The 43,019-nt window shown below is 46.7% G+C and carries 45 protein-coding genes, 3 riboswitches and 1 other annotated feature (1 of these 49 cut by a window edge); of the genes, 10 read left to right on the plus strand and 35 right to left on the minus strand.

All coding sequences use genetic code 11. From position 1 onward, the window contains the following. From grdD to AN618_RS00935, 21 genes are all read right to left on the minus strand, one after another. Positions 1-1,084: the 5' portion of a glycine/sarcosine/betaine reductase complex component C subunit alpha gene (grdD, locus tag AN618_RS00815; RefSeq protein ID WP_222926194.1), read on the minus strand. Its footprint begins 65 nt before the window's first position; the window shows 1,084 of its 1,149 coding nt (coding positions 1-1,084); the start codon lies at positions 1,082-1,084; its stop codon lies off the left edge, out of view. Continuing rightward, positions 1,071-2,615, minus strand: a complete 1,545-nt coding sequence (gene grdC / locus AN618_RS00820; protein ID WP_066350873.1) for a glycine/sarcosine/betaine reductase complex component C subunit beta — start codon at positions 2,613-2,615, stop codon at positions 1,071-1,073. The genes grdD and grdC overlap by 14 nt, the downstream gene beginning before the upstream one ends. A 40-nt stretch (positions 2,616-2,655) precedes the next feature. Continuing rightward, positions 2,656-3,966, minus strand: a complete 1,311-nt coding sequence (grdB, locus tag AN618_RS00830) for a glycine reductase complex selenoprotein B (RefSeq protein WP_083514967.1) — start codon at positions 3,964-3,966, stop codon at positions 2,656-2,658. 41 nt (positions 3,967-4,007) lie between these two features. Continuing rightward, complete coding sequence (grdA, locus tag AN618_RS00835) at positions 4,008-4,478, minus strand: glycine/sarcosine/betaine reductase complex selenoprotein A (protein WP_083514968.1); 471 nt, start codon at positions 4,476-4,478, stop codon at positions 4,008-4,010. Positions 4,479-4,499: 21 nt separating this feature from the next. After that, positions 4,500-5,783 (minus strand): glycine/sarcosine/betaine reductase component B subunit, encoded by a 1,284-nt coding sequence (locus AN618_RS00845; protein ID WP_066350882.1) that lies wholly within the window; start codon positions 5,781-5,783, stop codon positions 4,500-4,502. Between the two features lie 13 nt (positions 5,784-5,796). Then, positions 5,797-6,111 (minus strand): thioredoxin TrxA, encoded by a 315-nt coding sequence (gene trxA / locus AN618_RS00850; RefSeq protein ID WP_066351003.1) that lies wholly within the window; start codon positions 6,109-6,111, stop codon positions 5,797-5,799. A 68-nt stretch (positions 6,112-6,179) separates the two neighbouring features. Then, a riboswitch (glycine riboswitch) is annotated at positions 6,180-6,273 on the minus strand. Next, positions 6,274-6,366, minus strand: a riboswitch (glycine riboswitch). An 83-nt stretch (positions 6,367-6,449) separates the two neighbouring features. Further along, positions 6,450-6,728, minus strand: a complete 279-nt coding sequence (locus AN618_RS00855; RefSeq protein ID WP_066350884.1) for an autorepressor SdpR family transcription factor — start codon at positions 6,726-6,728, stop codon at positions 6,450-6,452. Positions 6,729-6,755: 27 nt separating this feature from the next. Beyond that, entirely contained in the window at positions 6,756-7,415 is a 660-nt protein-coding gene (locus tag AN618_RS00860; RefSeq protein WP_066350885.1) for an SdpI family protein, read from the minus strand. A 91-nt stretch (positions 7,416-7,506) separates the two neighbouring features. Next, positions 7,507-8,133 carry a nucleotidyl transferase AbiEii/AbiGii toxin family protein gene (locus AN618_RS00865; RefSeq protein WP_157081586.1) on the minus strand — a complete coding sequence of 209 codons (627 nt, stop codon included), beginning with the start codon at positions 8,131-8,133 and terminating at the stop codon, positions 7,507-7,509. Continuing rightward, positions 8,126-8,389 carry a hypothetical protein gene (locus AN618_RS00870; protein WP_222926196.1) on the minus strand — a complete coding sequence of 88 codons (264 nt, stop codon included), beginning with the start codon at positions 8,387-8,389 and terminating at the stop codon, positions 8,126-8,128. Before AN618_RS00870 ends, AN618_RS00865 begins: the two co-directional genes overlap by 8 nt. Positions 8,390-8,447: 58 nt before the next feature. Further along, entirely contained in the window at positions 8,448-9,362 is a 915-nt protein-coding gene (locus tag AN618_RS00875; RefSeq protein WP_066350888.1) for a DNA-3-methyladenine glycosylase family protein, read from the minus strand. Then, on the minus strand, positions 9,337-10,641 hold the full coding sequence (locus AN618_RS00880; RefSeq protein ID WP_066350889.1) for an MFS transporter: 1,305 nt from the start codon (positions 10,639-10,641) through the stop codon (positions 9,337-9,339). Before AN618_RS00880 ends, AN618_RS00875 begins: the two co-directional genes overlap by 26 nt. Positions 10,642-10,654: 13 nt before the next feature. Beyond that, complete coding sequence (locus AN618_RS00885; RefSeq protein WP_066350891.1) at positions 10,655-11,665, minus strand: nitrilase-related carbon-nitrogen hydrolase; 1,011 nt, start codon at positions 11,663-11,665, stop codon at positions 10,655-10,657. After that, complete coding sequence (locus tag AN618_RS00890; RefSeq protein WP_066350893.1) at positions 11,665-12,417, minus strand: carbon-nitrogen hydrolase family protein; 753 nt, start codon at positions 12,415-12,417, stop codon at positions 11,665-11,667. Before AN618_RS00890 ends, AN618_RS00885 begins: the two co-directional genes overlap by 1 nt. Continuing rightward, a complete protein-coding gene (locus AN618_RS00895; RefSeq protein ID WP_222926198.1) occupies positions 12,383-14,206 on the minus strand; it encodes a hypothetical protein in 1,824 nt (607 codons plus the stop codon). Before AN618_RS00895 ends, AN618_RS00890 begins: the two co-directional genes overlap by 35 nt. Positions 14,207-14,337: 131 nt before the next feature. Next, on the minus strand, positions 14,338-14,838 hold the full coding sequence (locus tag AN618_RS00900) for a nitroreductase family protein (RefSeq protein ID WP_066350895.1): 501 nt from the start codon (positions 14,836-14,838) through the stop codon (positions 14,338-14,340). A 1-nt stretch (position 14,839) separates the two neighbouring features. Next, positions 14,840-17,986, minus strand: coding sequence for an isoleucine--tRNA ligase (gene ileS / locus AN618_RS00905; RefSeq protein WP_066350902.1), 3,147 nt, complete (start codon positions 17,984-17,986; stop codon positions 14,840-14,842). Positions 17,987-18,058: 72 nt separating this feature from the next. Beyond that, positions 18,059-18,277: a binding site (T-box leader), on the minus strand. 42 nt (positions 18,278-18,319) lie between these two features. After that, a complete protein-coding gene (locus AN618_RS00915) occupies positions 18,320-19,396 on the minus strand; it encodes a bis-aminopropyl spermidine synthase family protein (protein ID WP_066350907.1) in 1,077 nt (358 codons plus the stop codon). 532 nt (positions 19,397-19,928) lie between these two features. After that, positions 19,929-20,516 carry a hypothetical protein gene (locus tag AN618_RS00920; protein WP_222926200.1) on the minus strand — a complete coding sequence of 196 codons (588 nt, stop codon included), beginning with the start codon at positions 20,514-20,516 and terminating at the stop codon, positions 19,929-19,931. 544 nt (positions 20,517-21,060) lie between these two features. After that, on the minus strand, positions 21,061-21,366 hold the full coding sequence (locus AN618_RS00930; RefSeq protein ID WP_066350913.1) for a hypothetical protein: 306 nt from the start codon (positions 21,364-21,366) through the stop codon (positions 21,061-21,063). 236 nt (positions 21,367-21,602) lie between these two features. Next, the gene (locus AN618_RS00935) at positions 21,603-21,935 is read right to left on the minus strand and encodes a Na-translocating system protein MpsC family protein (RefSeq protein WP_066350915.1); all 333 of its coding nucleotides are present in this window, start codon (positions 21,933-21,935) and stop codon (positions 21,603-21,605) included. A gap of 328 nt (positions 21,936-22,263) precedes the next feature. On the opposite strand from AN618_RS00935, the gene AN618_RS00940 reads away from it, so the two are divergent. After that, positions 22,264-22,539 carry a hypothetical protein gene (locus AN618_RS00940; protein ID WP_066350918.1) on the plus strand — a complete coding sequence of 92 codons (276 nt, stop codon included), beginning with the start codon at positions 22,264-22,266 and terminating at the stop codon, positions 22,537-22,539. 5 nt (positions 22,540-22,544) lie between these two features. Here AN618_RS00940 and AN618_RS00945 read toward each other — a convergent pair whose 3' ends face one another. After that, positions 22,545-23,354, minus strand: a complete 810-nt coding sequence (locus AN618_RS00945; protein WP_066350921.1) for an undecaprenyl-diphosphate phosphatase — start codon at positions 23,352-23,354, stop codon at positions 22,545-22,547. A 12-nt stretch (positions 23,355-23,366) separates the two neighbouring features. Then, a complete protein-coding gene (locus AN618_RS00950) occupies positions 23,367-23,891 on the minus strand; it encodes a phosphoribosyltransferase (protein WP_066350923.1) in 525 nt (174 codons plus the stop codon). Between the two features lie 48 nt (positions 23,892-23,939). Between AN618_RS00950 and ndk the strand changes: the two genes are divergently transcribed. Then, complete coding sequence (ndk, locus tag AN618_RS00955) at positions 23,940-24,344, plus strand: nucleoside-diphosphate kinase (RefSeq protein ID WP_066350925.1); 405 nt, start codon at positions 23,940-23,942, stop codon at positions 24,342-24,344. On the opposite strand, the gene AN618_RS00960 is transcribed toward ndk, so the two are convergent. The 4 genes from AN618_RS00960 to polA are packed head-to-tail and all read right to left on the minus strand — an operon-like array spanning position 24,345 to position 29,182. Then, positions 24,345-25,379, minus strand: a complete 1,035-nt coding sequence (locus tag AN618_RS00960; RefSeq protein WP_066350926.1) for a nicotinate phosphoribosyltransferase — start codon at positions 25,377-25,379, stop codon at positions 24,345-24,347. A 32-nt stretch (positions 25,380-25,411) separates the two neighbouring features. Beyond that, complete coding sequence (locus AN618_RS00965) at positions 25,412-25,981, minus strand: lytic transglycosylase domain-containing protein (protein ID WP_066350927.1); 570 nt, start codon at positions 25,979-25,981, stop codon at positions 25,412-25,414. Next, a complete protein-coding gene (gene coaE / locus AN618_RS00970) occupies positions 25,954-26,577 on the minus strand; it encodes a dephospho-CoA kinase (protein WP_066350930.1) in 624 nt (207 codons plus the stop codon). Before coaE ends, AN618_RS00965 begins: the two co-directional genes overlap by 28 nt. Positions 26,578-26,590: 13 nt before the next feature. Then, positions 26,591-29,182, minus strand: a complete 2,592-nt coding sequence (polA, locus tag AN618_RS00975) for a DNA polymerase I (RefSeq protein ID WP_066350932.1) — start codon at positions 29,180-29,182, stop codon at positions 26,591-26,593. Between the two features lie 178 nt (positions 29,183-29,360). Here polA and AN618_RS00980 point away from each other — a divergent pair, with 178 nt between their 5' ends. Next, positions 29,361-29,738 (plus strand): helix-turn-helix domain-containing protein, encoded by a 378-nt coding sequence (locus AN618_RS00980; protein WP_066350935.1) that lies wholly within the window; start codon positions 29,361-29,363, stop codon positions 29,736-29,738. A 17-nt stretch (positions 29,739-29,755) separates the two neighbouring features. Here AN618_RS00980 and AN618_RS00985 read toward each other — a convergent pair whose 3' ends face one another. Next, a complete protein-coding gene (locus AN618_RS00985; protein ID WP_066350937.1) occupies positions 29,756-30,766 on the minus strand; it encodes an SPL family radical SAM protein in 1,011 nt (336 codons plus the stop codon). After that, a complete protein-coding gene (locus tag AN618_RS00990; protein ID WP_066350939.1) occupies positions 30,738-31,571 on the minus strand; it encodes a 5'-methylthioadenosine/S-adenosylhomocysteine nucleosidase family protein in 834 nt (277 codons plus the stop codon). The genes AN618_RS00985 and AN618_RS00990 overlap by 29 nt, the downstream gene beginning before the upstream one ends. 101 nt (positions 31,572-31,672) lie before the next feature. Between AN618_RS00990 and AN618_RS00995 the strand changes: the two genes are divergently transcribed. After that, complete coding sequence (locus AN618_RS00995) at positions 31,673-32,944, plus strand: HD-GYP domain-containing protein (protein ID WP_066350941.1); 1,272 nt, start codon at positions 31,673-31,675, stop codon at positions 32,942-32,944. Here the strand turns inward: AN618_RS00995 and AN618_RS01000 are convergent, their stop codons facing one another. From AN618_RS01000 to AN618_RS01005, 3 genes are all read right to left on the minus strand, one after another. Next, positions 32,945-33,589: a nicotinate-nucleotide--dimethylbenzimidazole phosphoribosyltransferase gene (locus AN618_RS01000; RefSeq protein ID WP_245628327.1), complete on the minus strand. Its 645-nt coding sequence runs from the start codon at positions 33,587-33,589 to the stop codon at positions 32,945-32,947. A gap of 46 nt (positions 33,590-33,635) precedes the next feature. Next, positions 33,636-33,811, minus strand: a riboswitch (cobalamin riboswitch). Between the two features lie 576 nt (positions 33,812-34,387). Further along, complete coding sequence (locus tag AN618_RS13435; protein ID WP_222926202.1) at positions 34,388-35,101, minus strand: RNA-guided endonuclease InsQ/TnpB family protein; 714 nt, start codon at positions 35,099-35,101, stop codon at positions 34,388-34,390. 2 nt (positions 35,102-35,103) lie between these two features. Continuing rightward, a complete protein-coding gene (locus AN618_RS01005; protein WP_222926204.1) occupies positions 35,104-35,475 on the minus strand; it encodes a hypothetical protein in 372 nt (123 codons plus the stop codon). Positions 35,476-35,834: 359 nt separating this feature from the next. On the opposite strand from AN618_RS01005, the gene AN618_RS12540 reads away from it, so the two are divergent. After that, a complete protein-coding gene (locus AN618_RS12540) occupies positions 35,835-36,179 on the plus strand; it encodes a zinc ribbon domain-containing protein (RefSeq protein WP_222926206.1) in 345 nt (114 codons plus the stop codon). 22 nt (positions 36,180-36,201) lie between these two features. Here the strand turns inward: AN618_RS12540 and AN618_RS01010 are convergent, their stop codons facing one another. The 3 genes from AN618_RS01010 to AN618_RS01020 all read right to left on the minus strand — a co-directional run bounded on the left by AN618_RS01010 (position 36,202) and on the right by AN618_RS01020 (position 39,238). Next, on the minus strand, positions 36,202-37,191 hold the full coding sequence (locus AN618_RS01010) for a type II TA system antitoxin MqsA family protein (RefSeq protein WP_066350943.1): 990 nt from the start codon (positions 37,189-37,191) through the stop codon (positions 36,202-36,204). A 23-nt stretch (positions 37,192-37,214) separates the two neighbouring features. After that, a complete protein-coding gene (locus AN618_RS01015) occupies positions 37,215-37,595 on the minus strand; it encodes a hypothetical protein (protein WP_066350948.1) in 381 nt (126 codons plus the stop codon). A 596-nt stretch (positions 37,596-38,191) separates the two neighbouring features. Next, positions 38,192-39,238, minus strand: coding sequence for a hypothetical protein (locus tag AN618_RS01020; protein WP_066350950.1), 1,047 nt, complete (start codon positions 39,236-39,238; stop codon positions 38,192-38,194). A 114-nt stretch (positions 39,239-39,352) separates the two neighbouring features. Between AN618_RS01020 and AN618_RS01025 the strand changes: the two genes are divergently transcribed. Genes AN618_RS01025 through AN618_RS01045 form a run of 5 tightly spaced genes read left to right on the plus strand, consistent with a single transcriptional unit; the run spans position 39,353 to position 42,496 of the window. Next, positions 39,353-39,574, plus strand: coding sequence for a helix-turn-helix domain-containing protein (locus AN618_RS01025; RefSeq protein ID WP_066350952.1), 222 nt, complete (start codon positions 39,353-39,355; stop codon positions 39,572-39,574). Continuing rightward, entirely contained in the window at positions 39,555-39,749 is a 195-nt protein-coding gene (locus tag AN618_RS01030; RefSeq protein ID WP_066350954.1) for a helix-turn-helix domain-containing protein, read from the plus strand. Before AN618_RS01025 ends, AN618_RS01030 begins: the two co-directional genes overlap by 20 nt. Continuing rightward, positions 39,721-40,395, plus strand: a complete 675-nt coding sequence (locus tag AN618_RS01035; protein ID WP_066350956.1) for a hypothetical protein — start codon at positions 39,721-39,723, stop codon at positions 40,393-40,395. The genes AN618_RS01030 and AN618_RS01035 overlap by 29 nt, the downstream gene beginning before the upstream one ends. Beyond that, a complete protein-coding gene (locus AN618_RS01040) occupies positions 40,392-42,149 on the plus strand; it encodes a hypothetical protein (protein WP_066350958.1) in 1,758 nt (585 codons plus the stop codon). Before AN618_RS01035 ends, AN618_RS01040 begins: the two co-directional genes overlap by 4 nt. Beyond that, positions 42,146-42,496 (plus strand): TubC N-terminal docking domain-related protein, encoded by a 351-nt coding sequence (locus AN618_RS01045; protein WP_066350960.1) that lies wholly within the window; start codon positions 42,146-42,148, stop codon positions 42,494-42,496. The genes AN618_RS01040 and AN618_RS01045 overlap by 4 nt, the downstream gene beginning before the upstream one ends. The last annotated feature ends 523 nt before the right edge of the window (positions 42,497-43,019 follow it).

Here is a 43,019-nt window from a genome sequence, read left to right on the forward strand (position 1 = left end):
TTACCGGCCCCGTGCACCCCATGCCGCTCTCCGCATATATTCCGCTTTTCCATAAAATCCTTACCGCCTCTTCCATCTGAAGCACGTCTATGCCCGCTATCTCTTCCGTCACAGCTTTTTTAGGGGGCGGCTCAACAATCGTCTTTTCCTCGGGTTTTCCGGTCTTTTCCAGTTCGCCTATGAGTTCGTGAAATCCTGCCTTCCTCAACTTTTCGAATTCCTCCGATGCTTTCTTGAGGAGATTTCCCCTCACCAATTCTACGGCGTACCGGATGGCCCCTTCCACCACCGGCGCTCCGGAGGCCCTAGAAAGGATGAGGATTATCCTTCTATAGTCCTCGCCGATGCCGGGACCGTAGCCCCAACCTAATGCTTCGTAATCGCCGCCTGTGGTGTAGGCCGAAAGTATTTTTACGAGGATGTTGCCGGTCAGGGTATCCGTCACCATGACGTCGCAGGAGCCAGCGAGGAGGTCGTTACCTCTCATTATGCACCCGCCGTCGGCCCTCATGGATCCGGCAAAATTTATTTCGTATCCTTGCTCTGAAAGCTGCTTGAGAAGCCTTTCCACCTGCCGGGAACCGTCGACGTTGAGTATGCCCACGCTCGGGTTTTCAATCCCCAGGGTTTTTGCAACTATAATTCCGTAAACGGCGTTTTTCATCATCGCCGCTACCCGGTTGGCGGAGGAGGTCCCCGTGGTTGTTGCAATTAACACGGGCTTACCTCTTGCAGGCGTCACCACCCTGCCCACGGTTGATACGCCTACCGGGAAGCTGTAATGCATGGTGACCGCGGCGTCCAGTTCCCCGCCGTCCAGCATCTTTTCCATAATCCGGTGGGCTTCCTCCAGCGTGCCGGCTTTTACACATTGAATCCCCCGGCCTTCTACTTCCTCGCCAGCACCGATAAGCACTATCTCTACCCCATCGAGGCTCTTTGCCGCTTCCTTTGCCGCACCTATCAGCATCCCGGGGGGATGCTCGCTGCCGTGGACGGTCAATCCCACCTTAACTTTTTTTGCACTGCGGCCTTCCAGTGCATCGGCGAGCATATTGAAAAGTTCGGACTTATCTAGGGGCACCGGCCTCCCCCCTCGTCTTCAAGTATTCCGCAAATTCGCGGAAGGCCTCCGCCAGGTACGACGAGATATCAGGCATTTTTTCTTCCTTTTTCGCTCCGGGATTCTTCTCCATGATAAAGGATATGCCGTCGAAGAGGTTGGTCATGCGTCCCAGGAAGAGGCTCCCCTTGCCTATTATCATGGCTCTCGTCATGCTTCCGGCCAAAATCCTTTCCCTGACGTAACCGATAACCGGTACTCCCGACGGGATATGGCCCTGGGTCGGGGCAAATCCCACCACACCGTGCTTTTCTATGAAGGATTCCATCTCTTCCTTTTTGAGCTCCCCGCGTTTCACTGCAATAGCGGCGATCATTTTATAGTTGGCCTTGGGGACGTCCCCTGCCCCTGCAGGTTCGGTTATCTCGGGATTTTGAAGTTCTGGGGCGTACTTGTCCACATCGGATGCCTTGAGGTTCAATCTGTCCAGGGGGTCGTAGACGATGCTCTGCATTACGGCCTGTGGTGCCGCGCCCGCTGCTATCGGGTGCTTTCCGACAGAATCGAGCCTTATAACGGGGTTTACGCCGTCGTCACTGCTCACCAGCACCGCAAAACCTCCGAGCACGTCTTCCAAAAGCGGCATGCCCTTTGCCACGTGGTCCCTGCCGTTCATGCCAAGCTTTGCAGCCGCTCCTCCCGCGACTACCGCCACCTTATTATACACGCCGGCCTTCACCAGGGCCGCGGCGCTAATAAGGGCGTGAGTGGGACCCGCGCAAAAGCCTCTCATGTCGGCTCCTGTCGCATTGCCGCAGCCGGCGATTTCCCCTATGGCTTTGGCGAAATTCCCACCACCCCTCTGGTTCATATCGCCGCAGGCCTCTTCCGAACATTCGATTATATAGTCCACCTCGCCCGGTGAAATTCCGGTGACCTTAAAAAGGTGCCTTAAAGCCAGAACTGCCGAAGCCTTTGTGGCAAGATTCTCCGCCATGACGTGGGCCGAGAGGGCTTCGTCCCGGTCGTGGGCCTTTCTCACGCAGCCCACTAACTTGCCGTCACACTTCAGTTCTACAGCGCCCTCTTCAATGTGCTTCTTTATCGTATCCTCGTCTGCAACGTTCTTTATGCGGTTTACGTCATCCGCTGAAAAGAGCGGGTGGCTGAGGAGCTTTTGTTTTACGCCTTCCGCAAACTCCCGTTCGAGGATTACAAGGCCGAAGACGTCGGACAATGCCATAAGGCCGTAAAATTCGTCTTCCGGCATTATCTCGCCGTAACGCCCGAACCGCGAGGAATCTTTAAGCGGATTTTGGTACCAGGGCCTTTTTATGTTCCTCAATTCTTCGGGCGATATATTTCCTATATAAGTCTGGTTAGGCGGATAAGCAACAGCTTCCTCGTAAGTCCTCAAGTGGTCCCTTACCCTTTTTATATATTCGGAACCCGGGTTTTCCCTTTCTAAAAGCTGGGTGGTGCCAGCTACCATCGTGAGGTTTGGCACGTGCACCAGCACGTAGCTGGCACCGGAAATCACGGCATTGCTCACGATTAGCCCTCCTTCGGATGCCAGTGCTTTTTCTGTGGTTTTAATCTTCGAAGACCGTCTGCCTCTCTACGTCCTCTGTCAGAGCCTTCAACGCTTTAAGAACCAGCCGTTTTCTCAACGCTTTCTCCTGCTCTTTTGTCAGCGAAGGATTGCCGAGGGGGTGCGGTATTGCGACTGCCGGAACGATACGGTTTGCACCCACCGTCAGGGAAATGGGCACTATCGTGCACACGTGGGTCGTGGGAATGCCAGCCCTTTCAAGTTCCTTTACCATCGTTGCACCGCAACGAGTACAGGTCCCTCAGGTGGAGGTAAGGATTACAGCCTGCACCCCGTCGGCGATAAGTTCCTTTGCAATTTCCTGGGCGAATTTTTTCGCACTTGCCACCGACGTTCCGTTGCCCACCGTGGCGTAATAGTACCTGTGGAGTTTTCCTATCACGCCTTCCCTTTCCAGTTCGCGCATTACGTCCACGGGCAAAACCCGGTTGGGGTCCTGGTTGGCGTAGGTGGGGTCGTAGCCACCGTGGGCCGTCTGGAACTTTTCCGGGGTGAGGTAATCCACGCCCTCCAGGTCGTATTTACCGAACCTGGAAGCGCTGGAGGCTTCTATCTTATCCGGATTGCCCTTAGGGACGATACCTCCGGATGTCACTAAGGCCACGGTGGCCTTTGAGAGGTCCTTTACTGCCGGTGCGGGTGGGACCCTGTCGAAATCGGGCATTGGGTATTCGGTCGTATAAGGCTCGCCTTTTAGCTTTTTCACCAGCATGTCGACGGCCCTTTTCGCCCCGTATTCTTCGACAAAGACGTTCTTTCTTATTCCGCGCGGTATATAGCCCTCTTCCGAAGGAGTACCCAAAGCTTCGCCTTTTGCAAGCTTCAGGGCGAGTTTTGCCATTTTCGGCACCGCTTCCCGCATGCCGGCGGCCGAGCCGGCGGTCTCAACGATATATACATCCTTTTTGTATACCTCTACGCCGGGGTTTTCTTTAAACATGCCGGTGACGGCGGGGATATTTAACGTCTCCTTTACGGCCTTGCACACACCGCCACAGGCCATCCCGTATCGCCCGGCGTTGAAGGCGGGGCCTGCGACTACTAAATCGGGATTATATTTTTTTATTCGCTCCAAAATATCGGCTTTCGCTTCTTCCTGATGTTCGTTGAAATACGAATCCCCGCATATGACGGTGCCGACGATTTCCGCTTCCCCTGCAAAGGCAGCGTTGAAAGCCGTGCCGGGCCCCACCGGGCCTTCCTTGTCCTGAGGCGGTAAATCGGCCTTTTCTTCACCGCCAAGGCCCGCGAAAAACTGGTTTATATAGTGGACAACCCTGAATTTACCCACTTTGCGCCCTCCTTTCGGACTTTTCGGACGATACCTTAAATTTACGCCCTGTACTTGGAGTACTGTTCGCGGTACTTTTTGACCTCCCTGGCAAGCCCTTCTACGTCCAGAACCATCTCCATTACCCCGACCTGTTCCTCGTAAACGGCAGGATCAACAGCCGCCTTAACCTCGGGCTCCACGATGTGATATACTGCAAGCCCTAAGGATACGCCAGCTAAAGGCCCTGCAAAGGTGGGATCGCCGTTGGTGACCGTTTCGGCCGCAATACCGGCTGCTTCAGGCTCGGCGCCGCCCAATATCACGACGACGTTTTCCGGGCCGTACTCCTCGGCCAGTTCTTTGATTCTTTTTTGGATCTCCAGATCCATAGCACCAGCGGCCGTTCAGACGAAACACTCGGTGGTAGAAAACACCACTTCACCGGGGGTAGTCTTCATACAGGCTTCTATGGCTGGACCTGGAACTCCGTCCCTGTCCCCTACTATCACTATCTTTTTTCCTTCAAACATGATTTCGCCTCCCTTTGAAATTTAAAGAGTTACCGCGCTCAAGCGCGTAAAACCGACTTCCGAAGTGGCTCCGGTTATAGCCTGAAGTTCGATCTCGATGCTTCCATCTTCCCTCAACGCCTTCTGGGAACCGCCGGCTATGACGGCGGCCGTATCTACCAGGCCTATCACTTTCTTCATGGGCGGGAGCACTATCACCTCGTTGGCGTTGCCCGCTGTTACCACCGCGTCAGCCTTCGGATCGGCGTCGGCCAGCGATTGGGATGCTCCATCCCTTCCGGCGTATTCATCGGTAATGAGCACGGTTTTTATTCCCTTTTCTTCGATTTTCCTGCAGTTCATTATGAGGTCGGTATCGGGATTGCCGAAGCCCTCTTCGGTGATGATGACGCCGTCGAGGCCCAGGTATTCGGCGAGTTTTGCCGTGTAGTCTGAGGAACGTTCTTTATCGGCAAGGGTGACGTTCTCGTTGGTTATTATTATGCCAACGAAGTTTATATCCTTGCCGTGGCGCCTGTAAAGTTCCTCGACGACGGGGTTGTTTTGATGTACGTAGGTGGGGTTCTTGTCGCAGGCGGAAACGCAGTTGCCGCTTACTATTGCTCCATCCATCAGCTCGGTGGGGTATATTAAGGTAGGTATTATCTTTTTGGCGTCGACGCCGTAGACGTATGTATCGTGCAAAAGCCCCTGGCTCTGAAGCTGGTAAACGTAAGCCACTTTGGGAAGGTCCGGATATTCTTTTAAGGCCTGGGGTAACGGTTTTGTCTCATAGACCTTAATCTCTTCGGGCTCTTTTTCCTTTACGCAGCCCGCGACGTACGCCGCCACTTTAAGTCCCGCAATTCGAAGGGCTTCTTCGTGTTCGTGCTGGGAAAGGCCTTCCACGGGATTTGCCACGACAACCAGGTTGACAAGTTTTGAAAACGGGGTGTATTCGGCTCCGGGCCCGCTCATGTCGATTATGCCTTCCTGGAAACCCACTATTCTACCGCAGGTCACTACCGCCATTCCTTTCAATACGTGGGTCCTTCCCTCGCCCACGGTGGTGGGTTTTCCCAGGAAACCCGGGAAAATAGTTCCGCCGGTCACCTTCACCCGGGGCTCTATGACGTCTTTGACCGGAATTATCCTTACCTCTTCACCCGGCCTTGCCACATCGAAGTCCACGTCTTTTATCCTCTGGTCTTCGAGGACGAGCTCGGAAAGTTCTTTTTTGCTTACGGTGAGGACGCCGTTTTCGTACCGGGTGGTATCGCCGAACACCACGTCCTTTACGTTAAAATACCCGAGCTCCAGTTTCATTTTCTATCCTCCCCTATATGTTCCTTTTAATCATCTCTTCCACCATCTCGATGGTGACATCCTTTGTGACCTGGTCTACCTTCTCGCCGTTCTTGTAAATCGCTATGGTAGGAAGCCCCATGACTTTCTGGCTGATGGCGAGCCGCATATTTTTTGAAGTATCAAGCTTGCAGAACTTTACCCTGTCGCCGTATACTTCCTCGAGCTTTTCCACCTGGGGCATCAGGGCCTTGCAGGGCTCGCATCTCGGCCCCCAGAAGTCCACAAGCACTGGTTTTTCCGATTTTAATACCTCCTGTTCGAAGTTTTCGCTGTTTACCTCCAGCAAAGCCTTCACCTCCTTGTAATTTATTATTCCCAAAAGCAAACAAAAAAGAGAAATAAAGGGGTATACCTTTATTTCCCTCTGTCGTCTACCTGAGAGATTCTCTCCCGAATTTTGTAAATTCGGGAAATTGCCCCGTCGGTGCCTTTCGGCTCTCCAGAGGCATGTCCGGATGCGGTCCTTTTGCCTGAGAGTTTCGCGGGCGTTGCCGCTTACCCCTTCGGCGCCCCTTTAAGGGGTCTCTCCCGCACCCATCATCCACAGGGTTATTTAGTTATTGTATTCACTTTATATTTTATTATAAATTTTTTCAATAGGCAATAGAAATTTTATTTCGATTTTCAAAACCCCGTTTCTTTCCTGCCCCAAAGTTCCATGAGAAAAGCCACCACTTCTTCAAATACCGATGTGTTGAGGGAGTAATAGATATTCTGTCCTTTCCGCTCGTCTATAACCATACCCGCCTGTTTCAAAACATTAAGGTGATGGGAAATGGTGGGCCAGGAGATATCAAACTTCTCCGCTATCTCGCCGGCGGTCATATCCCTTTCCTTTAGCATGTACAGGATTTTCCTTCGCACGGGATCGGAAAGGGCCTTAAAGGCCGAACTGAGCCCCATATCAACTTCCCCCTATTTTTCTTATCCCTAGGTCTGCATTTTCTTAAAGAGCAAATACGAATAAACAAAGCCGAAAATGGTAACAGCAAGGATCGATCCCATGCTCAGGAAAAATCCCAGTTTTTCCTCCAAGAATAGGCCCAAAATCCAAATAAAACCCGCAATCACCCAAAGAGGCCCCGAAATGCGGTGGGTCTTGTTCCAAACCTCTTCGTTTGCCAGTGTCCATGGGGTCTTTATCCCGAAAGTGTAGTTGTGCCTTATCTTTCCCATGTAATTGCCCACAAACACAAACATCAAGCCGATCGCCAGCATGGTAAACTTTCCTATGGAAACGGGAACGCCCAGGGCGTACAATGTAGTTGCTATATATAACGCGGAAAAAATCAAAACCATTATCGTCCTGAAGGTTCCGTAGACGTATCTGAACTTTTCGTAGCTCTCCGGTTTCGGGTCAATGGCCGGAGCAAAGGAAAGAAGTAAATACATTCCTAGTACAACGGTGGGCATGAAAAGTACGTGCATGGTTTTGGACATGTACCCGTCCACCTGGCCCGAAACGTTCCAGTGGGAAGGCACCATGTCAGGAAGCCTCGGATATACAGCAAAGCCCATAACGTACAGGGAGGCTATAAGGCCCAAGAGAAGCCAATTCACCGGAAGGGTGGATCTTTTCTTTTCAGCCACATAAATCCCCCCATGATATTTTGATGATTATCTAAATATAGTATATCAAAAAAATAGGCTGATGGCTATAAAGTTTCTATAACGAAAATTATCACTTTGTCTTTATCTCTTGAAGGTACCTATCAAAAAGTTCAGCTGCTTCCTCCAATATTGAAGCGTCATGAATTATAAGTTTTTCAGCCTCTTTTTTATAAAAACTTTTTATTTTCTCCCACCTGAAGTCCAATATTTCGACTTTGGAAGCTAAAATTTTACTATTCTCCAGCATCTTACACCATTCATTTCTAAGGACTACGGCAGTATCTACAACATCCCTAACCTTCAAACTTTCCGGCCTGTAGAAAAGCTTTTTTATAACTATCTCCCAGGGGGTTTCTACCTGAATGTTGCGGCCTAAGATTTCTTTTTCTACGTACCAATCTTCGGTCAAATGGGGAGCCAGTATAAAGTCTATCTCCCCTTCATCCATTTTCAATTTTACAAAATTCGACATTTCGGTATAATCCTTAATTCCTTCCGCATAAGAACTCAGCCGCGGTGTAACCAACAGCAAATACTGTGCATCGGTCAAAAAAATATCCACATCAAAACTTTCCCTATGGTTATAATATAATGACAGCGCGCTTCCCCCTCCGAATGACCACTCGTTTTCAGGTATGCCGGCATTATCTAAAATACCAATCGCCTTTCTAAATAGGTTAATCCAGTTCTCAGGCATTTTCAAGCATCTCCTCCAGTTGTTTGTTGGGATAATACGGCTTTACGTACTTTTCGTAGAAATCCTTTAAATTTTTTTCGGCAATGCCATAGGCGATGATAAACTTCCGGATATCCTGGGGATGAACATCCGTGAAAAAATTGAATATTTGCACCATATATTCTTTGTCGAATTCCATTTTCTTGATTAACTCCGCTAGTTCCTTTTCCTTTAAGTAGTTTTTGGTTTGTGCATTTATGGTCGTTTCCACAATCATGGAAGATTCCCACCTGTCTTTTGTTTGTTAAGATTATTCTATCAATGGAAAGCCAAGCCTATATTCTTTTAAACCTGGCTTGAATATCACCCCAGCAGGTCCTGGTGTAATGGTAAAGGTACTGCTGGACAAATCCGGCAAGATTTCCAAATCTTTTTTCGGCAAAATCTAAAATCTCTTTTACCGGCACTTCCCTGCCGCCAAAGTAAAGGTACTCGACAACCCTTTTTATCCACACGTCTACTGGGAAGGCGTCAAATCTTCTTAGGGAAAAAAGAAGCACACAGTCGGCAACTTTGCGTCCCACGCCTGGGATTCGCATGAGAAGTTGCCTTGCTTCTTCCGTGGTAAGATCTTTAAGTTTTTCCAGGTCTATGTCACCAGCTGCTACCATCCGGGCCGCCTCAATAATGTACCTGCCTCTGAAGCCGCAGCGGGTATCCCTGATCTGGGATTCCGATAGAGACGCTAGCACCTCCGGAGTGGGAAAGGTATAGTATGTTTCTCCCTCTAATTCCACAGGAATTCCAAAGCATCTCGCCATCCGCTCTATCGTCCGCTTTATATTCGGTATGCTGTTGTTGGCTGAAAGAATAAAGGAGATCAGGGTCTCCCAGGGCTGCTGATGAAGTATGCGGTTACCACTGCAAAACTTTACAGCCGGCGTCAATTCCGGAAAGGCGCACAATTTTTCTTCAATATCCCTGTAATCTCTTCCCAGGTCAAAATAATCTCGGATAATTTCAATCGACTCCTCGCCACCGTTCGTTAACACCCTTAAAGTATCTTCCTCCTGATAGGCCTTTATCACCAGGTTTCCCACCACGCCCAGGTAACCCCCGTCCTCCATCCTGTTCCAGCGAAAGGCCTGGCCGCATTCCGCCACCACCTCAAGGCTGAAAGGTTGAATACCGGTAAATGTTATCTCCAATGCTGTTTCCCCTCTCTCAAAAACTAGTGTGACTTCCTTCATCAAGAGAATAATTCCTGAAAACCATTAGGCCCAACAGGATACATACGGCCGCCAGCAGGCATGACGCATAAATACCCGAGGGTTTTTCGAAACTATAGCCCAGGTATTTGAAAAGCACTCCGGTGGTAAAAAACGATGAAAGACCTGTAACCGTTTTTACCAGTAAGCCCTGAACTCCAAAGAACATGGCCTCCCTTCTGCGCCCGGTTATGGCCTCATCTATATCCGTTATGTCGGCTATAATGGCATTGGGTATTATGAAGACCGCAGCCAGCGGGAACCCGGCGAGGCCTACCACCAGAAAGCCGAACCATTTAGATGCGAGGAAAAGATACGGTCTACCTACGAAAAACATGACAAATAGGAGTACCATAAACATAGTCATCGATGCATTGTACACCTTTTTCTTTCCGTATTTTTTTATCCACGCCAGCATAAATGGTGAAATGAGTATGGCATCTATAAAAAGCAAGCCCTGCAGGAGAGCGGTTTCAGTTCCGCTAAGGCGCATGTTCACCGTGGCTATATAAGGCAGCGCTATTGTGACCATGTTAATGGCAAACCAGTAGAAAAGGAACGATATCTCATAATACATGAATTCCCTGTTTTTCAAAGTCAAAATAAGACTTTCCTTCAGGCTGACACTGGCCCCATCCGTTTCCGGTATCTTTCGCTCTTTTACCCCAAACGGCATTATCAGGGTTATAAGCGACAGCGCGCCAAGTATGACCCCCATAGCCCTTACTCCGTACCGGGCTATAAGTACGGGGCAGGCCACCCCCTGGAGCAAAAGCCCTATTGTATTGAACACCGACTGGTAAGTTGAAACGGCCGCCCGTTCAACGGAGTCTGTTGCAATCTCCGGCAGAAGTGCAAGATATGGCGCCACGTATATGGTGAAAAATATAAAGTAAAGGGAAAGCATAACGGCCAAATATACAAAGTTTGCAAAACTTTCGTAGGGTTTTGGGGGGAACCAAATAAGTATATAGCTCAGCACCAACGGAAAGGCCCCAAAAATCAGGAAGGGTTTCCTCCTGCCAAGCCTGCTCTTGAAGTTGTCACTCCAGTAAGCTACCAGGGGATCCGATATCGCATCTATAACTCTGCCTATGATCATGGCTACACCTACAAGGCTCACAGAGGCCAGCGGCACGAGGTTATAGGGGTTGCCTTCCGGAGGAGCATAAAAGTACGCATACCAGGACACGAGGGATTGCATGAGGACACTTATGCCTAAGTAAGCCACGGGATACATGAAGTATTCTTTTATCTTCACGGCTATTCACCCCTCAATAGAGTCTTGACAGGTACTTCCTGTAAAGCTCCTCGTTTCTGTCCTTCAGCAGCTCATCTTCCTCCCGGTATTTTCTCAATGCCCCGATATCAATGGATGCCGTAACCACATCATCCCCCTGATAATGTTTTGCTTCTTTCACCACACCGTCCCTGTTTTCGGTTAAATCCAGCGGGGCATATATTCCAGCCTTGCCGGTAAAATAAAACTTCGCCACCCTTCCCACCAGTGCGCTCTTTATGCCGTAAACCCGGCTCTCCTGGACTCTGGGCCATATGCCCCTGAGAGCCCTGTAAAAATCGTACTCCTCCATATTGGCGATGGGGATTATAACTATATCGGCCCCTTTCATCCTTGCGATTTCGAAAGTTTCAAAGTAAGTGGCATCCATGCAAACTGGAAAGGCTACGTTTGCAAATGGTAGTTTAAAGACATTCAATTCCTCTCCCGTTTTCAGCCCGAAAGATTCCTCCTCAGGGGTCGCATGAAGCTTTTTCTGGCTGCCGATGAGCTTCCCGTCAGGGCCAAATAAATACGCCGTGTTGTAAAGCTCCCCGTTTTCAGGGACGGTGATGCTTCCCCCCATCACGTACATTTCGTAGAGGCGGGCGAGGGAGCTGAAGGTCAAGAAATAAATGCCTTTTACGTACGGCCCGAGCAGCATCAATGCGGCCCTCATTTTTTCACCATCATCATCTTTCCGGCCATCCCCGGAGAACTTTTTCTCTATCCCTGGCAGGAGGCCGTAAAGAGGAAGGTGAATATTTTCCGGGAAAGCTATGAGCCTAGCCCCCTCCTCCGCTGCCCTCTTTACAAGACGCCTCATATGCTCAAAATACTCTATGGTCGATTTATGGAGCCTGAATTCCACCTGGGCTGCTGCAACCTTCAAACCAGGCTCCCTATTATACTTTTTAACCTTCAATCCGGATATGTGCCGTTTAAGGGGCTTCGGGTTAAACTTATATGAGAGAAACATCTTTGCCGCAAAATCCAGCAATCCCATCAGTATCCCCACTCTTTTTTGTAAAGTTTTCTGTTCAAATACTTATACAGCGGGTAAACGGATTTAATTTCATTTCTCTTGTCAAAATCAAGCACTGCCGCGAGAACCCCTTCTTCATCCTCCCCCATTTCGCCCAAAATACCGCTGGAACCTCCCCATATAGGATTGTGAATTATGCTCCGCCCGGCGTATATTTTATCGCGGATCCTCCCGTTGGCGGCGCATTCCACAGCAAAAAACTGGTTCTGCTGGACCTGCTGCCATATGCCGGACAACTGAAGCCAGCGGTTGTAACCCCCTTCAACCGCATAGAGCCCCACCACGATGTCGGCCCCCTGTAGGCCAAGAATCCTGCCGCACTGCGGATGAAAGCAGTCGTTGCCTACGAGTATGCCTACGTTGCCCACAGCCGTCGGGCAAATCTCAAGTTCATCTCCCCTTTTTAAGCCGTCCCTTTCATCCTGCCCCGAAAGGTGGGTCTGGCACTGGGTATGAAGTATTTTGCCCCTTTGCATTATAACCGCCTTGTGGTAGCCATCCTCGATGAAACTCCCGGGCACCAGAACGAAATCCTTGCCTTTTGAAAGCTCCAGGTGAAACGCAAGATACTCGGCGCTGGATGAAAATAACAGCCCCGCTAGGGGAGGAAGGACCACGATATCCGCTTTTATGTCCCGGAGGTATTTATTAATATCTTCAATGTACTTCTCCTTATTTTCAAACCTCAGCTGGAGGGCGCACGCCTTTATCATTTTGCCTTTCTCCTTCCACCACGGCTTTGTAAAGCGCGAAAGCTAGATACCCCGCACCGGTGGCGAACCCGGCCCCGGTTCTCACTTCTCCCGTGTTTTTATCAAAGCTCTCGCAGAGGATTCCGTTGTCAAAGGGCGCATTTTTTACTATAAAAAGCGCTTCTTCCCTTCTCAGCGGGTTCAGCAGACTCCCGCAAAGCCCCAGGCCTGAAGGCGTATTGGGGTGGTGATCGCAGGCGAGTTCTTTAAACCGGGCGGTTTCGTCGTAATATTCGTACCGGGGAGAGTAATAATACGACACCGTATTTTTAAAAACGTCATCCAAAGGCAGGCCATAAAAGACCAGGGTGCCAAGATTTCCCGGCGGGTCGTTATATAGCCTGAAATTCCCCTCCCGGTCTATCGACCAGGCATAGAGCCTTTTTCCGTCCACTTCTACGATAAATTTTTTTATGCTCTCTTTAAGCCTCTTTACTCTATTCTCCAGGATACCGGTAGGCCTTCCGAGTTTTTTATAGACACCTATCAGCTTCTCAAAAGCTTTCAAAACCAGGACGTTGTCGATGAGCACAAAATCGTGGTCGGCTGGGTCGTCCGACGGAAGAAGGAAAGTCTTGTATAGCCCCATTTCATGGTCGTATTCCTTCTCTATCCTTTCTACGATGTAATCGAATGCTTCCAGCACTTCTTTATCGTAAAAAGCAAGGTCGAAATCAAGGTCTATAAAATAGCTGCAGGCCTCATCCAGTTCAAAGCCGGGGTACAAAACGGTACCGTCGATGTAATGGGCGTGATCCCCGGCGTTCCTGTAATGGGTCAAAAGGAGTTCCCGGTAGAGCCTTTCGTAAAACTTCCTGTCGCAGAGTTTGATAGCCCGGAGGGACCATAAGAAACAGTCCCTTTCCCAGAAAGCGCCGGATACGTAATACCTGTTGCTCCTGGAAGTCATAGCCACCAGCCTGTCGGAGTAAAAGTCCACCGCTGTGCTGAAAAAATAATTGAAAAAGAGATTTTCATTGAGGATTCTCTCTATATCTTTATCCGTTGAAGTTATTATTCTTTCCCTCAGAAATTCAGCAAATTCCTTATATATCCTCTCCAGGCCCTTTCTCCTCAGGTGAATCAGCGTAGTGCTGGCCCCGTCGGGGTCAGCATTGAGGGCAAAATACAGGGCGTTTTTTGTACCTGCCTTCAGTTTTAACGACGCGATCAGTTCCAGGTCCTCATTAATATCCGTCTCTTTTTCCTCAAAAACACAGGTGAAATCCTTGTCACCGCCCACTGCCGCCGCCAGCGAAAAATTATTTCCTTCAAAAGATATACATGGGTTTTTCAGCCATTTGTCGGTAAAAAGCCTTTTTACACCATGGCACTTGTGGGTATTAAAGCGCAGGAAATTGACCCTGTCGGGCCTGAAATCATACTTCACTTCAAGGTCTATGTCGCTTTCAAGTTCGTACACAAAACCCTTTTCCCGCAGGTCGGCGTATATCCTGACCCTGACGACAAAGTCTTTAAAAATGAATTCGAAGGCTGGAATGTAGTACAGTTCTTTTCTCCATATTACTCTTTCCGGTTTTAATCGCCCGCCGTTTTTATCGTAAAAATGGGGTTTTAACAGGTATCTGCTTCCTCTTATCTCTATAAGTCCCTTGTTCTGCATCGAAGTAACATTAACGCTTTTTATCGCTCCTTCCCTGTCGATTTCCGGAAGGGCAATATAACCGCCCGCCATGTATAACACCGGTTCGTTTTCTTTTATTTCCTCAGGCCTTGTGATGAGTTTCAAAAATATCCGCCTCCTGACGAAAACTAATATCCATCCCTAAAAATTTTCTACGGTTTTTGCCCTTTTCCTGCTGCCGTTTAAAGGTTTGTTAAAAAAAGCAAAACCCGAGGTTTAAACCCTCGGGCTTAAGTTTATTCATATTTCTCCCACTTTAGCACTTCGGAAAGCGGCTTTTTGGGTGGATTTGGCGTTTGAGCAGGGTACCCCAGTGGCACGAGCGAGATTAGTTCGTACTTTTCGGGCACCCTGAGGAACTGCCTGACCTCCTCGCTGTAAGGCCTCCTGTATCCCGCTACCCAGCAAGAGCCGATACCGTGTGCTTTAGCTGCTAGCATGATATTTTCTGTAGCAGCAGAACCATCTTCCACAGCATGCTTGTTGTCCCTCTCGCAAAAAACTGCCACGCAGGCGGCGGCATCGGCTATGAATTTACCCCATGTTGCAAGCCGCGCCAGTTCCTTTTTTCCTTCTTCGCTGGTTACCACTACGAATACCCAAGGCTGAACGTTATTCGCAGAAGGAGCAAGTCTTGCGCAGTCTATGATGTCTTCAATTATTTCTTTTGGAATGGGCTTTGCCTCGTACTGGCGCACGCTTCTCCTTTCCTTTAAAACCCTAATAGCCTCGTTCACATTACTCACCTCCCATCTTTTTTACTCCCAAAATTGCTCTGTGCCCGTTTATGTCCCACTCCCTGGCGAAGCTGCCCTCAGGCGGGGCGGCTTTTTCGATGGAAATAGCAAGGGTATCGCCTTTGATTTCTTCGCCGTGGACGTTTAACGCCTCGTCGATTACGCTATCCCCAGTGTAATAGACGTAAATCTTGTCCTCCACTTCGAATCCGGCTTCTTTCCTCATGTTCTGAATCTTGCTGGTGAGCTCCCGGGCTATTCCTTCCAGCATCAGCTCGCGGGTAATTGTGGTGTCGAGCACGACGTAGTAGCCGCCTTCTCCTTCTGTGCAGAATCCTTCTTTGTCCTGGGCCCTTATGTCGAGCTCTTCCTGGGTGAGCCTTACTTCCTGACCTTCCACATTGAGGACGACTTCGCCCTTTTCCCTGGCCTCCCTTATAAGTTCAGCAGCATTGGCTTTGGAAATTTCCCGGGCAATAGCTGGCATGAGTTTGCCGTATTTGGGGCCCAAAAGGTCAAAGCGCGGCTTTAGCATATAGGTGAAGTACTGTTCCGCCATGTGGATGTATTCGATTTCTTTTATGTTCAGCTCTTCTTTTATTATATCAGTCAGGTCTTTCAAGAGCTCTTCATCTCTGGGATTCCTGAGCTGCACCATCATTTTCGAAAGGGGCTGGCGGTTTTTGATTTTTGCTTTGTTCCTCGCAGCCCGGCCCAATTCTACGATTTTCCTCGCCATTTCCATCTTGTGCTCCAGCTTCTCGTCGATGAGTTCTTGCTGCACCTCCGGATAATCGCAAAGGTGCACGCTCTCGGGTGCGTCGGGGTAAGGAACCCTCACCAGGTTCTGATAGAGTTCTTCGGTGATGAACGGAACGAAGGGCGCCGCCATCTTTATGAACGTGACCAGTGCTTCGTAAAGGGTGAGGTACGCCGCGATTTTGTCGTTGTCCATTTCGGACTTCCAGAACCTTTCCCGGCACCGGCGAACGTACCAGTTGCTCATGTCGTCCACCAGCTGTTCTAAAGCCCTTGCTGCCGTCGTTATGTCGAAATGGTCCAGGCTTTCTCTGACTTTCTTGTTGGTGCTGTTTATCCTGGAAAGCAGCCACCGGTCCATCTCGGACCTTTCTTTCGGGTCAAGAGAATATTTCCTCGGGTCAAAATTGTCAATGCTGGCGTATAACGTGAAGAATGAATATATGTTCCAAAGGGTCCCCAAAAATCTCCTCTGGGCCTCGCTCACGGCCTCCTTGTAAAAGCGGCTCGGCATCCACGGAGGGCTGGCCACGTACAGGTACCACCGCATCGCATCGGCTCCCTGCTCGTTGAGCACCTCCCAGGGGTCGAGCACGTTGCCCTTGTGCTTGCTCATCTTCTGCCCGTACTGGTCGAGGACGTGTCCCATAACGAGGACGTTCTTGTAGGGCGAGGTATCAAACAGCAACGTTGAAATCACAAAGAGGCTGTAGAACCATCCCCTGGTCTGGTCTATGGCTTCGGATATGAAGTCAGCAGGGAAACGTTCCCTGAACACTTCTTCGTTTTCGAAAGGATAGTGGAACTGGGCAAAGGGCATGGAGCCTGAATCAAACCAGCAATCTATAACTTCGGGAACGCGCTTCATGTCGCCGCCGCAGTCAGGGCACCTCAATATAACTTCGTCCACATAGGGCTTGTGCAGCTCTATATCTCCAATTGGCAGCTTGCTCATCGCCTTCATTTCTTCGATGCTTCCCACGGCGTGTTCCTTACCGCACTCTTCACATACCCAGATGTTTAAGGGCGTGCCCCAGTAGCGCTCGCGGCTAAAACACCAATCTATGACGTTTTCCAGGAAATTGCCAAAACGTCCATCTCTTATATGTTCCGGGTGCCATCCAATTTTTTGGTTTAACTCCAAAAGTCTTTCTTTTACCGCCGTCGTCTTGATGAACCAGCTGCTCCTGGCATAATAAAGAAGCGGCGTGTCGCATCTCCAGCAGAACGGATAGGTATGAAGGTATCTTTCGGATTTGTAAAGAAGCCCCCTCTGTTTCAAGTTCTTTATTATATCCTTGTCGGCATCTTTCACGAACATTCCCGCCCAGGGCGCGACTTTTTCGGTAAATCTTCCCTGGGTGTCCACGGGCTGCAGTATCGGAAGTCCGTATTTCTGCCCCATCCGGTAGTCGTCCTCACCGAAGGCCGGCGCCATGTGCACTATCCCCGTTCCTTCGTCCATGGTCACGAAATCTCCCGTTACTACGTAAAAAGCTTTATCCTTGTATTCTTCAAAGAACGGAAATACTGGCTTGTACTTTAGTCCCGCAAGTTTGTCCCCCGGGAATTTCTCTAAAACCTCGTATTCCCCTTCTACGACGCCCAGCCTTTCTTCCGCAAGTATCAGCCTTTCCCCGTTTTGCTCGATTTTTACGTAGGTCGCATCTTCCTTTACCGCCAGCGCCACATTCGACGGTAGCGTCCACGGCGTCGTGGTCCAAACGAGGAAATAAGTACTGTCCTCGCCTTCCAGCGGGAACTTCACAAATACCGACGGGTCTTCCACTTCCTCGTAACCCTGGGCCACTTCATGGCTGGAAAGCGACGTTCCACACCTGGGACAGTAGGGCACTACTTTGTGGCCTTTGTAAAGCAGGCCTTTCTCCCAGATTTTTTTCAACGCCCACCAAACCGATTCGATGTAGGTGTTGTGGTAGGTGACGTAGGGGTTCTCCATATCTATCCAGAAGCCTACCCGCTCGGTCATCCTCTTCCATTCCTGCTCGTATGTGAATACGCTTTCCTTGCACTTTTTAATGAACTCTTCGACGCCGTATTCCTCGATTTGGGGCTTTCCGCTTATCCCTAGCTGTTTTTCCACTTCCAGTTCTACCGGAAGGCCGTGCGTGTCCCAGCCCCCCTTGCGCTCCACTCTGTAGCCCAACATGGTTTTGTACCTCGGAATCAGGTCCTTTATAACCCTGGTAAGGACGTGGCCTGCGTGGGGTTTACCGTTAGCGGTAGGGGGGCCTTCATAGAAAACGTAGTGCGGGGCGTCTTTTCGATTTTCCAAAGTCTTTTCGAAAATCCTTTCTTTTTTCCAAAAATCAAGCACCTTTTCTTCGATGGGAACAAAGTTCATAGTAGGTTCTACTTTTTTGAACATATTAACTTATATCCCTCCATCAAAAATCCTTGCAGCTATGTATTTTCCATAAAACGAAAAATCTCGCCCCAAAAAAGGGGCGAGACTGCTCCCGCGGTACCACCCTGATGGAACCGGGCGAAATCCGCCCGGCCCTCTCATTGAGATAACGGCAAAGCCGTAGGCTCCTACTCCTTGCGTTTCGGGCCTCGCTCCGGGGGGATTTTCGGCCACCGGTAATCCGCCGGTCTCCCACCGCCACCGGCTCGCTTGGGGTTTCCCGGTGCTTACTTTCCCCGTCATCGCTTTTACATTTTCAATTTTTTTCTAATATACCCTACTTTTCAACCTTTGTCAACGGCTTTTCTCCGGCTTATATATTAAAGCCTCTTCGTCCACATAAAGTTCGCAGGGCATGGGTTTGTTTTCGATTTTCTCAAAGCCGCTCACTGTTTCTATGCGGTACATCGAAGACCTGTACCAGTTGAGCTTCGGTTTCACCTGAACGAAGGAGTAGTCATCCCTGATGCTTCCCAAGAGGTAGTCCCAGTTGACGTAATGGTTAAAATTGTCTATTATGTCCGTAATGGCTACTTTAAATTTGGAAAGCAGCATCTGCTGGAACTGGCTCCACTTTTTAAGCGACGCCTCGGTGCGGGTTAACCCGAAATATCCGGCACAGCCTTCCCCTGAAAGGCTCGAAAGCCCCCGCGTCATGCAAACTTCTAAGGCCTCGAGCGTCTCAGGCGGGTCGGTGTTGAAGGTGTCGAAATACCCCACGTACTGTTCTGGAAGTTTGTCCCTGAAGTCGTATTTAAATGCCTTTACAGGCACGTTGAGCTTTGATGCCTTTTCGTTGATGTAATTTACAAGTCTATCGTCTATCTCCAGGACAACGATTTCTTTGGGCATTCCGGTAAGACCGGCTGCCAAACTCAGAAGGTCATCATCGCCAAGCACTAAAAGTTTTTTGCCTTCAAGGTCTCCGCGTTCGGTCATAAGGGCTACTCTCGCCATGACACTGGCCGTAGTGATGTATCCCTGGTCATAGTCTATAATGGCTTTGGGTCGGTCTACCGTAAGCTCATCGAATTTTTGCATCCATTCCTTTATTTTTTCCAATCCGATTCCGCGACCTTCACAGGCAGGGCACGTGTAGTCCCTTCTAGGTGCTATCGAATTATCTTTCAAGAATTCCTGTCCCTGCCGTGTAAGAGTAATAGCTCCGTCCTGGTCGACGCTGACAAGCCCTCTTTCCCTTAGAGCACCTATTATCTCCGCTACAACACTAAACGGTTTTTGAACAGTGCATACTATTTCCCAAAAATGCGAGGAACTTGCAAGACCCGAGATTACCTTTTCCACATCCCGCACAGTAGTATCCACTTTCGTCTTCGCGGTCACTTCCTCTGAAAGTTGCCTGACGTCCATGACCTCACCTCCATATTGCGATTTAAAAAGGACCCTGCTTTATACAAGGCCCTGAACCGAAAGAGAAATATCTCATTTGCCGCGAACGGCAATAATTATATAATTTAAAGCCACTAAAGTCAAGAGCAGTCAAAATGCCGTATCGGCTTAAATCAAAATAAAATTTACATTCTGGGGATTTAAATCGCATTAAGAGGATTCCTTTATAAAATTATATAAGATATTATACCCACAATCTAAGTTTTATATAAAAAATTTCCCCTCACCGAGGAAAATTTCAACGGGAAATGGCACTATAGGGCGTAATTTATCGGTCAAGCCTGTCAAGCTTCGAAACTGCCTATAGGCGTTTCTCAGAGTGTATACCCTTGCCTTTAGCAAAAGACTTTGCTTCTCGTCTGCAGTGGACTTTTACTACCGAGTTAACGCCCATACCATGCGCACAAAAATTAGAGGCGCCTTTAAATAATCGCCTCTTCTTTATCTGTTTCTCCTCCATTTATGAATTTGTTTACCAATTGTGGATAGTATACTACAAAATTTTTTTATATAATAGATTGTTTCTATATACGTACATTTCAAATTTATCTAGAATGAAATTTTTTGATGCCATAAAGACACCGTTTATAAAAACTTCTACAGACCATTTACCATTAATAATTAAGTTACAATCATCTAAATCTTTTAAATCTATTCCAGAAAAAGCTCTCCTTTTTCTTCTATGGTCATTTTGAACAAATATATCTATGGCCCCTACAATAATTTGCTCGGGGTTTTTCCAAAACATACTTATGACCAAATCATCTTTTACATTACTTAATTGAACAAAACAAATTACATTACTATCAAAAGAAGTAATTGTATCGGTTATACCAATTGGATTATAAAATTCATCGATACCTAAACATATACATATATAATCGATTACAGGCATAAATCTCGTTATTTTAAGTTGAGACGCACAAATTGATGAAAAAATCCCTTTTTTGTTTATTTGAATATACCTTTCTGCTCTTGGATCATTTAAATAATATACATCATTTACCACAAACTTGTATATTAACGCATCATCTTTCTCAATTATTGCGTGCCATGACTTATCATTTTCGTTGAATGACATAGAAACTTTTTGTAGTGAGTCAATATCGTTGCTACTAAAGTATAATACATTAACACTTCTAGCAAAATCATTCTGATATTCAAGATGGTAAATCATTAAAAGGACTTCCTTCCTCAATTCTTAATACTTTTTTAATGTTAATGTTTTATTTAAATTTTTGAAGAAATAACATCCCATAAGTATTGAAAAGCGGTTAAAGATAATGCAAAGTAAAGAGCACTTTTTAAAGCAAGTTTGATAGAATTATTTGTCCTTTCTTTGTAGTGGAGTAAATAAGAAAACAGACCATATGCTATAAATTTGTTATTTTTAGTTATTTATTCAGGATATTTTATAAATAAATTACTTTTTTAGTAACATATCCCATAGAAATTGTGCTATAGTAGCAGCGAGTGATATAAAAAATGCACTCCTAAAAGCTCTTTTAAAAGGATAATTTTTCCCTTTACAAAATAAATAAAGAATAATAGATAGCGAGCTCAACAAAAAAATAAATCTTTCTATATAACTATATATATTCATAAGTATTTAACTCCTTTACTGCTTAATCTGAACTGCCGAAAATTCTATTACCTAGTTTAATAATATTATCAGCAGTGGAGTAAAAATGGCTTACAATGACAGCTGATGCCGCCGCTTTAATTGATTTAGCTCTGTTTTTAGTAGCAGCATATGTGGTTTTATATACACCAGTCGCTGTTACAGCATCACTAACAACACTATTTAACATGTTTCTTGCTACTTCTTTTGTTGCTTTTTTTACACTTTCTTGATCAATCTTTGTTAGTCCTGTATAGTGATTTCCGCTACCTGAATACCATTCACGACTTGAAGGAATCCCATAACCCATAATCTATAAATCCTCCTTATCTGTTAAAATATTATAGCAAGAAGGAAAATCCTTCACGTCAGGGGAAACTAAGCTAAAGAAATGAATTTTCGGATAAAGTGGTAGCTTTCTCAGCTTAAACCGCTCATCTTGCGGATCTCTCTTATCCAGTCCACTTATTTACTTGATCAGCTCTTGTTTACATAATAAATATCATACTAATCATTTTTTTGTCAATATAGATTATTATTTTTGTCTTACAAATTTTCTCTAGATAAAAACTCTTCTACGGGTTCGACGGTTATTATTATAGTACCTGCCAGTTGATTCACAGGGTCGTAATCTTTCAAAATACTCCTTATTTCCAGGCCGGTGGCTTCTTCAAAATTTTTCTTAAATCTCACCTTAAACTCGTTCAATAAAGCCAGGTCCATCAACCTTGCGGTGAAACTATCTTTATTGTCCAAGTGCCTTAAAACCGATATCCGTCGGTTCAAAGCTATTATTATCTTATCTCCTATTACCTCAACTTTTTGCCAATCGAGCCCCCTGCCGTACATCTCCTCGTTGACGCGGTTATTTATCTTCATCACTTCCTGTTTGAAATCCCCGAGTTTTTCAAAAAAATCCCTCCTCGCTAGGGTTTCATTAACAAACCACCTTCAAAATGAATAGATTAAAATAAAATATTGCTTTTCAAAGGAGGAATAAAGCCGTGGAGTTCGGCATCGAACTTTTCGCAAGCAGGGCAATTTACATTGCCGACTACCATGAAATTTCCCTTGCAATCACCGTAAACGACAAATTAAAATAGAGGAAAGCCTTTCGAAGGACGCCTTCAATTTTTATGGCGTAATTCTCGGAGGGAAAAGGGTAGCTGCTACGGGGCGTAAGATTCTATATTCTTATAAGGACCTTGTGGAAATATTTGAAGCCAAACCCGCACGGCCCTTCAGGCTGCTTTACTTGAACCCCGAAGACGAAATTAAGCTTGCAATAGATACCAATTTGTATCTTGACCCCGGCCTTATGGCGCAGGATTTGATAATGCGCCTGCTTACGGAAAACAAATCCCTAGAAATTCCCCTAAACAGGCCGGACGTTAAAATGGACTGGCCGAGGCGCGGATTTTTTGTAGTCGACCTTAGCGAATATGTAAAGGCGATGTACGCCGAAAGGACCTGCGTACTTTAAGCGTATCATCCCACCACTCCGGCATACACGAGAAAAAGCATAAGTGCACCTACGGCAATCCTGTAATACGCAAAGGATTTCAGGGAATGGCGCGTAAGGTACGCCAAAAACCTATCCACCGCAAGAAGCGCCACAAGGAAGGAAACCACAAATCCAACTCCCAACGCCTGCCATTCGGTAGCGGTCACCGAAGAGAACCCTTTCATCAGCGAATACGTGGTAGCCCCCAGCATTGTCGGGATCGCGAGGAAAAAGGAAAATTCGGCAGCAGCTTTTACCGATAAGCCCGCCGCCATACCCCCTATTATTGTAGAAGCAGAGCGCGACATACCCGGAAAAAGCGAAAGGCACTGGGCGATACCTACTATCAGCGACTTTCCTGGAGTCATTTCTTCAAGGTCTTCGATACCGTAGCGCCCGAAGACGTTTTCGGCCAAAATCATAAGAAATCCCCCCAATATCAGGGCGATCGCCACCGTAAACGAAGAAAAAAGATTCTGTTCGATGTAGTCATTTATGAGCACTCCGACTGCGGCCGAAGGCAAAAAGGCTATGAAAATATTCAGCCAGAACCGGAATCCCCGCTGCCCGGGCAGTAACTCCTTAAGCGAATTTATGATCTTATGCCTGTAATAGAATATAACTGCAAGGATTGCCCCCAGCTGTATAACTATCTCGAACATTATGTGAAACGGCCTTCCTTTAAAATCTATGAGGTCTCCCACTATGATTAGATGGCCCGTTGAAGAAACGGGCAGAAATTCAGTCAAGCCTTCGACTATTCCCATAATGATTGCTTTCACAAAAAGCTGCATTTTTACTCTCCTTTACCCTTTATTTTTTTTTATAATCGAAATCACTTCCTCGTCAGAAACTTGAGGGAAAGACTTATAAAACTGACCGACGGCGTAAAAGGGCTCCTGCGAATAAATGTACACCACTTCGTCCACGAGGTTTTCAAGTTCCACGAGAGTATCGGGAGCTATAACAGGAGATGCCACGACAACGAGCTCGGCATTCAGCCCCCGTATGAAGTCGATCGCAGCTTTGACCGTATACCCGGTGGCGATTCCGTCATCAACTATAATGGCGGTTCTGCCTTCCAGATTTTCGTAAACATCGCTTCCCCGATACTTCATCAATCTTTCCTTTATCTTATTGATTTTAATCTGCTTTTGTGCTTTTACATAGCTTTCGCTCACCTTTAAAACCCTCACTGCTTCCTCATTTATTATAACGTTGCCATCAGGAGAGACGGCGCCGATAGCCAGCTCTTCGTTAAAAGGTGCACCTATCTTTCGGGCGACGACAACGTCAAGGGGCTCACCCTTTTTTTTAAACTTGCGGCACAAGATAATGTTATGTAAAATATATTAAAAAAATTCAAAGGAGGTATCTTTTTGGAGAGAACTTTCGTAATGGTTAAACCCGACGGCGTAAAGCGCGGCCTTATAGGTGCCATTTTACAGCGCTACGAACAAAAAGGCTTGAAACTCGTGGCAGCAAAGCTCGTCAACGTATCAAGGGAACTTGCCGAAGAACATTACCGCGAGCATTTTTCCAAACCTTTTTTCAATGAGCTTATAGAATACATAACGTCGGGGCCTGTCTTTGCAATGGTGCTGGAAGGGGAAAACGCCATTAAACTGGTGCGTTTGCTCAACGGAGCCACTAAAGTTGAAGAAGCACTTCCCGGCACTATCAGGGGCGATTTTGCTACGTCCACGACCTACAACCTCGTCCATGCTTCTGATAGTCCGGAAAGTGCCCGCCGGGAAATAAAACTCTGGTTCCCCGAGCTTTAATTATTTAAATTTTTTCAGCCTCGGATTTTCTATAATACCCGGAATCCGGCCTCTCTTTGCCACAGGCCTGCCTTCCACCACCTTGATGTCCATGGTCATGTCTATCGGCGATGCCCCGGAAATGTAACTTCCAACTCCGAAAGCATCCGCACCGGCTTCCGAAAGCTCCCTTATCCTTTCGGGGGTAAGGCCGCCGGATACAAATATTTTCACATAATCGTAGCCTTTTTGGTCAAGCCTTTTTCTCACTTCATAAACCAGTTCTTTGGTAACTCCACCCCTCTCGCTGGGAGTATCCAGGCGCACCCCTTCGAGAGCCCTTCCCAATGCCTCGGCCACCGCCAGCGATTCTTCGACTTCATCCTTGAAGGTATCTACCAGTATGATTCTCGGCGAATCCGGGGGCATAATCTCGTCGTACGCCTTTGCCACCGATACGGTGTCCCCGGCGATGAGCATGGCCGCGTGGGGCACCGTCCCCGACGGCTCGCGGTTGAGGAGCTTTGCTGCCAGTATGCAGCTGGCGTTGCTGGCACCACCTATCACCGCCGCCCTCTCCATTACCGGCGCCACCGCGGGGTGCACGTGACGGGCGCCAAAGCAAATCATCACCTTGTCTCCCGCCGCTTCCCTGCACTCCCTGGCTGCCGTCGCCCAGCCGCTGGATTGGGCCAGAATCCCCAGGAGAGCGGTTTCGAAAATGCCGAATTCCCCGTAAGGGCCTTTTATCCGCATCACGGTTTCTTTGGGCGAAAATCTCTCGCCTTCAGGAAGCGCGTAGATTTCAACGTTTTTATCCTTCAAAAGGTTGATTACTTCCTCCACTCCGCACATTATGCCGGCTTTCCTCGGAAAGACCTCGGCCACCACATCTGTATTTTCAAGGCCCATGTATTTCAATATTTCCATGGTCTTAATGAAATAGATGTCGGTGGTGGCTCCTTTTTTTATTTCTTCATGGGTAGCCGAAAAAAAGAGCCTGTCTTCATCTACTTTGAAATTTTTTACATCTTCTAGACTCTTCATTTCCTTCATAAAATAACCTCCGCCATAAGATGATTTATCACCTAAGATTTGGTTTTAAACTCGTACAATTTTCTATACCAAAAATAGGCCTTCTTTACCTTTTGCACAAAACGCCTGGTTTCCTCGAAAGGTATGAAATTGGGGTTCTTTTTCTTATCGAAAATTCCGCTTTTTATCCACTCCCTGACATTGCCCCTCCCTCCATTGTATGCGGCCAGAGCCAAATCGGTGTCCTTAAATTCCTCGATTAGCCCGGCAAGATACCAGGTACCTATGCGGATGTTTACCTCGGGATTGAAAATTTCTTCCGCCTTTAGATTTTCAATCCCCATTTGCTCGGCGGCCCACCGGGCCGTATCGGGCATAATCTGCATTAAACCCATAGCACCTTTAGGTGACACCGCCTCCGGCGAAAAGTTGCTTTCCACCTTTATGACGGCAGCCACGAGATAAGGGTCCACACCGTATTCATCCGCATATCTGAGTATATACTCCCCGTACTTTAACGGGTACAGGTATCTCAAAAACCACAGCACGTTGCTGTAAAGCGAAAACAATCCAACCAAAATTAAGACAACAATTGCTATGTTCCTCGTGGTGAATCTTTCCACGTCTTTTCAAATTCCCTCCATATCTCGTCCACTTGTTTTTGCGTGTTTTCTATGTCGCCGCTGTTATCAATGATTCTGGTAGCAAACTTCAGCTTTTCCTCCAGAGGCATCTGGGCCCTTATTCTTTCCATAGCCTCGGCGTAGCTTATGGAGCTTTCCCTCTTTATGAGCCTATCAATTTGAGTTTTTTCGTCTACCGCCACAACCCACACTTCATCCACCAATACGTCAAGCCCTATTTCCAGGAGGAGGGCGGCGTCTATTATGACAATCTTTTCGTTTCTCCTCCTGCATGCCTCAAGTTCCCTTTTTATCTCCTCCACTATCCTTGGGTGAGTTATCCGGTTCAGGAGATTTAATTTTTTTTCATCGGAAAAAACTATTTTGGCCAGTTTTTTCCGCCTGATGTTTCCGGATTCGTCCAAGATCTCCTTTCCAAAATATCTCACTATGTCTTCCCACGCGGGTTTGCCCGGCTTTACTATCTCTTTGGCTATCTCGTCAGCATCGATGATGTAAGCGCCCTTTTGGCGCAACATCCTGGACACTGTGCTTTTGCCACTTGCGATTCCGCCGGTAAGGCCTATGACTTTCAAAGCTTCCTCCTCCCTAGCTTATTTCTTCCCAGCTTTTTCCCACCTTGAAATCCACCACCAGCGGAACCCTGAGCGGTACGGCGGTTTCCATATCCGATTTTACGATATTTTTTACCACTTCTAGTTCATCCTTCGGCACGTCGAAAATCAACTCATCGTGAACCTGAATTAGCATCTTCGCTTTGAGTTTAAGTTCTTTGAAGTGATTGTAGATTTTCACCATTGCCACTTTTATTATGTCCGCGGCACTCCCCTGTATGGGGGTGTTCACCGCGACCCTCTCCGCAAAGGACCTCAGGTTGTAGTTTCTGCTGTTGATATCCGGGATATAGCGCCTGCGGTTCAAAATTGTGGTCACGTATCCTTTCATCTTTGCATCTTTTATGGTTTCTCTTATGTAATCTCTCACTTTGGGATATCTGTTAAAATAGCTTTCTATATACTCCCTGGCCTCGCTGGTAGTAATCCCCAGGCTCTGGGCCAAACCGTAATCGCTTATACCATAGATTATACCAAAGTTTACAGCTTTTGCTCTATCTCTTAATTGCGAGGTTACCTGTTCCTGCGGGATACCGAAGACCTCGCTGGCAGTCCTGGCATGAATGTCCTCGCCCTTTACGAACGCCTCTATGAGTCTTTCATCCCCCGAGAGGTGGGCAAGCACCCTCAGTTCTATCTGGGAATAATCACCGGAAAGCAGCACGTGGTCCGGGTTTTCCGCCACAAAAACACCCCTTATCTTTTTCCCGATATCGGTCTTCACGGGGATGTTCTGGAGGTTGGGTTCAGTGCTGCTTATACGTCCCGTAGCCGTTATGGTCTGATTGAAATTGCTGTATATCTTGAACGTTTCCCGGTCCACTAGCGACAATAGCCCGTCGGCGTAAGTCGATTTCATTTTCATCAAGAACCGGTATTCTAAAATTTTCTCCACAATCGGGTGGGCGCCTTTTAGCTTTTCCAGGACTTCCGCGTCGGTGGAATACCCGCTCTTTTTCTTTTTGATCACAGGGAGGCTTAGCTTCTCAAAGAGCACCTCTCCGAGCTGTTTCGGAGAGTTAATGTTAAACTCTAAGCCTGCGAGTTTATATATTTCATCGGTCAGGCCTTCCAGTTTTTGTCCGAATTCCAGAGAAAGTTTTTGAAGCTTTTCGGGGTCCACCCGGATGCCCGCCATTTCCATGTCCGCAAGCACTATGCTCAAAGGCATCTCCACATCTTTGAAAAGACTTTCCATGTCCTGATTTTTGAGCTTTTCGCTTAACACTTCTTTTAAAGGCAAAAGGAATGACGCCCGCCTGCCGGCATCTTCCGAGCTCCTAAGCTCCGTGCCCAGATTTTCAAAAACCAGACTTTCCAAATCGTACCTGGCTTTTGACGGGTCGAGAAGGTATGCCGCCAGCATAGTGTCAAAATCGTATATAAAATCAATTCCCTCTCTAACAAGAGCAATCCTGGCGCGCTTACCATCGTGAACGATTTTTGCCGTTTCCCGGTCGGTCAGCAACGACAAAATCGCATCTTTCAGCCTTGGATTTTCCTTCAGGGCTCCTTCCGGCACAAAATAACTATAATCGCCGGAGGCAGAAAGCCCGATACCCTTAAGTCGAACTGCGGCGGGGCTTTTACCTTCTGTCTCAAATTCAACAGCTACAACTTTTCTCGTCTTTACTTCCTCTATGATCTTATCCAATTGCCCAACATCAGCTACGCAAACGGATGCCTTTTCCGGTCGATTATTATCCCGGGTCCGGGGCAGCCTGTCGAGGAGGCTGTAAAATTCAAGCTCTCTGAAAATTCGGGCCAGTTCTTCGTAATCCGGTTCGCTGAAGGCCAGCTCTTCCAAATCCACTTCGACGTCTACATCCCTGACAATGGTCGCCAGTTTTTTACTGCTCTTTGCCTGTTCGCCGTAAGCAAGCACGCTCTCCCTCAACTTGCCTTTTAAGGCACCGGCATTTTCCAGAATGTTCTCAAGCGTCCCGTATTCCTGTAATAATTTTAAAGCCGTCTTTTCACCAATTCCGGGAATGCCGGGCAGATTGTCGGAAGCATCCCCCATCAGCCCTTTCATATCAGGGACGGCCTCGGGCGGTATGCCGAAGCGCTCTTTTATCTTTTGGACGTCGTAAACTTCCATTTCCGATATGCCCTTGCGGGTGAGCATCACCTGCACTTTCGGGGATACCAGCTGAAGCGTATCCTTATCCCCTGTCACTATTAATGTCAAGAGTCCCGCTTCTTCGGCTTTTTTTGACAAACTTCCCAGGAGGTCGTCGGCCTCGTAGCCCTCCTTTTCCACGTAGCGGATGTTCATAGCCTCCAGAATTTGTTTTAAAATCTCGAACTGCCCAGCCAGCTCATCCGGCATTTTTATCCTGTTGGCCTTGTACGCCGCATATTCCTGATGCCTGAAAGTCGGTGCTTTCCGGTCAAACGCCACCGCTATGTAGTCGGGGGACTCTTCTTTTATAATTCTCATGAGCATGTTGACAAAACCGTAGACGGCGTTGGTATGAACCCCTTTCGACGTCATAAGCGGCGGAAGCGCGTAAAAAGCCCGGTGCATCAGGCTGTTCCCGTCGATAAGCATAATTTTTTTCATCGGCGTCACTCCTTTTACTTATTATTCACCAAAAGCGCTTAAAAACCTTCTATGTGAGGAAAAATATTTGTACTATAAATCGACAATATTTGACTTATTTTTTAGTACCTCTATTCTCTTTACTTTATTTGCTAAAAATTGCACGATATAGTAAGAAAACCTATCAGGAGTTGGTTGGATGGAACACAGGGAAATATTTTACGGCATCGGAAAACGAATCCGGCGCTTACGAAAGCAGCGCAACCTGACCCAGGAGGAACTCGGAGAAAGGGCCGGTCTTCATTACAGCTACATCGGACAGGTGGAAAGGGGAGACAAAATACCTTCCCTTAAAACCCTCTCAAAAATAGCTCAGGCACTGAATGTGAGTCTGGATTACATTTTGGAGGATGCCGAAACTTACAAGGTAAAACCTGACTCCGAAAGTGCCATCAACGAACTTTTGGCTATGGTTAAAACCAGGCCCACCCACGAGATAAAATTGCTGACCTCGGTGTGCAGGACGATTATCGAGGAACTGGACTCTTGGAAAAAGAACCAAGAACAAGACTTCTGAGGCTTTAAAGGCCAGATTTACAAAATGAAAATTTTATCCTCCGGGATATGCTTTTTTAATAAAGACCAGAGTTTTTCTATTATTTTTCCTTTAACTTCTTCATCATAAGTATATACTCCTCCCGTTTCTATATAAGGGTAATGGATTATCTCCGAAGGCGGGAAGTTTTTCCTCATCCTCTTCAGGTAATCGCGGGGTATCCTGAAGACGCCGATGCTCGCGTCGTTTACCTTATCTGCCGGAATCACCGAAAACGTCCGGCTTATCAAATTTTCGTAAGCTGTTTCCCAGTTTTCAAAATACAAAACCGGGTCGAAGCACAGTCTCACTTTCCAGCCATCGCCGATGGCTCTTATTATATTTTTCAACCTGAGCTCAAGGGGCGGCGTATTTTTTTCGTATTTTTTAATCACTTCGGTCGGCGAAAGGGTCCAGGCCAAAATCACATTGCTGGCAGGCACAAGATAGCTTATAGCCGAATAATTCGCGCTCTTTGTGCGTATTTCAAGCTTTAAATCCTCTTTTCCCCTCGCAAACTCAATCCACATCGCGGAAAGAGCTATAATCCCCTCGATGGCTAGAAGGTCCGTATCGTATGAAATGCAAAGGTAAAGCGGCTTTTGTTTTAGAATGTCTTCGACTTCCTTGAAGTAATCCTCTACGTTCACGAAAATCACGAGGTTCGCCGACGGATGCATACCTTTAAGATAACAGTAATCGCACGAATAAATGCAATTCAAAGCCGGCGAAGTGTAATAAAAATTTTCATTTCCAAAATCGTGACAGATATCCGGGCCCCGGTAAAGCAACTCTCCCTTTTTGGCTGCGAGTATTAGCTTCCTGCTCGACTCCTGGACGAAAAAGTTCTGCCTAGGCCTGCAAAATACGTCCTTGTAATGTTTTATCCGGACTTTGAGAGCTTTCGGAAATTTTTTTAAAATTTCTTTCGTTAGAGGGTTTTCCTCAATCCCTTCTTCCACGTATATGTGAGAAAAGCTCTTAACAAAGCAACTTTTTAATCCTTTCAAAGTAAATCTTCCCTTCGCTTTTTGAGTTTACCCTTACGTTTAAAAAATCATAGAGCTCCCCCGGCAATCTTTCGTGCTTCGACAGGTAAAACAGTATTAAATTTTTCAGCTGGTGGGTCATTGTAAAGGTTAGTTTAAGGTTCCCTGCGAGTTTATCAATTATTTCCTTCTCCTTTCCGGATAACCCCACCGAAAAAAGGCAATCAATGGATTCCAGAGATGACATAAAACCTTCAATCAAAGGCAGATTTTTTCTTATGAGGTCCGATACAAAAGATGGCTCTACCCTGACTCCCTCCAAATAGTCGTGAATCACCTTTATGCAGTGGACTTTGTGAGGGGGCAGGAAAAATGACGCTGCTTCGAAGAAGCCGGCTCCCTCCATGTCGACCGCATCGCCCTCTATACGGTCTTCCGGGAAATTTCCTTTAATAACCGGGAAATCAAAAGTTTCCAGCACTCCTTCCTTCATGTCGTGCCTGGCTATCATATCGGGGTAAAAAGCCCTCTTCGTATCGTGGTAAATTATCTTGTGACAAAGGATGGCGTCACCCTTTTTTAGATTAATATTTTTCGCCCCGGCAATGCCGATGTTCAAAACCGCATCCCTATCGGTGGCTTCAAACTCCGCAAGCAAAAAAGAAGTGGCGCAAGAGGAGGCAACTACGCCCGGGCCGCTTTCCACCAAAGCCACCTCTTCTCCGGCAAAAACCTGGAAGCGGCTATTTTTTACGACCTTCTTCAAGCCGAAATATTCGATAATGGGCTTTGCTTCGGCGTGATATGCCGTCACTATGTAAAACACGGCCTTTCACCTTTTCCACTTTTGTTATGGTATAATCAATATATAGTTTACCATATTGCGGTTCCCTCGAAAACTTAATAAGCCTATGAAAGGAGCATTGGATGATTAAACAACCAAAAATACACCTTTTTGACTTCATAATCTCCTTATCGGAGGCCGTCGACCTCATAAGCCCTCTTGTCGCCAATCACCACTTCAAAGTGGCTTACATCGCCTACATGATAGGCGCCGAATTGCGACTTCCGCCCGAGAATCTAAACGATCTGGTCCTCGCAGGAGCTTTGCACGACATTGGGGCCATTTCGCTCAAGGAAAGGCTTGATGCCCTGCAGTTCGAACTGGAAAATCCCTATCAGCACGCCGAAATGGGTTATCTGCTTTTGCGAAACTACGGCCCTTTTCTCCAAATTGCGGACATTGTGCGCTTCCACCATGTACCGTGGAACAGAGGGGAAGGTTTAGAATTCAAGGGAAAAAAAGTGCCGCAAGGCAGTCACATCCTGCACATTGCGGACCGGGTGGCGGTTTTGACGGGCAATAACCAGCAAGAAATCTTGAGTAAATCGAAAGACATTATAAAAAAAGTGGAAAGCCAGTCGGATAAATTGTTCGCGCCCGAACTAGTCGAAGCTTTTAAAAGCCTCGCTTTGAAGGAGAGCTTCTGGCTGGAAGCCGCTTCGCCTTCGATAAGTTCGGTCTTAACGAGCAGGATCACGCTTCCCGTCGTAGAACTGGACATCGAAAGGTTGACCGAAATCGCAAAGCTCTTTTCTCAAATTATCGACTTCAGGAGCCGCTTTACGGCCACCCATTCCAGCGGCGTTGCGGCGAGCGCGGAATACCTGGCAAAACTTTGCGGTTTTTCCGGAAGAGAATGCCTGATGATGAGGATAGCCGGGTATCTGCACGACCTGGGAAAGCTAGCCGTCCCGGTGGAGATTCTTGAAAAAAACGGGCAACTGACGAAAGAGGAATTCGAAATTGTAAGGGCTCACCCTTTTTTTACATACCGCATTTTGGAACCGCTGAAAGACCTGGAGGAAATCGCCGCCTGGGCTTCCTTTCATCATGAACGGCTGGACGGCAGCGGCTATCCTTTCCACCACAGGGCTTACGACCTGCCCCTTGGCTCCCGCATAATGTCCGTGGCCGACGTCTTTTGCGCCATCACCGAAGACAGGCCATACAGAAAGGGTATGCCGAAGGAGCAGGCCGTAAAAGTACTCGATGACATGGTCAAAAATTCGGCTTTAGACGCCTACGTCGTGGAAGTTTTAAAATCCAACTTCGACGAAGTAAACGAGTTTCGAAAAATTGCCCAGTCCTCCGCAGCAGAAGAATACCGCATATTTTACGAAGGCGCCGGTTTTTAACTATTTTTCCTCTTTCGAAACGCCCGCTTCTTCGAAAGTGGCCATTTCCCTTATTATCTTCACGGCCGCTTCGACAAGATTCTTGGCAAGTACAGCACCGGTGCCTTCCCCCAGCCTCATCCTCATGAAGATCATGGGTTCGAGCCCCAGGAAGTCCAGCATTACTTTATGCCCGGGTTCCTGCGACACGTGGGATGCTATCATGAACTGAACGGAGCGGGGCTCTATTTTGGAGGCGACGAGGGCTCCCGCGGTAGAGATGAATCCGTCGATGATAACAGGAACCCTCCGGGAAGCCGCCCCGAGGATTACTCCGGCAATGCCGGCGATTTCCAGCCCCCCGACTTTCGCCAGGACCCCTACTGGGTCCCCGGGGTCAGGCCTGTTTACTTCCAGGGCTTTTTTTATGACGTTCAATTTTTTTTGCAAGCGCAGGTCATCTATCCCCGTTCCCCGCCCAACTATTTTTTCTAAAGGCTTGCCGGAAAAAACAGCCAAAATGGCGCTGCTTGCCGTGGTGTTGCCTATCCCCATATCCCCCGTCGCAATGAGGTCGGTTCCGGTATCTATCCTCTCCCATGCGGTTGTTATGCCCACTTCGATGGCTTCAACCGCTTCCTTCTCGATTTTAATTTGATAAAACAAAAAGTCCCTAACTGTAATAAATTACAGCAGGGACTTTGCCATCATCCCGTAGCAAACCTTTCGGGCAGGTCTTCTGGCTCCGGTTCATCTCCCCTTACGCCTTCCCGGTTTCCCAGTGGCATTTTGCAAGGGGAATCCCCGTCACAGCGGCGGGTCCGCTCAGGATTTTCACCTGATTCCCTATTCTCCCCATCACGGGGCACCCGAAAGGTTATATTATTATACCGATTTTTGTTATTATATATTCTCCAATCTTCCCAAAATTCCTTCACATTATATGAGATTTTTTTAAAATCACTGGGCAAAAGAAGGATTGCACCTAACAAGTGTCGAATATTTGATGTGGGACCTCACGCTCCTTTTTTGCTCTGTGGCGAGGTCTTTTTTATACTCTATCAACGATTATAAGCTCCACATTTTTTTCGTCGAAAAGCCTTTCGGTATGCAGAAAACTTCTGGAAGACCCCATTAATAAAAAAATTTGAAAGCCTCTTGAAAACTGTGATGTCCGACGACCCTGTAGTTTCAGCCGAAACTTACTGCGAACTTTTATACGGGAAATTTTTCCACTGACCTGGAAGCCTATCTTGAAATAGTTGAGGGGATAGCCAGGAAAAGAGGAATAGATTTAGAGAGAGAAACTCTGAGGAAAATGGCTGTGACATCCTCCCCCTAATGAATTAAGGGGCATCCCAGCGTGGGACGGCGGCTTTAAGCCGCAGGTTAGCCAGCACTCCCCGGACTATCCGGTTCATCACCTTGGCTTTAAGGGGTGTCACACTCCCCTTTCTCCCGGGGTCATGCCCCGAGAGCATCGAGCGCTCTCGCGGCTATGTTTATTGCCCCCACCCTGTCCGCATCAGATTGGTAGCCACATTTTATGCATTTAAACCAGCCTTGGGCCTTACGATTATACCGGGAAGCATTCCCGCACTTCGGACAGGTCTTGGAGGTCTCCTTGGGGTCGACGTAGATTACGGGCACTCCGGCAAGGGCTGCCTTGTATTCGATAAACGAGGCCAGCTCCTTGAAGTTCCACCCGGACATCATCCGGTTGAACTTTTTTGATCCTTTAGTCCGCTCGCGGATACCCAGCAGGTTCTCAAGTGCGATGGCTTTGCCTTCTCTCTTCGCTATTTCTACTATGCGCTTTGAGATGCAGTGGTTGATATACCGCATCCACCTTGTTTCGCGGCCGGCTTCTTTCTTGACTCGGGAAAGCCTGCCCGCCTGCTGAAGTGCAGCTCTCCTTGCTGCCCACCGTTCCTTGCGCCATCTGACCTGGCGGCCGTCAAAAAAGATGTTGTTGGACAGCACGGCAAGCTTTACTATGCCGAAGTCGACCCCGATTACGCCGCACGGCTCGTTTAAATGTGTCTCGTATACTAATGATATGGCAGCATACCACTCTCCGTCTTTACCAAGCCATATCTCCATGGACCCTTGTCGGCAGGAACCTCCTGCCAGGTCCTGGAGCCTTTTGGCATGGTATTCAGAAGTGGCAATGGGCACTGCTATCTGGCTCCTACCGGAGGAGACAGGAAACTTGATGACCCATGTGCCTGACGGCAGCTGATGTATTGAATAGAATCAAATTTGGGCAGGCTGGATTTCTTGCCATTTTTTGTACGGGAAAGGTATGAGCGATAAGCTGAGAGTGCTTTGAGCATGGCGCACTGGAGTGTAGCGCGGTTGAGGTCGAATAGTTCACAGGCCTTGTGGTAGGTCTCTCGGTTTAACTTTGCCCTGCTAGTGGTGTTCAAGGTCTCAGCCTGCTTTAGGAACCAGGCGCAGGCTTTTCGATATGTCTCGAGCATTCGGGCCATTTTCTCCAGTTTGCCTTTGTTTGGGGATAGGAGTTTTAGCTTTAGAGTTACTGTCTGCATTTAGCATCTCCTCCGGTTCGCTTAAATTTTAGCACAACCGGAGAAAAATAGCAAGTCGCCATTCATCCCCCGATTAAAATCGGGGGCATTCTGGCGGGATTTTTGTAAGGTGATATTGGCAGAAGGTACGAGCTAACCTCAAACAGAATTCCCGCCGGTGGAAACAAATAGCGCGCCGGGAAAAGAAACAGGTAGAACACTTGTTGCACATGGCTACATCTCACTTTATTGCGGAATGTGTGCAACGGGGTGTGAAGGAAATAGCCATTGGGGACCTTAATGGAATCCGTGAAAGCATTGACTATGGAGACCAGTTGAACCAGCGGCTGCACGCCTGACCGTACCGGAAGTTGATTGATATGCTTAAATACAAAGGGGTGCTGGCGGGAATTCTGGTGCGAGATGACATAAATGAAGGAAGCACGTCTATTACTTGCCACGCCTGCGGGAAGGTCATGGCTTCCAACCGGAGACACCGGGGTTTGTATGTATGTTCCTGTGGCTGGAAAGCCCAAGCAGACGTAAACGGTGCCCTGAACATCTACGATAGGGCGTATAAGGTATCTCCCGTGAAGGGGAGTAGTGGCCGTGTGGCGCGGCCCGCGGTCGTGTCATACCAGTTGGGATGGCACGGCGTCGCAGAACCGAAGCGCGGGGATAAAACCCTGCGTGCATCCGTATTAGGATGCCCCTCAATTCATTGAAGGGAGGACGTCACGAATTAAATTAGCTTATACCCAATATATCCCGATATATCATTAAACTTTTCCTAATATCTTTAAAATCTCGAATATCAAGGGTTTCCTTTAAATTTTCAAAGTACTTACGTATACTTTCTTGTGGAATAACCTCGCTTGAAGGCTCATTTTCTTCATATCCTCTCCTTGCTTCTCGCCACGGTTTATCTTTATGTGTCATATCTCTTAGAACCCAAGCATCAAACATTCCATATATATTGTATATCTCGTTAAGCAATTGAATTTGTTCAATATCGAACACTTTCGAAGGATCAAAATCTTCTTTTGCAAGATAGTCATAATTTTGGTACTTATACCAGATCTCTGGAGAAACTGGCCCATGTACCCACGCTTCAAGTGGGGTAACAAATAACGGCTTGCCAAAAAACGCCAAATGCCACCCTTGAGCATAATATATCAATTTTTGAAGCTTTAATGGTGTGAGGATACTACCTTCTTTTACATCTGCTTTACTTAAAAAATATTTAGCAACATCAAATACACTTACTGTTTTTTTTGAACAAATTTTTTCGAGGGCAGCTTCAATTTTCTTTCTAACTTGATTACCAAGACAATCCTTATTTGACTCATACAGTTTTTTCATGTATACAGGATTTTGAAGCTTTTTTAACTCATCACTATAAAGTTTTAAAGGCGTAATTCCTTTTAAATACCTTTCTATAGTAGCTTCGCCCCATCCTAACAGTTTTGCTAATGTTTTGGCACTAATATCATAAGTAGTTAATATATTTTCAATTTCTTCGGTCGTAATTATTCCCGCTTTCTTTCTATATTCAGCATTAGCTTTTTTAATATTCTCGTCATCCAATTCAGGTATATATATTTCATTTCCGCATTTATTACAATAAGCTATTTGTCCAATAAAATTAATTTCAATCCCTCTTATATTATCGCTAATTTCTTCTTCTCTAACAGTATATTCAACATCCTCATCGCAATAATAGCAATACCTTTTCATCGGCACCTCCCACCTTTCCCTATTCACAAATAAGGATAGTCGAGATCATACTCCGCTTCGTGGAATGAGAGACATACAACTGTTCTTCTCCCATCCCTTATTTTTAATTTTATATACACCTCTATATCCTCAAATATTTGACCAAAAATCCAGACAGTTTCCCCATTATAGCGAGGATTGTCGTCGTAATCTGTATAGGAGTAATTTGTAATATCTAATTTTAGCAACTCTTCGTAAATAATTCTGCTGGTAATATTGTATTGCCGCATAAACTTGGAAGTTTTATCCCCTGGCCTATTTTCTTTAACAATAACAAGCGTCGTCTTTTCGTCACCACTTTTCAAAATGGAATGTAATCTTCTTAAAAAGTCTTTTACCTCATCTTCATCACATATCCACGCCATCACACGCCTCCATAAGTATCATATGATACTTTCAATTAAAATATACACGAAATATAACAAAATGTAAAGAAAAAATTTGGTATCAATTGATACTTACAACGGTGAACAACTTCATTCTTTACGAAAGAACTGACGTATCAGCGGTAATCCTCTAACGTCCGGCGAGAAATGCCATCTGCCTGCCTCGAAAGGAGAAATTCGCTCAAGATGAAATGGACGTCCAATTGGGGAATTTTTAGCCTTGCCAATTTTGCCATAGAAAACAAAAACACCTCCTCAATCAGGGACACCGGATTTTTTTTGGCCCATTTTTGAGGAGGCTAATCCGTAAAACCCTTGATTTCATTTCCTGGTGCCGAAGGCGGGAGTCGAACCCGCACGGCCTCATCGGCCACCGGATTTTGAGTCCTAAAATGGCGATTTTGATTGGTATTAGTGAATTTAAAGAAGTTTAATCTAATGTGGTTTTATGCTACTTCTACCGCTGGCAATATTCATCCTTGTTTAATGGTTTTAAAAGCATTTTTATTGTATTTGCAGTACTTTTTGCAGTACTGCAAAACACCAAGAGGCCAGGGCAAAGTAAAAGGGTATTCCTAAGATGGAATACCCTTATTTTTTTGCCTATAAGCATAAACCTTGCAATGTTTACCAGTAGGCACTTTTTTAACTTCGCCAGTATAAGGGTTTACGACTTTAATGAATTCAGGGCAGTATTTCTGGCGTTTATCTGTTGCAATAAACCAATCTCCACAATACTCGCACTGGCGTAATTCTCTTGTATTTAAAATTTCCATTTCTAACTGGACAAAAAGAGCGGTATACAAATCTTCCGGCACTAAATATTTTTCTACCCCAATAGAGGAACTTTTTACTTTAGTGTCTATGTCTACCAAAAATTTTACGCTGAGGCCATTTTCGTAAACTTCACTTATCTTCCTTAGCATTAAATATCTCAAGAATTCAACAGAGTTATCTAAAGCCTTAAGTTTTTTATATACTTCTTCTTCCCACGGGAAACGGAAAAGATGTTTTAAGACTTCGATTCCTCTTTTGGTAGTGTTCCAAAAACAAAGAGATAAGACGTCGGGATATTTCTTTTGGTACTGTCCTACTTTGCTATCATCTCCATTCATGAAATCAGGCCAAATTTTAACCAAGTCCTTATACCAATCCAGCCCAATTCTTTCAACAGGTATTATTGCCGACACTAACGCACATTGGCCGTTTTCAGTTATGTGAAGAATTTTAGAGGCAAGAACATCATCTTCATTTTTGATTAAGTCCAGCAGAAAGACCATGCAATGCATTTCTATTATGCTTTCTATCCAAGTTGAGTAAGAGCAAGCAGGCTTAAATACGTTTTTGTGTTTATCTATAATCTCGCCATTTTCTCGCCGGAGCAAGCCGTATTTTTTAGCAAAAGAAGTAATGTTTTCTTTGGACGGATAGAGGTTAGCTAATTCACGGTAAAGCAATGGATTTTTTTCTAAAGGATGAATCACTTTGCATAAACAATCATTGTTTTTGTAAGTGATGAACGGAGGCCTTGCGGCATCTGGTAATATTGAGTTTTCCTCGAGGTTTTCTATCCATACAAAACCGCCCACCGGAAGGTGATTTTCAAAATATACTCTGTCCACTTTCTATCCTCCAAATGTAACCGAAATTGTAACCGAGATGAGTATACTTTTTTCTCGAGCTATTATATCATGAATCTAGAATTAAGGCAACAAAAAAAGAAGGGAGGTTAGCCCGTGTTAAGGTTAAAATACGAAAGATTAAAGCGAAATATAAGTCAACAAAAGTTAGGTGCTCTAGCCGGAATTCACCCTTCCATAATAAGTCACATTGAAAACGGGAAAATTTATCCATTTCCAGGATGGAGGGAAAGGATAGCTAAGGCCCTAAATTGGCCCATCGAGCAAGCTGATGAACTTTTTACGGAGGTGGCAGAGGATGGAGAAAGCAGTTTATAACGTTAAGGAAGTTGCGGCAATGCTGGGCATTAATACCGTAAAAGCCTACGAATTAGCGAGACGGCAGGATTTTCCAGCGATTAAGATAGGAAGGCGTATATTGGTGCCGAAAGAAGCCTTTCATCGCTGGCTTGAGAAGGCGGCTTTTGATAAACAATCTAGTGGCCGGTTTTGAAAGCGGAAATGACAAGGTTTTTCGCTGGGTTACTGCAATGGTACTGCAATTAGGCAAAACAAAAACCCCGGCCAAATGCCAGGGTTATGGAGGTGATTTGATGAATTATTCCCATTCAATTTTACCACAAACCGACAGCCTTTTCAAATTATTGAACCGGCTTGAAAGCGTCCGGCAGACAGGCCCAAACAAATGGGTTGCACGTTGCCCGGCACATCCAGACCGCAGTCCTTCGCTTTCGATAAGACTGAACGGCGATAGAATTCTGGTTTACTGCTTTGCCGGTTGCCCAGCAAACCGAATTGTTGAGGCCGTCGGTATGACGGTTGGCGACCTTTTTCTTGATTCGCCAAAGAATGCAAAGAAAAAAGAAAGGCCCACCCTTCAATTGTTGGCGGCCCAAATTCTTGAAAAGGCCCTTGTGAAAGAGTTAGAAAACGAGCTACTCGAGGAAATAAAACTTATCGAGCGGTTGCTCTGGGCACATGGTGGCTGGCAAGAGATAATGAACAATAGCGAGCACGCCGACGCCCTGGCGGAAATGGCCCATCGATTAAGCTACCTTGACTATCTCTGGAGTGAATTCACTAGAGGCAAAACAACAAGCGAATTAATTGAAGCGACAAAGGAGGCACTAGTGTTATGAACATAGGCGATGAAATTTTAACAGCCCTCCAAAACCTGTCGGAGAAAGAAAAAGCGATAGTGGCCGAAGCCCTCGGCCTTGCGAAAAAAGAACGTGAAACGCAAGCCCAACAAATCGTCAATCTTGCTTTAGCGGCTGGAGTTGAGTTATTCCATGACCCACAAGGCAAGGCTTATGCCACTATACCAATCAACGGCCACAAGGAAACGTGCCCCATAACCTCTAGAGGAAGTGGGCCTTTCCGGAGTTGGCTGAGGCGGTTATTCTTCGAGAAATACGGAAAACCGCCAGGAAACCAGGCATTACAGGATGCCATCGGCGTGCTCGAGGCCAAAGCCCAATTCGACGGCCCAGAACACTCTACTAACATTAGGATAGCACAAAACGCCGGCAAAGTATACGTTGACTTAGCAAATGAGAGTTGGAAAATAATCGAAATCACACCCGGCTACGGCTGGCGTATTATCGAGGCCCACGAATGCCCTGTGAAGTTTATAAGGCCTAAAGGTGCATTGCCATTGCCAGAGCCAAGAAGCGGTGGCACTATTGACGATTTGAAGCGGTTTTTAAACATCCAAAGCGATGACGATTTTAAGCTAATCATTGCATGGCTTTTGGCGGCTTTACGGCCACAAGGCCCTTACCCCATCTTAATGCTTGAAGGCGAGCAAGGAACAGGCAAGACCACGGCGGCGAGGGTGTTACGCTCGCTTATAGACCCAAACATATCACCAGTGAGAACCCCACCAAAGGACGAAAGAGACCTGGCGATTAATGCCGCAAACAATTGGGTTATTTGCTATGACAACCTAAGCGGTATACCTATATGGCTGAGCGATGCCCTTTGTCGCTTATCCACCGGCGGCGGTTTTAGCACTCGCCAGCTATTCACTGATGACGAGGAAGTAATTTTGGAGGCCTGCAGGCCGGTTATCCTTACCGGCATAGATGAAATAGCAAGCAGGCACGACTTACTAGACCGGTGCATTATCGTGAACTTACAGCCCATCCCCGAAGAACAGCGAAAGGACGAGACGGCTTTCTGGCGAGAATTTGAGGAAGCGAGGCCCGGAATATTGGGAGCATTGTTAGTGGTTGTCTCACTAGGATTGGAGAATCTCGACAGAGTGAAACTCGACCGATTGCCACGGATGGCAGACTTCGCAAAATGGGTTACAGCTTGCGAATCAAGCGGCGTGCTATGGGAAGAAGGCGGCTTTATGGCGGCATATACGGAAAACCGGAGCGAAGCAGTAGAATCGGCCCTTGAAAACGATGTACTTGCGACCGCAATTAGAATTTTACTCGAAGAACGTGACGAATGGGAAGGCACGGCCAAGGATTTACTTGAGGCCCTGGCGGTATACGTGGACGACAGCACGAAACGAACCAAAGCCTGGCCCTCGAATCCTCGAACCTTAAGCAGTAGATTAAGGCGAGCGGCTACATTCTTGCGGCAGAGTGGAATTGAGGTTGAATTTTACAGAACCCCGGGAAGCGGGAGTAAACGACTTATTAGACTAAGAAAGAAAATTTGCGTCGCAAACGACGCCATCGTCGCAAGAAACCCGCAAACCCTTGAAAATACTGAGCTTGAGGATGCGACGCAAAAATGCGACGCAAAAATAGGTTGCGACGCAAGCGATAATTTTGCGTCGCACTTAGAAGCCTTGAAAATCAAGCAATGCGACGATAGCGACGCAAGCGACGCAAAAAATCATACTAAGTCTAAAATCGTGAGTGGTGAACTATGACCCTCGAGGAATTCATCCTAAACCTCATACAGAACGGCGTTACCTTGTTGACGGTTGGCGACAAATTGAAATATACCGGCCCTGAAGAAGTGCTTACCGATAGCGTAATAAGAACGATGGCAAAACACAAACACGAAATAATCACATGGCTTGCCAATCCTACAATAACCGTCACGTCTAGAGGAAAGAAAACGAGATTATACCGCCAAAGGCCGGAATGCCTGAAAGCTGGTTACTGTTTGCGGTTTACTAACGATTGTGACCTATTCCCACTCACATGGCTTAAAGGATGGTGCAGGGAAAGGGTAAGTATGGCAAGGCCCCAGAGAAAAGCACGGGGAGGGTAAGAAATTTTCACCCTTTACCCTGCTGACCCGCCGGGCCCTCGCTTGCGTGAAAAAATCCCTTATGAAAGTTAGGGTTGTCGGCATTACCGACACCCCTAAGGGCATACCGGAAATTTTGGCTTGCTCCGGAGAACCGGCGACGTGCAGGCTTGCGTGCAAAAACTTCGCTTTATTTCGCAAGAGGGGGAAAGGAGCGGTTGAATTGACTACCCCTTCCTTAAATTCGAGGAAGCTCCTCAATGTTGAGGAGATTGGGAAGGGAGTGCGTTAAAATCACACCCTTTCGGGGAGGACTTAACACACAAGGGGGCTGAAAATGCTCCGCACATTAAAGCCTGTTTTCAAGAAGGTTGAATACTACCTGTTTTTCCACTCCATGAACCGACTGCAAAATATTGCACTTACCAGAATTTGTATTGTCAATGATTGCTTATTCCCTTACACTGCGAACTTGTTAGGATTGCCTCTATGAATACGGAAACTTAACGCCATAGTGGTAGTATTCTCTGCTACTATGGAGCTG

Origin of the sequence: Fervidicola ferrireducens, assembly GCF_001562425.1 — a bacterium.
Classification (GTDB): domain Bacteria; phylum Bacillota; class Thermosediminibacteria; order Thermosediminibacterales; family Thermosediminibacteraceae; genus Fervidicola; species Fervidicola ferrireducens.

Coding starts and splice junctions, on each gene's coding strand:
- AN618_RS01040 (WP_066350958.1), top strand. CDS start 40,392: ATGAACATAGGCGATGAAATTTTAACAGCCCTCCAAAACCTGTCGGAG.
- AN618_RS01045 (WP_066350960.1), top strand. CDS start 42,146: ATGACCCTCGAGGAATTCATCCTAAACCTCATACAGAACGGCGTTACC.
- AN618_RS00960 (WP_066350926.1), bottom strand. CDS start 25,379: ATGAAGGAAATGAAGAGTCTAGAAGATGTAAAAAATTTCAAAGTAGAT.
- AN618_RS00915 (WP_066350907.1), bottom strand. CDS start 19,396: ATGGACGTCAGGCAACTTTCAGAGGAAGTGACCGCGAAGACGAAAGTG.
- AN618_RS00865 (WP_157081586.1), bottom strand. CDS start 8,133: ATGCCTGAGAACTGGATTAACCTATTTAGAAAGGCGATTGGTATTTTA.
- ileS (WP_066350902.1), bottom strand. CDS start 17,986: ATGTTCAAAAAAGTAGAACCTACTATGAACTTTGTTCCCATCGAAGAA.
- AN618_RS00935 (WP_066350915.1), bottom strand. CDS start 21,935: ATGAAGATAAATAACCGCGTCAACGAGGAGATGTACGGCAGGGGGCTC.
- AN618_RS00845 (WP_066350882.1), bottom strand. CDS start 5,783: ATGAAACTGGAGCTCGGGTATTTTAACGTAAAGGACGTGGTGTTCGGC.
- AN618_RS00890 (WP_066350893.1), bottom strand. CDS start 12,417: ATGATAAAGGCGTGCGCCCTCCAGCTGAGGTTTGAAAATAAGGAGAAG.
- AN618_RS00870 (WP_222926196.1), bottom strand. CDS start 8,389: ATGATTGTGGAAACGACCATAAATGCACAAACCAAAAACTACTTAAAG.
- AN618_RS00885 (WP_066350891.1), bottom strand. CDS start 11,665: ATGGGATTGCTGGATTTTGCGGCAAAGATGTTTCTCTCATATAAGTTT.
- AN618_RS12540 (WP_222926206.1), top strand. CDS start 35,835: ATGCTTAAATACAAAGGGGTGCTGGCGGGAATTCTGGTGCGAGATGAC.
- AN618_RS01015 (WP_066350948.1), bottom strand. CDS start 37,595: ATGGCGTGGATATGTGATGAAGATGAGGTAAAAGACTTTTTAAGAAGA.
- AN618_RS00855 (WP_066350884.1), bottom strand. CDS start 6,728: ATGGGGCTCAGTTCGGCCTTTAAGGCCCTTTCCGATCCCGTGCGAAGG.
- AN618_RS00920 (WP_222926200.1), bottom strand. CDS start 20,516: ATGTCATTCAACGAAAATGATAAGTCATGGCACGCAATAATTGAGAAA.
- AN618_RS00980 (WP_066350935.1), top strand. CDS start 29,361: ATGGAACACAGGGAAATATTTTACGGCATCGGAAAACGAATCCGGCGC.
- AN618_RS01005 (WP_222926204.1), bottom strand. CDS start 35,475: ATGCAGACAGTAACTCTAAAGCTAAAACTCCTATCCCCAAACAAAGGC.
- AN618_RS01010 (WP_066350943.1), bottom strand. CDS start 37,191: ATGAAAAGGTATTGCTATTATTGCGATGAGGATGTTGAATATACTGTT.
- AN618_RS01030 (WP_066350954.1), top strand. CDS start 39,555: ATGGAGAAAGCAGTTTATAACGTTAAGGAAGTTGCGGCAATGCTGGGC.
- polA (WP_066350932.1), bottom strand. CDS start 29,182: ATGAAAAAAATTATGCTTATCGACGGGAACAGCCTGATGCACCGGGCT.
- AN618_RS00945 (WP_066350921.1), bottom strand. CDS start 23,354: ATGCAGCTTTTTGTGAAAGCAATCATTATGGGAATAGTCGAAGGCTTG.
- AN618_RS00995 (WP_066350941.1), top strand. CDS start 31,673: ATGATTAAACAACCAAAAATACACCTTTTTGACTTCATAATCTCCTTA.
- AN618_RS00875 (WP_066350888.1), bottom strand. CDS start 9,362: ATGAAGGAAGTCACACTAGTTTTTGAGAGAGGGGAAACAGCATTGGAG.
- AN618_RS00930 (WP_066350913.1), bottom strand. CDS start 21,366: ATGGGTTATGGGATTCCTTCAAGTCGTGAATGGTATTCAGGTAGCGGA.